Origin of the sequence: Vibrio panuliri, from assembly GCF_009938205.1 — a bacterium.
GTDB lineage: Bacteria > Pseudomonadota > Gammaproteobacteria > Enterobacterales > Vibrionaceae > Vibrio > Vibrio panuliri.
Window position 1 is genome coordinate 634,385 of record NZ_AP019654.1, and the last position, 57,671, is coordinate 692,055.

The following is a 57,671-nucleotide window of genomic DNA, read 5'->3' on the forward strand; positions in this document are numbered from 1 at the left end:
TGTTACATGGCGATTTTAGGCGTGAGTCTATTTTCGAGCAAAAAGGGCGCAGTGCGCCCTTTCTGTCTTAGGTCGTTTTGCTACTGCTCCCACACCACCAGTTTATCTTTAGGCCAACTGGCTCCCACATCATGGTATTTTTTCTCAAGAACATGGCGTTTGATTTTGAGTGTTGGCGTTAGGATGCCATTTTCAATGCTCCAAGGGTCTTTGATCATTAACACCCCTTTGATCTGCTCATGAGATTCCAACTCTTGATTCATTCTTTTAATGACACGTTCACTAGTGCGTTCATAGCGTGCGCGGTCAAAATTAGGGAAATCATGTGGCACCACCAGTAAGATAGGAGCGGGTAGCCCAGAGCCAATTAAGCACATCATTTCAACGCGGCTGTATTCAAACAACTTCTTCTCAATGGGGACTGGGGCAACAAATTTGCCTTTGGCGGTTTTAAAGGTGTCTTTTTTACGCCCTTGGATAGTTAAGTAGCCTTCACTGTCCAAATAGCCAATATCGCCAGTATGCAGCCATCCTTCATCATCGAAGGTTTCTTGAGTCGCTTCATCATTTTTGTAGTAGCCAGAGAACAACCCTTTGCCTCTCACCATAATCTCTTCGTCGGCGGCGATTTTGAGTTCGATGCCTGGACCGGCATTCCCAACACTGCCAATTTTGTCGGCGCGGAATGGATAGTTGAGCGTGCTGTAAGCAAAAGACTCAGTCATTCCCCAAGCTTCGGTAATGTTCAGTCCGACGCTGTGATACCAAGCAAGTAGAGCCGGCGAGACTGGAGCGGAGCCACAGCCAAGTACGCGTGCTTGGTCCAACCCCAAACCTTCCGCCAGTTTCTTTTTAATCAATGAGTTCACAAACGGAATCTTGAGTAAGAAGTTGAGTTTCTTTTGCGGCAATTTATCTTGAATGCGCTGCTGGAAGAGTGTCCAAAGCCGCGGTACGGAGATAAACAGCGTTGGGCGTTGCATTTTCACGTCTTCAATAAAGGTGTCGAGCGATTCAGGGAAGGCGGTTTGTACGCCTCCCATTATCGATGAACCAAAGATATACACACGCTCGGTAATGTGTGCCAGCGGCAAGTAAGAGAAGAGGCGGTCATCATTCTCAATGCCGATATGATTAATCAGTTGTTGCGCTGACCATGAAAATGCTCCGTAAGTGAGCATTGCCCCTTTTGGTAACCCCGAGGTTCCTGAGGTGTAAACAATCGACATTAACTTGTCGTCATAGTGGATTGGTCGTTCTTCACTAGGGCTGGCATTTTGTATCAATTGATTAAACTGGTGCTGACAGTTTTTCGGTGCACTGTCATAGGGAAGACTGATGGTGATCAGTTCATCGAACTTATCAATAATCTGCTCTGTGGCAGCCGCATCATCTAGCTTACCTCCGATCAAAACTTTACTGCCACTGTGTGTCACGCAATGTTCTATGGTTTCAGCACCCGCGGTGGGAAACACAGGCACACTGATGTAGTCACCTAACATCATGGCAATATCGCAAATAAACCACTCAGCGCAGTTTTTAGAGATTAACGCCACTTTATCACCCGGCTGGACACCGAGTTCACGTAGTGCGGTGACAAGACGCAATGCTTTGTCTGCCACTTCCCCGTAGGTGTATTCGACAAACTGGCGGTTAATGATCTGCTTAAGATAAATCTCATTTGGGCGCTCAGCTGCCCATTTCAGGATCATTTCATTGGGTGGGGGTAAGGTGCATCCTTTTATTTTCAACTCGTGCGGCTGATTCATTGGTTAACTCCCTGTTATTAGTAGATAGTCCTTTCTGTCGTCGATATCTCCGTACAGTAGAGAGCGAACTGCAGGTACAACCTTATCGAGCCAGAAGGAAATGTTTTTGTTAACACAATGTTAACTTTAGCACGATGTGAGCTGGTAGGGAACAATATCGTAAAGAAGTGTGACCTAGTAATTTTGCCGATAAGCGCCTGGTGTCGTGCCGGTTTTCTTCTTAAATATGCGTGAGAAGTACGAGACGTCTTGATAACCACATGAGTAGGCGATGTAGGCGATTTTTGTATCGCTACTTGCAGCAAGCATTCGCTTGGCCATGTCAATTCTTTGATGGGTAACATAGTCACGGAAACACATGCCGACTTTTTTACTAAACACTTTAGAAAAATAGGTCACTGAGTAGTGACATAGAGCGGCTGCCGCCTCTTCACGAATCTCTTTTTGAATATTTTCTGAAACATAAAACAAGGCAGGGCTGATATCGATGTCAATTTCGCCTTCAAATGCTCTTAAGCCGGGGTGAGCGGAAAGATCCCAAAAGTAACTCACCTCTATTTTATTGAGCCACTCAAGAGCGGTTCTTGGGTTGAATTGATAAGTTTCCACAATCGAGGGCACGTCGAAGTTGGAGCAACCCAGTTCATTGGTATGAATAACGATGAGGTGTTTATCAAGATTCTTACACATTAGAACAGCGCTACTGAGGCATTGTTCATATTGGGGACGATAGAAGAAAAAACAGTATCGGACGGACTTCTCACTCAATATCGCGGTGTCTTGCTGACAGTCAACTACATCAAAACGCTTCTCTAACATCGCAATAAAGTAAGGCGGGCAATGCCTAACTGGTGCACCGAGCCAGTGAACAGTGGCTAAGTCTTTTTTCATTATAATTCTCCAGTTGTTCTTATAGTTTCCTCCTAGCCATAGCCTGACGAACTTGAAACCTTGGTTTTATTGTTTTCTAGGTGACAGATTGAATAGTTTGATCAGCAGTAATTACAAGAAGTTTAGACAATATTAAGAAAAGTGTGATCTTTTTAGCAGACAAGTATGAATTTACCGATGGCAAAAATGTACAACCAATTGGCAAAAAAGTCCTAACTTTAGAATTTCTTGGTGTCCTACTGTTAATTTACAGCACCGCGGAGACAACGCGAACTGTAGGAAAAACTTTGAGTTTATTTTGAGGACAGGGATATGAAAGCAATTCGCCATGAAATCCAAAAGTTTATTGAAGACGAAGAAGGTCTAACACTTTTAGAGTACATTTTGGGCGCTGCATTGATTGTAGCCGCACTACTTTCTATCGATTTCTGGGGCACACTCGCTGATAAGTTTGAGGATGTTGCTGATGAAATTGATGGCATCGAAGCCGATGGCGGCGACGGTGGTGATGGCGGCGGTGTCTAGACATCGTTAACTCGAAGCCATTGACTATGCAGATTGACATTCTTTTTGTTGCCTTCTGGAGCCTAATGCTTGTTATCGGGGTATCTGACGCCAAAAACCAACGTATCCCGAACAAGTTGGTAGTGTTGCTGTTTGTAGTTTCATGTGTCCATGTCTTTTCATACGGGACTACAGACGCAACCGATCATTTGACCGGTGCTTTTATCGCTTTTTGTGGTGCATTAGTTCTCTACTGGCGAAAGGCCATGGCAGCGGGTGATGTCAAATTGTTGTTTGTAATTGGCTTTTGGGTTGGGTTTGACCAGCTTTTACCAGTGTTAGCTGCAATCATTATGGCTGGTGGTGTCGTTAGTTGCTTTTATTTAGCGCAGTTTCTGGCTACATCACAGCTTTCTTTGCAGCAAAATCTGCAAGGCTATTACTACTATCGCACCACCTATAAGTTTAGTCACCGAACCAAACTTGTCATTCCTTTTGCGCCCGCAATCGTCATAGGGTTAGCAAGCTACTACTACTTGTATTAACGAAACTTCAGGAGGAAGTGATGGGATCATCTCTAGCTAATGAACTGGTGCCGCAAGTATCGCCTCCGAAAGTTCCGGCAAATACCAAGGAGCTTGGAATTCCCGCCAGTGTGGTTGAGAACTTGTTGCTCAAGCATTTAGCCGCTTATCCGAAAAGTGACCTAATTGAGCTAACGCAGTGCTTAGGGGTTGTTTCGCAAATTGTTGAAGATACGCTTGTCCAGCTGCGTAATCGCAACCTTGTCACTGTGTTTCAGCCTACAACAGACTTTTCAACCAGTGTGTATTCTGATGTCCGCTATGGTTTGACTGAACTTGGTATTGCTGAAGCTGACATAGCGTACCGTAAAGATGCTTACCTAGGACCCGTTCCGATTGCACTAGAGAGTTATATTGAAGTGGTTAAAGCGCAAGATATTCGTGTTCAACCAATTACTCGCAATGATGTGGAAAGAGCGCTTTCAGACGTTTATGGCTCGGAATATTTGGTGCCCATTTTGGGGCCTGCGATTAACTCTGGTCGAGCGTTGTTGCTCTATGGTCATGCTGGTACAGGTAAGAGCTTCGTTGCATCTAAAGTGTTAAATGCGCTCAGTACGTCGGTGTTTATCCCTTACGCAGTTTACGCAGATGGAAATGTCATTCGTGTGTATTCGCCCCAGCATCATTTGCGCTTGGACAATATTCATCAAGAGACATTTGCCAGCTTAAGTCGCCATTATGATAAACGCTGGGTGCTGTGTGAACGACCAAATATTCAAGTTGGTGGTGAACTAACTATGGAGATGCTAGAGGTCAACCATAATGAGCATAACCGAGTGTGGAATGCGCCGTTACAGATGATGGCGAACAATGGCATTTTGGTGATTGATGACCTAGGGCGACAAAGTATGCCTGTCGAAGCGTTGTTAAATCGCTGGATTGTGCCAATGGAATACATGGTCGACCATCTTGGTTTGCCTAATGGGCAACAGATCAGCGTGCCATTCTACTTAACATTAGCGTTCTCTTCCAACCTTCCCCCGAGCTCGATCGCGGATCCGGCCTTTTTGCGCCGTATTGGTTACAAAATCGAATTTTCACCTTTGGATAAGCAAGATTACATCGATCTGTGGCAAGAAGTGGCGGAGCAAAGAGAACTCACGCTTTGTACGTCTTTTTTTGAGGTGGTGTTTGAACTTCATCAAGCGCATCAAGTCGGTTTCTATCCTTGTTTGCCGAAAGATTTGTTAGGTATCAGCCGTGACATTTTAGTGTTCGAAGAGAAAGAAAAAATAGTGTCTCCAACCATCTTACGCGCGGCTTGGGGATTGTACTTCACCATTGATTGAAAGGGAGATTTCGTCTTATGAGCCGGAGTCAAATTTTAATGTTATTGCTCCTATCAGTGGTATTTGGATTGGGAGCTGTATATGTCGCAAAGCGCTGGATGGATACTCAAGCGCAGCCGACGGTTGAACTTGAACAGGTTGAACGGCACCCCGTCCTTATTGCTGCCAATGAATTGGAGCCAGGGACAGTACTTGAAGAAAAGCACTTTACTACCAAACAAATGGAAGTGGACTGGATCAAAGAAGAGACGCTTAAGTCTGCGGATCAGGCCATTGGTAAGATTGTTGCAACGACCATTTACGCGGGCGAGATGGTGAATCCAAATCGTTTAGCGTTGCCGGGTGAAGGGGCAACGTTAGCGGCCTTAATTCCAGAAAACAAACGCGCGGTAACCATTCGAGTCAATGATGTTATTGGTGTCGCGGGTTTTCTATTACCTGGGAACAAAGTCGATGTGCTAAATACCATCAGTTCGCGGGGTAATTATGCCAATACGCGTACCATACTCAAAAATATCAAGGTTCTCGCCGTAGACCAGACAGCCAAGACCAATGATAACAAACCAGTGATCGTTCGTGCGGTGACATTGGAAGTGACCCCAAAAGAGGCTGAAAAACTACTCACGGAAAACAGTAAGGGGGATATTCAACTCGCCCTACGCAATCCTCATGAAGTGGATCAGCCGGTAGTGGCGAAGCGTAGAGCTCCTGCGCCAAGTGTGACCGTAATTAAAGGAACTCAGGCTTCTAAAGTCCGAGTGAGCAATTAGGTGACTTATGAAAAGAACAATACTTCTCTTAATTCAGATGCTGCTAGTGAGTTTTTCTGTCCAAGCAGTGACCGCCCAGTCGGGCAAAATTGTCACCGTTCCACATCACCAATCAACCCAAGTGGTGATTTCGGGTAAAGCGAAAAAAGTCACCTTGGGCGATCCAGCTATTGTCGATATGTTGGTGTTGCGATCCAACGAACTGTTTTTAATTGGTAAGCGGCTTGGGACAACCAATGTCACGGTTTGGGACTCGCGCGGTCGGATCATAGAGTCGTTCAGCGTAGAGGTGACGCATGATATTAACTCTCTAAAAGCCAAACTATTTGAGTTTTTGCCGAACGAAAGAATTGAAGTTCATAGCTCTCAGGACAAAATTGTTCTCAAAGGGCTGGTGAGTACTCAGCAAAACATGGATACCGCGATCAAGATTGCCGAAACTTTCTCTCTTGGCGAATCTATTGATGAAAATGATGACGCAAAGAACGATCAAGTCGAAGAGAGCAGTGTTATCAACCTTTTGACTATTGGTGGCGCGCAGCAAGTGACTCTTGAAGTTACTGTCGCTGAAGTTCAGCGTTCATTGGTGCGCCGTTTTGATTCTAATTTCCATTTCTTCCAACGCAGCGGTGATATTACATGGGGGGCGACAACCAATGGTGCGGGTATTGATGGTATCGGTCCAATTTTAAATGTCCCTTCTGTTGACGATTTCGGTCTACTTGGCTCATTTGTCGATAGCAATACACTCTTCACTTTCGCTCTCGATATCGCGAAGCAAAACGGCGTGGCAAAAGTACTTGCCGAACCGAGTTTAACTGCTTTAAGTGGCACTAAAGCTGAATTTTTGGCCGGTGGTGAATTTCCGATTCCGGTACCAAATGAGAATGGTATCACCATCGATTATAAAGAATATGGGGTAGCGCTTGATTTTATCCCGTTCGTACTCAGTGACCAAAAAATCAATTTGCAGATGCTGGTGGATGTCAGTGAAGTGGCCAATTCAGGCGTGCTCACTTATACCCCAGGAGAGGTGAATGCGACATTCTTTGTTCCTCCTATCACTAAGCGTAGTGCAGGGAGTACGTTGGAATTGGCTGACGGACAAACAATTGGTATCGCAGGATTGCTAAGTGAGAATGCGCGCAATGTCGCCGATGGTATTCCCGGCGTTTCTGATGTGCCAGTTCTAGGGCAGTTGTTTAAATCAGAGGAGTTTACCTCTGGGGAAACAGAGCTCGTAATCTTGGTGACCCCACGTCTAGCTAAACCGATTGACCGTCGCAATATTACGCTACCCACCGATGGTTTTGTCAGTCCTAATGATGTTGAGTTCTATCTTTTAGGACAGGGCGCTCGATTGGATTTCGATAAATATCAATTACCCACCACAATTCAAAATAATACCAATGACACGATGGAGTTCAGTTCGGCTGATGGTGGTTCAGAGGGCAAATTTGGGCACAGTCTTTAGGAGGCGAACATGAAACACGTAATTTCAATAAGCACGGTGTTTATCGCGTTAAGCCTTGTGGGCTGTGCGAATGAACCTGCACTGGGCGTCAGTGTTAGTCAGTTAAAAGCTGAGCAAGTTTATAACCCTAACGCGACGCAGGAAAACCTAGGTTATGTTCCAGATGGTCATGGGCCTCGCTCACAAACCAGCCTTGAGAATTACCCTAGCGCAGGAATTGCCAAGAAACGTAAGTGATGCATTCACTTGGGAGGGGCTATGTTGGCTCTCAACCAATCCGCACCAAGAGCTAAACAGCGCGGCATAACCTTGGTGCTCATTAGTTTAGTTATGCTGTTTTTACTCGGAGTTGCTGGGTTCAGTATTGACTTGAACCATCAAGTGTTGAACAAAACACGTTTGCAAAATGCTGTCGACTCTGCGGCGTTATCTGCTGCGGTTGTCGCGGATGAAACGGGTGACGTGACGCTGGCCGAAGCTGCTGCGAGAAGCACCTTAGCCAGTTTCTCTGGCGAAGCTGGGAATAATCAGTTAGCAATCGGTGACGACTTAACGACCGTGACCTTTTCATTTGACCTTGAAACCTTCAGTGCTGCTGGGGCTTTCTCACCGCCAGCGGGAAACAATGATATTTATGTGCGCGTATCAGTACAGGATGTCGAGTTAACCCAGTTTTTAAGCTATCTGTTCGGAGTCGACAAAAATGTTTCGGCCAGTGCGGTGGCAGGAAGAAGCGCGGCCATTAATGAAGTCTGTAATATCACGCCGATTGCCATGTGTGGTGATCCGAGTGGTGACGCAGACAACGCTTGGGGCTATCAGCAAGCAGGCGTTGATATTTTGAATACTGCTCACAACTCGCCGGACCAAATTCATGAGTTAAAAATAGGTTCACAAAGTTCAACCGAGATGGGGCCCGGTAATTTCCATCTACTCGACTTTGGACAAGTTGCCGACTCTAGTGACGACAGTGGTAACGGGAATGGAAATGGCAACGGAAACGGCAATGGAAACGGCAATGGCAATGGTAACAGCGGAGGTGGTGGCGGTTCTGCGTTAGTTCGTCAAGCGCTGGCGGGAGCATACAATGCCTGTGCAACCATTGGAGGAACAGTATTGACCAAGCCAGGCAACTCAATTGGTCCAGTCGCACAAGGGTTGAACACCCGACTCAATAATTTCCAAGGTCCGATGCAAGATGATGGCACGATTTTACCGGATAAGTACATTAAAGAGCCGTCGGTACGAGCAGAAGAGGGTGAAGATTATGCTGGGGACTTTTATTACAGCAACTATGTTCAAGAGTTAGCGAGTTGCCAGGGTGAAGGTGGTATTTGCGATCAAAGCAGTTACTTACCTGAGAGTGGTTCGAGTGGTCGAAGAATACTGCGTATACCGATCGTTGATTGCACTGATGCTGGCGGTAAAACCACTTATGAAGTGATGGGACTTGGGTGTTTCTTTTTACTGCAAAGTGTTGGCCAAACAGGGCAAAGTTCGGTGTTTGGACAGTTTTTATATGATTGCATAATCAATAATGGTTCGACAGGCGTTGAGCCTGAGGACGCTGGATTGTATCGCATTCAGCTTTACAAAGATCCACTGAGTGGAGCTTCGTGATATGAAAAGAATGATAGTCAATCCCCCTAATCGATGGTTAAAACGTTCGCGTACTCAGCGTGGCTTGGCTGCGTTGGAGTTTGTTATCGCGCTACCGGTACTTTTGATGTTGGCAGTCTTAGTTATTGATATTGGTCGCGCATTGATTCAATACACTCAGGTCAACAAAGCTTTGCAGAATGGGGTGAGATATGCGGTGGTCGATACCTACGGCACACTTGATTTTGGCTCAATTGCCGACGAGAGCAACATTAAAAATGTCGTAGTGTATGGGACGCCTTCAGTGGCTGCAGATCCGGTACAATTACTCGATTATTTAGGTTTAGATAACGTGACGTTGACGATTCCTACCCCAGCGTCAAAAGAGGTCACGCTCAGCGCCTCATACACTTACACGCCGTTTTTCTCACGCTTACCTTTTCGCGATACCCCATTGAACTTTACTTTTGATGCGGCAGCCAAGATGAGGACAGCACCATGATGAAAAGGAAAATACAACGAGGTGTCACTCAAGTTGAGTTTATTATTATTGCGACCTCAGTGTTGTTGCTACTGTTCGCGATTCTCGAACTCGCCGCCTATTTTTATTCCACACAAATGGTTAATGAAGTCACGCGAAGAGCGGCTCGTTTAGCGACGGTATGTCATATCAGTGACCGTGACGACATCCCTCAATTAGACTCGTTGAGTAATCTTTACCCATCCGGGTTTGATTCTGACAACTTAGAAATTGCTTATTTAGACGCGAATGGCGCTGAGGTAGATGTTTCTGGTTTTTTATCGACCCCTATTGCTGATAACGAAACTTTGCAGGCGCAGTTTAGTCAGGTTCGTTATGTCAGAGCGCGGGCCGTTGATTACAGTTATCGTTTTGTGGTTCTTTCAACCTTGCTCGACATCACCGGAAACACACCATCATTTGAGACAATTTTACCTGCTGAAAGCCTTGGCATTTTAAGGCAGATATCGTCAACCGGAGCGACTCGCACGGATTGCTAAAGGAGTAGCGTGATGCTAAAGCCAATAAATTTAGAAGAGAAGAAGAGCTATCTAACGCTAAAAACCAACTTGACGTTATGGGTGGTATACGCATCTTCATCATTTAAACATCATATTGATAAAGAAGTCTCGGATTGCATTAATTTGAATATTGAATGGATTGAGTTGTCGCACTTTACTCCAGATATTTTAGAGAACAAACCGGCACCCGATATCGTCTACATTGAGGTTGGTGATGGATGGGCGCAGAAAGTCGCTCACGTTTTCTCGACCAATAAACATCTTGCCGGAGAAAACAGTACCTTAATTGTTTTTGGTGAAGAGACCGACACCGCATCGTTGAAAATGGCATTGCGCTTAGGGGCGTCAGATTACTTCTCATTGACCGCAGAGTTTGGTGAGCTCTATCCACTACTTAAAGTCACTGCTGAGGATAAAGTAGCGGCACGTGAGATGGGGAGCTTGACACTTTTTATCAATACCAAAGGGGGAGCGGGTGCGACAACACTAGCGACCAACACAGCCATCGAGCTTGCGACATACTCAAAAGGGAATGTATTGCTTGTTGATCTGGATACCCAGTTTAGTGATGTTGCGGATTACCTTAATAGTCGCCCTAAGTACAGTATTAACGATGTCATCAACGCCTTAGGCGATCTCGATGAGTTCTCTTTAGATGGTTTAGTTTATAAACATTCATCGGGGTTAAGCTGTTTGAGCTTTAGTCCCGAAACACGAGAACAAAACCATAAGCTTGCGTCACAGGTGAGCAAGTTGCTGCCAGTTTTGCGCCAATACTATCGTCATATTGTGATTGATATGTCGCGAGGAATTGAGCATACCTTTCAGCAAGTTGTTTCTCCTGCCACCCATGTTTATCTCGTCCTACAGCAAAATATTACCTCAGTTAAACATGCAACCGATTTAGTAAGAAGTTTAGAGTTCGACTATGGTTTAAAAAGCGAACAGTTGGATTTAGTCGTCAATCGATATGAAAAGAAAGCGCCAATATCACTTAAAGATATAGAAGATACGCTCGAAGAAAAAACTGTGATACTGATCCCCAATAATTTTCAGCTTGCGATGGAGTGTGCGAATTTAGGCAACCCGATCGTACAAGCAAAACGAAATAGCGCCATTAAAACGGCATTGGCGGATTTGTCTCACAAGATAGAGCAACCTGAAAAGGAAAAACAAGGTTGGTTTGGCAAGCTTTTTAGTTAGTGAGGGAACGCTATGTTTTTTAAAAGAAAAAACGTCAGTCATAACTTGCAAGATATTCCAACTACACCTCAGCACGAACCTGAGCATGCGGTTGAAGTGGTACAAAGTGATGCCATGACGCCAATGGAAGCGAAGCTAAAAGTGATAGAGGAGCAGACGAAGCAACTTGAGCAAGAACAAGAGATTAAGCACTACTATCACAAGAAATTACTCGATACTCTGGATTTAGGTGTTCTTTCTCAGCTTCAAGAAGATCGTGGTCGAGAAGAGTTGCGAGAGGCGATCAGCCGTTTGATCAATGAAGACAAAACCCATCCTTTGAGTTCAGAAGCGCGAGTGAGAATCGTCAAGCAGATAGAAGATGAAGTGTTTGGTTTAGGACCGCTAGAACCTCTGCTTGCTGATAGTACCATTTCAGACATTTTGGTTAACGGACCCAAAAACATCTATGTTGAGCGCTTTGGTAAGCTAGAACGCACACCTCATACCTTTTTAGACAACCGCCACCTACGCAATATCATTGATCGAATCGTCAGCCAAGTTGGGCGCAGAATTGATGAGTCATCTCCCATGGTTGATGCGCGACTCAAAGATGGCTCTCGCTTTAATGCCATTATTCCTCCACTTGCGATTGACGGGCCTTCTGTTTCTATTCGTCGTTTTGCGGTTGAGCGCCTAACTATGGACAACTTGCTTGAACTTGGCTCGGTGAGCGAACCCATGGCGAAGTTCTTAAATGCAGCTGTGGTCGGGGAGATGAACATACTTATCTCAGGCGGTACAGGCTCGGGGAAAACGACCAGCTTAAACATTCTTTCTAGTTTTATTCCTAGCGACCAGCGCATTGTGACGATTGAAGACTCGGCTGAACTGCAGTTGCAACAACCTCATATCATCCGCTTAGAAACGCGACCGGCCAACATAGAAGGCAAAGGAGAGATTCCTCAACGGGAACTGGTTAAAAACTCGCTACGGATGCGACCGGATCGCATCGTGGTGGGGGAGGTTCGTGGCAGCGAAGCGGTAGATATGCTCTCAGCGATGAACACGGGACACGATGGTTCGTTAGCGACCATTCATGCTAATACTCCACGGGATGCGTTAAGCCGTATAGAGAATATGTTTTCGATGGCTGGCTGGAATGTTTCAACTAAGAACCTGCGTTCACAAATCGCTTCAGCGATTCATTTGGTGGTCCAGATGGATCGCCAAGAAGACGGTAAACGTCGTATGGTCAGCATACAAGAGATCAATGGTATGGAAGGTGAGATCATCACCATGTCAGAGATTTTTACGTTTAAACGACAAGGGGTCGATGAGCACGGTAATGTACTGGGACGTTATGTCGCAACCGGGATTGTACCAAGTTGCCACGATCAATTGATCAAGCGTGGTTTAGATGTGCCGTTTGAACTGTTCAACGAGAAGAGCTAGAGGAGGCGATTATGCAGAGTCAAATGCCGCTGTTTTTCATCTTGCTCTTTCTTTCGGTCTTTTTGATTAGCCAAGCGTTGATTCTCCCTTCGGTGGGTAAAAAAGTACGACATAAGCAGTTGATGAAGAGGCTGCGTGAGAGCCACAAGCACATTGATGCGGAAAGTATCAATCTTTTGCGAGAGAATGCTTTACGAGATCTTAATCCGCTGGAGAAATGGTTAATTCAGTTCTCATTTTTTGAAAGCGTGAAAAAGAAACTCGATCTTGCTGGTATTCGCACTAGCTTTAGTAAGTTCCTCTTTCTCTCTTTTCTAGTAGGTGTGGCGTTTCTTCTGGTATTGCTGCTTCTTAATCAGATCTGGTATCTCAGCATCGGTGTGATGTTTGTGATTTGGGTGGTTGAGTACTTTGTGATTCAGAAGATGATCAACGATCGGCTACAAAAATTTGAAGAACAGTTGCCTGAAGCGCTCGATATTATTAAGCGCGTGTTGCAAGCAGGGCAGCCTCTCAACCACGCCTTTTATGAAGTGGGCAAGGAAATGCCCGCACCGCTTGGGCCAGAGTTCCTGAACACCTATAACTTACTTAACTACGGATATGATTTGCGCCTTGCCATTATGCAAATGTCAGAGCGTTCACCAACAATCTCCATGTTGGCTTTTTCTAGTGCGGTGCTGCTGCAAAAAGAGACCGGCGGTAACTTAACGGAAAACTTAGACAAACTTTCTCAAATCCTGCGAGCGCGCTTTAAACTCTCGCGAAAAATAAAGACGATCTCGGCCGAGTCGCGTATGTCTGCATGGGTACTGGTACTCGCTCCATTTGGTTTGTACGCCATCATCTACCTAATTAATCCTGAATATATTCAAGTGCTTCATTCTGATCCTCGAGGGTTAAAGATGGTTGGCGTCGGCATGATAGCGCTTGCGATTGGTACGTTATGGATTCGGAAGATCGTTAATATTGAGGTATAGCATATGGATGATTTATTCGATTGGATTAATGGTTTAAGCCTCAATCAAGAAACCGTCATTATGATTTTGGTGCTGGTCACTACGATGTTGGTGGTACTTACGGTTGGTTCGATTGTGATCGGTATAAATTCGCCCCTCCGTCGTCGTTTAATGGAGCTATCTGGTGATCACAAAGAGGGCGCGGCGAACAGCAGTAAAATGGTGGACACTTTGGAGTCATTTGCTGCTCCCATAATGTCACCCAAAAATGAGAAAGAGCGTCAAACAACTCGACATCATCTGATGCATGCTGGCTTTCATCAGAATAACTCACTGACGCTGTTCTACTCACTCAAGTTTGTGACCACGATTATCGGCTTACTGATTGCGGTATTAATTTATTTTTCGCTACCCGATTCTAAGTATGTGTATGTCTATATTTGTTTATCTGTGGGTGGCGGTCTGTTTATACCTGACTATCTGTTGAGCCGAATGGTGAAAAAACGCCAAGCTCTGATCCGTGCAGGGGTACCGGATATGCTCGACTTGCTCGTGGTATGTACGGAGTCGGGTCTTGGTTTTAATGCGGCGTTGCGTCGGGTGGCGGATGAGTTAGTGATTTCACATCCTGAACTGGCTGATGAACTTGATACGGTTTGTGTCAAGATTCAAGCAGGTAAAACCATGCCAGAGGCCTTACGAGAGTTGGTGGTGAGAACGGGGATTGATGAGATTAGTGGCTTAGTTAGCATGTTGAGTCATGCTTCGCGAATTGGTGGTAGTCTCGTGCAATCGTTACGTGAATATACCGAAGACTACCGTGACAAGCGTTATCAAGCTGCGGAAGAGAAAGCCGCCAAAATTCCCGTCAAAATGATGTTTCCAATGGTGATGTTTATATGGCCATGTTTCTTTATTGTCGCGATAGGGCCAGCGTTAATTTCGTTAATGGATGCGTTTGCCAACAATTAACCGAATACAATCAAACATAAGGTAGGGATGATTATGTGGATTAGAACATCAGCGATTGCGTTAGCGGTTGCCTTATTAGCAGGGTGTGCGTCCTCAAACTCAAACGATGATTTTGATACCTCGTTATATGCAGGTAAGCCTGTAGAGAGTTTGACTAGTGCCGAACCTCCGAAAAGTGAAGAGGAAGCGTTAGCACGAGGCGATATGGCGCTAGCCAATAAAGATATCGATCTTGCGCTCTATGAATATTTACGCTCACTGACATTTTCAAATGCCAAACACAAAGATAAGACGCTGTATACCGTCGGTAAGATTCATCAAACTAAGCCAGATCTCGTGTTGGCTGAAAGAGCGTTTAAAGCCTCACTACAAGAGAATCCAGACAATGTTGGTGCACTAGAAGAGTTGGGCGCTTTGTATAGTCGCAGTGGTCGAACAGATGAAGGGATGAGTTACTTTATCAAAGCAATCAATGCGGATCTCATTCGTTTGAAACTCACACCGGATCTTACCCAAGAGACGATTTCAACCGAGCGAATAGCAAAGTTGGAATATGACAGTATGTCTCCTGATGGTGCATACAATGGATTGGGTGTGCTCTACGATGTGAAAGGTGAACATGAGTTGGCTCAATCGTTATTTGTTGATGCGATTGAAATTAACAACAACAACCTGGATGCGATTATCAATCTTGGTTACTCCTATTACATGTCTCAGGACTATGCCAAAGCGATGGTCTACACAAAAGCAGCGCTCAATCGAGACAATGACAATGAGAAAGCACTAAATAACTTAGCGTTGGTTTATTTGTCACAAGGTCAGGTTCGTCAGGCGTTGAATGTGTTCAGTCGTCATTTATCGCCACCGGAAGCACTTAATAATGTCGGCTACTTTTTGATTTTACAGGGCAAGGCTGAACAAGCTATTCCATACCTTCAGCAAGCGATTGATAAGAACCCCACCTACTATGAAGTTGCAAACAAGAATCTTGAGCGAGCGCTTTCTATGGTGAGACAGGGGGCATCAGGATCAAGCATTACTATCCAATAAAACGATAAAGAGACGCATGGTGCGTCTCTTTGTTAATGGCTCATTCCACTAAATCATTCCCATCGCCAATCCAGCGAGAATAAAGGTCAATACCATCCAAATGATTGGCAGTTTAAGCTGTTTCATTAGATAGAACCCGACCAGAATTAAGGCGACATCAATAGGGTTGATGACTGCACTGGTGAACACGGGTTGGTAGAGCGCCGATACCAGCAAACCTACTACTGCCGCATTCACTCCACTGACCGCGCCAGCAACTTGGGGTTTTTGTGCGAGTGATTGCCAGTTTTTAAGTACGCCAAGTAGCAACAAGAAACCGGGTAGGAACACGGCAATGGTTGCTACCAATGCGCCAGCAATTGGTGCATTGGGTTGTAGTTCATACCCGATATACGTGGCAAAGGTAAACATCGGCCCTGGCACTGCTTGCGCTGCGGCATAACCAGTCAAAAAAGCATCTTGGCTCAGTTGGTCGCCTACAATGTTTTGTAACAGCGGTAGGACAACGTGACCGCCACCGAACACCAAACTACCCGCTTGGAAAAAGTCGTTAAACAAGCCAAGCGTTGGCGTAAGGTGCGCAATCAAAGGCAAGCCCAATAGAATGATGGCAAATAGAGCCAACGGCAAAATGGTTGGAGTGAATGCTTTCGATTCAAGTGGCGCATCTCCTTTGAGGTATCTTGCCCCAATGACTGCGGCGATCACCAATACCACCATTTGTGTCGCAATGCTTGGTATCGTCAACAAAGCGATAGCGGTGACTAAACATAAGCTAACTGAGAGGGTGTTTTTACAAAAGTTTTTGTACATTCCCCACGTTGCATCCGCAACTACCACTACGGCTAGGAGTTTTAATCCGTGCACTATGCTTTGAAAGGCGGTGGTTTCGGTTAGCTGACTCGAGACTACCGCCAGTAGCACCATGATCAGAACCGAGGGAAGAGTGAAACCGATGAAAGCGGCGCAGGCACCTGTTAGCCCTCCGCGTTTGTAGCCAAGGGCAAAACCCACTTGGCTTGAACCAGGTCCCGGTAGGAATTGGCTTAACGCAACTATTTGGGCGTACTCGCTATCATCCAGCCATTGGAGTTTTTCTACAAAAGTTTGGCGAAAGTAGCCGATATGCGCAGCAGGACCACCGAAGCTGATCCAACCGAGCCAGAAAAAAGTTTTAAATATCGAGAGCATCTGAATGACAACCTTATCGTTCTTTACTGCTGTTAGAGTAAAAAAAATAGTATGATGACTCAAATTAATAGATTTAATTTCATCTATGAATGAAATGGGATGGTGAATTTGGCAAACTCTAACGATCTGCAATGGCGTAATATCGACTTAAACTTGCTGGTCACATTCTCTTATCTTTATCGTTATCGCAGCGTTAGCATTGCAGCGGAAAAGAGTTTTGTCAGCCAGTCTGCCATGAGCCATAGTTTATCTCGGTTAAGGCAACTGTTTGATGATCCTTTGTTCGTGCGCAAAGGGCACAAAATGGAGCCCACAGAGCATGCTCATCATATCGCTCCTATTGTCGGTCAGCTATTAGATTCAATAACCCACAACTTGTTGACTAAAGAGCATTTTTCTCCACAAAGTTACTCAGGAGTGTGCCGTATTGGCTTGACGGATTACGCAGAGTTTATTTTTGCGCCGGCTATTTATGATCAAATTCGTCGCCAAGCCCCGCGCGCGCAGGTGAGTTTTATCAATGTCAATCGCAGCAACTATGTCAGCATCACTGAGCAAGAGAAATTGGATATTGTGATTGGCAGTATGCCAACGCTTGATGAGGAGTTTGATAGCCAATACCTATATACCGAAAAGCACGTCTGTCTTGCTGATAGTCAGGTTTTAAACTTGGAAGGATCACTGACGCTTGAGGTATTTGCAGGCATTGAGCAAGCGCTTGTGAGCCCAGATGGAAGCTTAGCTACCCAAGTAGATAAGAAACTCGCAGAGCATGGCTTAACGCGTCATGTCACGGTTGCATCGCGCAATTTCCTGACCATACGTAATTTATTGAAACAACGTCGCTTGATTGCCATTGTTCCGGAGAAAATGGCTAATGCTGCTGGCTTTGATGACACTTTAACCACCTTTACTCCACCAGTGCCCGTCGCCGATTTCGATATTGCCATGCTTTGGCATACTAGTCGGGCTAGCGAAGAGAAAAATGGTTGGCTGAGAGAGTTGGTAGAAACGGTGATCGTGGGGCGGGGGAGCAAGTAAAAATTCGCGCTATCGCAAGTGCAGATAGCGCGAATGGCAGTGTTCTAGTGTTGTTTTCTAAAGCAGCGTGCTAACCGACATGATGAGAAGGCAATAATGCAGTAGGCTAACAGTTCAGTGCCTTCTTCAGCGATGTTTTTGACGTCGCGTACATAGTGTTCTTGCATTACCCCTTTCCAAAAATTCCCCATTCCAAACAAGCGTGAGTACACCAACAGTAGAACGATACCGAGTAGTAGCATACCCATGTTGCGGTTGTTTAAAATAACGGCTAACTGGTCCAGGCTTTGTTTACCGTTGCGAACGGCATAAGCAATTGCACTGAACGCGACCGCCATGGCTGGGTAGCGCCAAAAACCGTGGGCAATGTAGTCGAATAACGCATCGTTTTCACGAATGAGCATGACTAAGAAAAAAGCCGCAATTAATGTCGCCGCGTGTTTCAGTTTAGGCTGTTGACTCGCTAGGTAAAAGAATGAGCCGGAAGCAATGATTAACATCACTTGCTCAAGTCCTTCGGTGAGAGACAGTTCACCGAGTGTGTTGCCCAGCAGAATGTAATCAACGCGCATAACCACGTTGACCAGCAAACAGATTGCGACACCAATCAGAGTCATCAGACTGCGCTTAAGGATGATGTTCTTGGTTGATTGCGACAAAGCAAATTCGTCGCGCAGGGTTTTATCCTGAGAATAGGTTGTTGTTTTCATGGCAGCAATATAAATAGGATAATGTACGGCCAGTTTATTGGTTATTTATTTATCAATTGTCAGAAGATTGTCATTAATTGAACGCTGTGCAATTGATGCAGTCATGCTGTTGCCTATGATGAGTATATGGGTTTGAGCGAACTGATTTAGGTCAGTTGATAACGTGTCCAGATCTTGCTGCGCCAACGTCTGGCCATAATTAAACCGCGGAACCATTCATCCATGGCGATGGCGATCCAAGCTCCCAAAACGCCATAACCCCAATGCACACCAAGTAGGTAACTGAACAACACGCCAAGCCCCCACATACTCAAGATGCCCATTTTGACTGGAAACTGAATATCACCAGCCGCTTTAAGGGCGGATATGAAAATAAGGTTAAACACGCGCCCGGCTTCCAGCAAAATTGAACCAGCGATTAGGCTGGCCGTTAACGCAGCAATTTCAGCTTGGTCGGTAAAGAGTGGAATAATGCTATCGCTTAATAGATAGGTGGTGATCGTAACGATATTGGTGACGAGAAAACCCACTACAAAGTATTTTTGCACACGTTTTAATATCGCATCTACCCAACCACGACCAATAAAATAGCCAGCTTGAATTTGGCTGCCTTGTCCTACCGCGAGAGCGAAGGCAAAAGAGACACGCGCGATGTTTTGCGCATAAGTAAATGCAGCCAGAGATGCGGTGCCCATTTGAACGACAAAGTAGATGATTGTCAGTTGTGCGAGGTTATATGACAGCATTTCTCCCGCGTTCATCATGCCAATACGAACAATGCGTTGATAAATGACTTTGGGAATAACGCGCCATTGAGCAAAAGGGAGCTCAATATCTGTTGTGCGCAATTTATAACAAAGCATCAGGGTGCCCAGTACTTGGCTGGTGACGGTCGAAATCGCCACACCTTGAACGCCAAAGACAGGTAAGCCAAAGGGTTGGTAAAGCGCGATGTAGTTACCCGCGATATTGAGCACCCCCGCAATTAAGTTAATCACCATTGGAGCACGCGAATAGCCATGGCTACGTAGTATGGTGGTGAGTACGATCCCCATGGTTACGTTAAATGTCATCGAGCCACTAATGAGCAAGTACTCTTGAGCATAGTGTTGAACTTTGCTTTCTAAACCATAGTAGGGAAGCAAATAGTAGGCTGCGGTCACAGCAAACAGACTCAAAAACACCCCAACTAATGCTGACATTAGGATACTTGCAATCGCAACATGGGAGGATTCTTGATGACGTTCAGAACCGTTATATTGCGCAATTAAAATACCCGTGCCACTGCTTACCATTGAAGAAATAATGATCAAGAAAAAAGAGATTTGCGTGATCACCCCAACCGCTGATACTGCTTTATCTGAGTAACTGCTGAGCATAAATACATCACTGGTATTGATCGCAGTTCGCAGCATAATTTCGACGAATAAAGGCCAAGTCAGCGTGAGGATACTCATGCGCTTATCAATTGCATTAGGTAGTGAAGACATTGGTAGTGCTCAGCAGCAGAAGGAAGAAAAAGCGGCTTATTATATCGACGAAAAAGTGAGCGTATAGAGGTTTTCTTATTTAGTGGTAAAACGGCCGCGAATAGGGCAGCCGTGTGGTTGGGCGCTATCGGGTTGCGAGTAGTTTATCAATGATTTGGCGGCTTTCCGCCGTTACGCCAGCAAGATTGCCATATTTAGGTTGGTGACGATCATTCTCTAACGGGTGGTGCCAACCAATAGTATGTTGGATAAATTGCTCTGCAAACTGTTCAGAAATCTCCAAGCAACCTGCCAGTACCGTATCGACATAGGTTTGTACGATAGGGCTTAGCTCACAAGGTGGTGTGGCTTGTTCAGTCACATAGATCCAGATGCGGTCGGTTTCAGACAGAGGATGTTGGCAGTCAATGTCTTGATGACCAATCTGGATGCGCTGATAACCACGCTCGCGTCGGTCAAACTCAACCAACTGGCCGTCGTCTACCTGCAATAAAACCCCATTGATTAAGCCCTCTCCCTGTGTCACAACTAATGGTGCCAAGATATAACTCTCATCGACTTTTCCCCAATAGCGACATAGCCCATGAGCGACCGCAGGCCTCGCTGCGGAAGTTTGCCCCGTTAAGCGCCGAGAGGCAGAGTTCATCAAGCTGCCATAGCCAAAGATATATTGATTCATATTGCTACTATTGGTTGAACGAAGATGTTTCATACTACTTAGATTTGCGCATTCGACAAAGTGCATTGTGTTCAACCTTATTGCAGAGTGTTATATACCCCCCAACCTCGAGATGCCTAATTCAGTCACAAGGCTTTGAATTCTTCATCTGATAAGTCAATATAAATTAAAAAGGTCATATTGACTCTTTATTGTGAGTGTCAATATGACCTTTTATTGAAGGTTTTGTTGTTTAAATTGCTGATTTTAATGGTTTTAAAACTTGGCTCAAATAATGCAGAGAAGATTCAGAACGATATTTTGGAGTCTGATAGTGCTCAACATTACTGATAAGCGGGTTGAAGAAAAAATCCCTGCAATTTTACGCCTTGGTTTTCGTCCTTTTTTCTTTCTGGGGGCAATCTATGCGTTGATTGCGATTCCTGTTTGGGTCGCAATGTTTCACTATGGTCAACCGCAAACCCTCAATGTCCCTGCGCTATGGTGGCATGTTCATGAGATGTTGTTTGGTTTTTCTATGGCGATTGTGGTTGGCTTTGTATTAACGGCAGTACAAAACTGGACAGGAATAAATGGCACTAAAAGTTATCGATTATTAGCCATAGTGGTGCTTTGGTTGACACCTCGCTTGTTGCTCTGGACACCCGCACCACTTTGGCTAATCTCAATTATTGATGCCTTGTTTCTCGCTGTTGTCGCTTATGAAGTGGCTTGGCGCGTGGTGAAAGCCAAAGGCTACCGAAATCTCTTTTTTGTGCCTTTGTTTTTGTTGGCGATTGTCGCTAACTTTGCCAGCTATGCTTGTGTGAAAGGTATGCCGCCATTTTCAGCCTCGGCAGTATGGCAAGCAATGCTATGGTGGTTCACTTTGTTGTTGTCGATTATGGGTGGACGCGTTATCCCATTCTTTACCGCGCGACGTTTCAACTTTGAAAAACCGCAACCGCTTCTATGGTTAGAGTGGGCCGCAAACCTACCGTTAGTCGCGCTATTTATCTTAAGCTTTTTTCCGCTGGCGATGGCTCAGTTGGGAGCAGGGATAATGCTATTTGCTGGTGTTGCTCAGTCTGTGCGTTTTGTACGTTGGCAGCCATGGAAAACGTTCAAAGAGCCGTTGGTTTGGTCCCTTCATGCGGCCTATCTATGTATTCCGCTGAGCTTGCTTGCGCGTGGTTTATGGCAAAATGCCTTCGCATCTCACAATATGATTCATCTATTTGCCATCGGTGCATTGAGCGGTTTGATTTTGGCGATGATTGCTCGAGTCACAATGGGGCATACTGGGCGTGCGATTTATCAAGGTCCTAAGATGGCTTTCGCATTTGCGAGTTTGATGTTAGCGGCGTTAGTTCGTAGCTTTGGGGTTGCCATGTTCCCTGCCGATATGTTGCTGATGATTGATATTAGCGGCGGGTTATGGGTGATCGCTTTTGCCCTATTTGTAGTGAAGTTTGGTTATATGTTGCTAACACCAAGGGTCGACGGACACCCTGGTTAAGTACCTGATAAGCAAAAGGCTTGGTGAACACCAAGCCTTTGTTTTATCCCGTGACAACCTTGTCTAAATATTGCCGAGATTGAAGTCTTTCTGGAAGTAGAGCACTTTTTGCAAGTATCGGCGCGCTTCCCCTTTCGGGTGTTTGGTGGTTAACGTGTCGTAAACCTGCCTCGGGCTTGAGTTGTTCAGTTTCACCATGGCGCGTTTGCGATCGCTATCAAAGGCGGATAGCACTCTTCCCGTCCCGCCGTTGTAGGCAGATATCATACTGAAATGCATCGAAGTTGGATTCTTTACTTCACGTAAATATCGGTTCTTCAAAATGTAAAAATAAGCGGCACCAGTATCAATATTATTAGCAGGATCAAAGAGGTATTCTTTAGTTGGAATGCCGGGTTTATTTTTTACTAAGTTAAACACATCCGCGCCAGCGGTTTTTGGGATCACCTGCATTAAGCCATAAGCGCCAGCATGGCTTACCGCATATGGGTTAAAGCTACTTTCGGTCTTGATAATCGAGTAGATAAGATCTTCTGACAAACCGTAACGACGAGCGGCGTCACGAATTAGCCCAGCGTATTGGTATTCCCGTTGCTCCAGATGGTCACTGACCATGGTAATTTCCACATAGAGTGCCTTGCCACGTTTAATGCTCTTACTGCGCAGTGAGTTTGCCATTAAATAGTCGGCATAACGGTTGGCACGCCACTCCCACTCTATGGGTTTGCCATCATGGTCCAATACTTGTCCAAGTAAGAAAGGTTTCCCACGTAAAACAGCTTCTTTATCACTAAACAATTCAGCATGGGCAGGATCGGCAGGCATAAGTAGCGTCTGCACGATGGCTTTCTGCAACTTTTGTTCTGGCTGATACTGAGAGATGGTTGATACATAGATTTTGCCCGCATCAAAGTCGATATGGGCGCGGGTGTTGTAGCCATCGAGGTACTTTACATAGCGGTGCTTACCAGCTTCAACAAACTCATCTTCACCCCAGCGATCTTTGGCTAACTTTGCCACATAGGCAAGAAGTTGGTTGATACTTTCTTGATTGGCGTTCGCTGGTGGTGTCACAACCGACGGTGGCGTAGAAGGGCAATAGCAAGTGTCTTGCTCAGGTGAAAGTGAACAACCACCCAGTAGCAGAAGCAATAAATAAGTCAGTTTTTTCATTGTATTGATGAAGTCTTAGGCAAGGTTTAGCGGCTTGATAATAAGGAGCAGGAGGGAGGAGAGATAATCAATTGTTTTTATCGAGATAATAAAAATCCCCGCCAGCAAGGGCGGGGATTTTAAGGGAACTAACACTCAATTAGTTATTTTTGTGCAGCTCTGCGTTGAGCTCTACCGCGCTCTTGTTTGCCAAACATTCAATTTGACCAGTCACAGAGTTACGACGGAAGAGTAGATCAGATACGTTAGCAAGATCGCGAGCTTTCACGATTTCAACTTCGTTGCCAGATGCGTCAAGCATGCGTACTTTTGAACCCGCAGTGACATATAGACCCGACTCGATAGTACAACGGTCGCCCATAGGGAAACCAAGGCCAGCGTTCGCGCCAAGTAGTGAGTTCTCACCGATAGAAACCACAACTTTACCACCACCAGAAAGTGTACCCATGATAGAGGCACCGCCACCGATATCAGAACCGTTACCAACGACAACACCCGCAGAGATACGGCCTTCAACCATGCTTACGCCAGTCGTACCCGCGTTGAAGTTGATGAAGCCTTCATGCATTACCGTTGTGCCTTCACCCACGTGTGCGCCAAGACGCACGCGAGAAGTGTCAGCGATACGCACACCTGTTGGTACTACGTAGTCCACCATTTTAGGGAACTTGTCGACGCAATCTACGCTTAGGGCGCGGCCAGCAAGACGCGCTTCGATTTGACGCTCAGCCAGCTCTGGCAGATCGATAGGGCCTTCGTTTGTCCATGCGATGTTGTGCAGTAGACCGAAGATGCCGTCGAGTACCGTGCCGTGTGGCTTCACTAGGCGGTTAGAGATAAGTTGCAGTTTTAGGAAGCCTTCAGCAACGGATTGTGGCTGCTCGTCACTAGCAAGAATAACCAGTACCAGCGGTTGTGCTGATTCTGCCGCTTTTGCTGCGAAAGATGCGTTTGCTGCATCGCCGTTTGCTTGGAAAACTGTTGCTAGTTCTGCGCTTTGTGCAGCAGAGATCTCGATAGCTTGGTTGCCTTGTTCGTAACCTGCTACTGCTGCTAGTGCGTTAACAAGATCTTCGCTAGGGTTAAGCACTGGGTTTGGGAAAAACGCTTCGATGATTTTGCCGTCGCGGTTTTTAGTTGCTGTACCAAAGGCTAGAGAAAAGAAAGCCATAGTTGATCTCCATGTGTTGAGTCTTTTTGCTTCTCGCCGCTTCACTGGCAAGAACTTGGAATTTGTTGACAGTCATCATAATGAGACTGGTGAGCAGTTTAAAGAGGGGAAATAGAGAAAGTCTGTAGATGGATACCTTTTGTCTTTCTGTCGATATGTTTGTCTGATGAGAAATGTGTCGCTAAAGCCCGATGTTGACAGGTTTTCGAGCGAAATAAGCACAAAGAAAGCAAGGCTTATTGCCGCAATAAAATAAGGGGAGGACCGAAGTCGCTCCCCCTACACTGGGTTTGGTTATATACCGTGTCTCAAAGGCTTAGCTCGCCTACTGCGACAGCCAAAGCCACCGTTGCACCCACCATAGGATTGTTACCCATACCGATAAAGCCCATCATGGCAACGTGCGCTGGTACTGAAGAGCTACCTGCGAACTGAGCATCTGCGTGCATGCGACCCATGGTGTCCGTCATACCATACGAAGCAGGGCCAGCTGCGACATTATCTGGGTGAAGAGTTCGGCCTGTACCACCACCTGATGCGACAGAGAAATAAGGCATGCCTTCACGGTTACGTTCTGCTTTGTAGATACCTGCTACAGGGTGTTGGAAGCGAGTCGGGTTGGTTGAGTTACCTGTGATGCTCACGTCTACTTGTTCTTTATGCATGATAGCCACGCCTTCACGTACATCATCAGCACCGTAACAAAGGATCTCACCACGTGGGCCTTGGGAGAAACGGCGACGTTCTACTTCCACTAACTCACCAGTTTGGTAGTTGTATTGAGTGCGTACGTAAGTGAAACCATTAATGCGTGAGATGAGGTAAGCGGCGTCTTTACCCAAGCCATTCAAGATAACTTTCAATGGATTTTTGCGTGATTTATTGACGTTCAATGCGATTTTGATTGCGCCCTCTGCCGCGGCAAATGACTCGTGACCGGCAAGAAAAGCAAAGCAGCCACTTTCTTCATTTAACAGACGAGCCGCCAATGCACCGTGACCGATACCCACTTGGCGTTGCTCTGCCACGCTGCCCGCTTTCGTGCATGCTTGCAGACCTTCACCAATGATGTTGGCTGCAGCTTCCGCTGTTTTTGCACCGCGGAAAATCGCCAATGCTGTGCCCAGTGTATAAGCATCAGCTGCGCTCTCAAACGCGATAGGTTGAGTGTCCATCACCAATGCTTTTGGGTCGATACCACGATCCATACAGTATTGATAAGCCTCTTCCAGAGAAGAAAGTTGCATTTCGTCTAATGTGCGACGTACTGATTCAGTCATTGTTGTGTTCATGATCTCTATCCTCTGGTGGCAATTATTGTTGGCGTGGGTTGATGGTTGTTACGGCTTCGTCAAAACGACCGTAAGTCCCCGTTGCTTTGTCTGCGGCTTCTGCTGCAGGTACGCCTTCGTTGATGGCTTTCATCATCTTGCCGAGGTTGAGATATTGGTAACCAATCACTTCTTTGTTTTCATCTAGCGCGAGTTTAGTTACGTAGCCTTCAGCCAGTTCCATATAACGTACGCCTTTGGCTTTGGTTGCGTAGCTAGTACCTACTTGGCTACGCTGAGTTTGACCAAGATCTTCCAGTGCGGCACCAATTTCCAAGCCACCTTCAGAGAAAGCAGATTGTGTACGACCGTAAACAAATTGCAGGAAGATTTCGCGCATTGCGACGTTGATAGCATCACACACCAAGTCGGTATTCAGAGCTTCAAGAATGGTTTTACCGGTGAGGATTTCTGCGGCCATGGCAGCTGATTGAGTCATGCCAGAACAGCCGATTGTTTCAATCAAAGCTTCTTCAATGATGCCGTTTTTAACGTTGAGGGTCAGTTTTGCCGCACCTTGTTGCGGAGCGCAAGCGCCAACGCCGTGGCTAAGACCAGAAATCGCGATAACGTCTTTTGGATTGATCATTGCGCCTTCAACAGGGATCGGTGCAGAGGCATGCAGATCGCCGCGTTGAATCGGGCACATTGATTGGATTTCGTGTGAATATTGCATAATGTTTTCCCAGTGTATTTTTATTTTTTGAGAAAACAGGAGCGGGGTTGGAGAAGAGTTGAATTGCTCACTACAGAACTCTTGCTTTCACTATATAGGCGGCGAAAGCATTTCCAACAGGGCTGACCTGTTTTCGTTTCTGTAGGAGTCATCAGCTTTATAAGCGGTTCGAATCTTTTGATTCCGGTGGCACCCCATCACCTTGTCGCTATCATAACGCCAGGAAAGTGTGATCATCAACAAGGTTTTTAGACCAAGTAGCACTATAAAACCCCATTACTATACGTCTATGACTATAAAGCGATAGCGTTTGTTAAGGGCAAATAAAAAAGCCCAATGCGGTGCATTGGGCTTTTCATTAGAGACTTTACTATTACTGATTGGCGCTGCGCTTTTCGCGCTTATGCTTTATTTGTGTCCAACCGATTACCCGTTGAGCGGGGGTAATAGTGAGCTAGTTTTCTAGCTCGGTACCTGACTAATTATTTAGCTAGGTCAGATGAGTGCTCAGATAGGAATGCTGCGACACCTTTAGGTGATGCATCCATACCTGCTTTACCTTCTTCCCACTGCGCTGGGCAAACTTCACCGTGAGTTTGGTGGAAGTTAAGTGCGTCAACCATGCGTAGCATTTCATCAATGTTACGACCTAGTGGAAGGTCATTCACAACTTGGTGACGTACAAGACCGTCTTCGTCGATTAGGAATGAACCACGGAATGCAACGCCTGCTTCTGGGTGCTCAACGTCGTAAGCTTTACAAATTTCGTGCTTAACGTCTGCAACTAGAGGGTATTTAACTTGACCGATACCGCCGTTTTCAACAGCAGTGTTACGCCATGCGTTGTGAGAGAACTGAGAATCGATAGAAACACCGATTACTTCTACACCTTTTGCTTTGAAATCTTCAAAACGGTTGTCGAATGCGATCAGCTCAGATGGGCAAACGAAAGTGAAGTCTAGTGGGTAGAAGAAAACAACTGCTTTCTTACCTTTAGTGAACTCTGCAAAGTTGAAGTTATCAACGATTTCGCCGTTACCTAGAACAGCTGCTGCAGTAAAGTCAGGGGCTTGACGACCAACTAGTACCATTTTTTTGCTCCTAAATATTTGGTAAGTTCCAAACCTGTTAACTCTGTTTCGGTTTGGTCCGTGTTTGTACGGGACAAACTATAGTACAGATTGTAGTATTGAAAAAAGCGAATTAAATAGATTAAGTTAATCGAAAAAAGCGATAAAATTGCAATCTGCTGTTTCGATCACTGCCCAAGTAATAGATAACGATAAAACTATGAATAAATGGCCTAGTCTCAAACAATTACACTATTTGGTAACCCTGCATGAAACCCGTCACTTTAGTGATGCGGCAGAAAAATGCTTTGTTAGCCAATCGACGCTAAGTAAGGGGATTCAAAACCTCGAAGAGCTGATTGGTTGTCCTTTATATGAAAAGAAAGATAAGAAAAGCCCGTTGGTGTTCACTCATGCCGGAGAGTTAGTTGTGCAACAGGGGCGTGATCTGCTTGCGAAAGGGCAAGATTTGGTTGAGCTTGGACGTTTGTGCCAAGGTGGAGATATGGAAGGGCAATTAAAAGTCGGTTGTATTCCAACTATCGCCCCCTTTCTACTTTGCGATTTAGTGCAAGAGGTCAACCAACGTTTTCCTAACCTCAATATGCTGCTTCGCGAAGATACGACGACCAACCTCCTAGCGGCATTGCGCAATGGTGAGTTAGACGTATTGATATTGGCTCTGCCAGTGGAAATCGATGGCATGGAAAGCAAAATCGTCGGCAGCGATCCATTTCGGATGATCATTAGCCGAAATCAGGCTGAGGCGATTAAAGTTCCTATCCATTATGATGACTTGCCTGATGAGTTTGTCTTTTTACTCGAGAGAGAGCACTGCCTAACCGAGCATGCGGTGTCAGCGTGTCAGTTAACCGAAAAAGAGAAGATTAACCCATTCTCTGCCACCAGTTTACATACACTGGTTCAAATGGTGGCTAATGGTTTAGGTACGACTTTTATTCCACAAATGGCGATTGATCACGGCCTAATCGACAATCAGAACTTAGTGGTTGTTGATCCGCCAGGTCAGCAAGCCCATCGCCATATCGGGTTAGTGTGGCGTCCAAGTTCCTCCCGCGTGAAAACGTTTAATCAGTTAGCAGACGTGGTGTCGGAACTACTATAAGCGGGATCACCATAGCCTCAATCTCTCAGGCGCATCGCTTGGCGATATTTTTAAACAGGCTTCAATCCGCGGTTTAGCTATTAGTATTAGCCGATGATTCGACATATCTTAATTAAAGTGCACTGTAACTAGTGCACTTTTTAGTTTTTTATCCTGTTGGTGTAGTTTAACTTGTAAAATTTTACAGAGATTTTTCTTTGAAGATTTCAGTAAATAGTGAAATTTCACATTGTTAATTTTACATCTTTCAAATTCATCCGTGTTTGAAGTTGATGTCTGTTTAGGATGCAAGGTATTGTTAAATAAAAGGTAATTTGCCTATTTGTTTATTTAAACGTTCGTTTGAATTAATTTTACCTTCCAAATTTCACTGAAATTAAATTACGTAACTACTTACATTAATTGTCGCTTAAACCTCTCTTTTACCCCTACCGAATAAAACTTCAAACTTCGCTCTGGCTCTTTTTCTATCAATCGTGCTGATGTAAGTTAAATAAAGGCTCGATAAGACTTATGTCTAGATTGAAATCAAAACGGAATAGATTAAATTTAGAGCCAAAGAGCACCAACCAAACCGTCTGGTTATGTCGGAATTATTAATAAAATTGTCGTCTGTTAATTACAAATGTAAGTGCGGCAACGGATTTAAAGGAAGAGATCATGCTTGCTCAAACGCCGGAAAAAACAACACCTAACAAGGAAGCCCAAGAAACCCTTCGCCGACTGAGTATTACTGGCGAGGTGTCACAAGAGCATCAAGTGATTTTTCCTAAGGAGGCTCAGACCTTCCTCGCTTTGCTTTGTGAACGCTTTGCTCCGCGTATTGACGGTTTGCTCTCGGCCCGAGAGCAAAAGCAGGCTGCGATAGACGCTGGGGAACTGCCTGACTTCTTGCCAGAAACACAAGATATTCGCGAAGGGAGTTGGAAAATCCTTGGTATTCCAAGTGACTTACAAGATCGTCGTGTAGAAATTACTGGCCCAACGGATCGCAAAATGGTTATCAACGCTTTAAACGCTAATGTGAAGGTGTTTATGGCGGACTTTGAAGACTCGATGTCACCTGCGTGGGATAAAGTGTTGGATGGTCAGGTGAATTTGCGAGATGCGGTGCGCGGCACCATTAGTTATACCAATCCAGGTAACGGCAAACATTATGAGTTAAGCCAAGATCCTGCGGTATTGATTTGCCGAGTTCGTGGCCTGCATCTTAAAGAAAAGCATGTGACTTTTGATCAGCAGGTGATTCCCGGCGCTCTTTTTGACTTCGCTCTTTACTTCTACAACAACTATCAAGCGCTGTTAAAGAAAGGCAGTGGACCTTACTTCTATGTGCCAAAACTACAGTCCCATCATGAGGCGAAGTGGTGGAGTGATGTGTTCCATTTTACAGAGGACTATTTTGCGCTCAACACCGGTACCATCAAAGCAACAGTACTGATTGAAACCTTGCCAGCTGTATTCGAGATGGATGAAATTTTGTTCTCGCTAAAAGAGCATATTGTCGGTCTAAACTGCGGGCGTTGGGATTATATCTTTAGTTACATCAAAACATTGAAAAAACACCCAGATCGCGTGCTGCCAGATCGTCAAGTGGTGACAATGGATAAGCCTTTTCTCAATGCCTATTCGCGACTGTTGGTACGCACATGTCATAAGCGTGGTGCATTTGCGATGGGGGGAATGGCAGCGTTTATCCCAGCTAAAGACCCGGTGCAGAATCAACAAGTTCTCGACAAGATTCATAACGATAAATCCTTAGAAGCCAACAACGGTCATGATGGCACATGGGTTGCCCACCCAGGTCTTGCTGATACGGCAATGGAAGTATTTAGCAAGGTGCTAGGTGAGCGTCCTAATCAATTAGATGTTAGCCGCGAAGAAGATGCGCCAATTACCGCTGAGCAACTATTGGAAGCGTGTTCCGGTGAACGAACTGAGCAGGGGATGCGCCACAATATTCGCGTGGCATTGCAATACATCGAGGCGTGGATTTCTGGCAATGGTTGTGTGCCAATCTATGGCCTAATGGAAGATGCGGCAACGGCAGAAATATCACGCGCATCAATCTGGCAATGGATTCAACATGGAAAAGATCTAGATAACGGGCAGGTGGTGACTAAGGCGCTATTTGAACAGTATCTAACCGAAGAGATTGAAGTGGTCAAACAGGAAGTCGGCGAGGCTCGCTATCAAGCAGGGCGCTTTGAAGAAGCTGCCAAGTTGATGGCAGAACTGACCACTAGTGATGAATTAACCAACTTTTTAACTATTCCGGGGTATGACTACCTCGATTAGTTAACAACATATCTAACCAATAACGTGAAGGAATTCTGGTGGCGAAGGATGTACCGCCAGTACAAATAACAAAGCGCAGTGCGCAAATGATGAGGGATAGACCAATGACATTAACTCGACGCCAACAAATTGAAGCTCTAGAGAAAGACTGGGAAACCAATCCACGCTGGAAAAACGTTAAACGTCCATACAGTGCGGAAGAAGTGGTAGAGCTACGCGGCTCTATGGTTCCAGCGAACACCATCGCTCAACGTGGTGCCGATAAACTATGGTCACTGGTTAATGGCAGTGCGAAAAAGGGCTACGTCAACTGTCTTGGCGCACTGACCGGTGGTCAAGCCGTTCAGCAAGCGAAAGCAGGAATTGAAGCGATTTATCTATCAGGTTGGCAGGTTGCCGCGGACAATAATACCGCATCAACCATGTACCCAGACCAATCGTTATACCCAGTGGATTCAGTTCCATCCGTGGTAAAACGCATCAATAACTCATTTCGTCGTGCGGACCAAATCCAATGGGCAGGTGGCAAATCTCCAGAAGAAGGCGGCATCGATTACTTCTTACCTATCGTTGCCGATGCAGAAGCCGGGTTTGGTGGTGTACTCAACGCTTACGAATTGATGAAGTCGATGATTGATGCGGGTGCTGCAGGTGTGCACTTTGAAGACCAGCTGGCGTCAGTGAAAAAATGTGGTCATATGGGCGGTAAAGTGTTGGTACCGACTCAAGAAGCGGTACAAAAACTGGTTGCAGCGCGCTTGGCAGCAGACGTTGCCGGTACGACGACTCTTGTTATCGCTCGTACCGATGCGAACGCAGCAGACCTGTTGACTTCAGACTGTGACCCATACGATAAAGACTTTATCGAAGGTGAGCGCACTCAAGAAGGCTTCTACCGAGTGCGTGCAGGTATCGACCAAGCGATTTCTCGTGGCTTAGCTTATGCACCATACGCTGATTTGATTTGGTGTGAGACGGCGACGCCATGTTTGGAAGAAGCGCGTAAGTTTGCTGAAGCGATTCATGCAGAATACCCAGATCAATTATTGGCTTACAACTGCTCACCGTCTTTCAACTGGGAGAAAAACCTAGATGCAGAGACTATTGCTAAGTTCCAGCAAGAGCTAGCGAATATGGGTTACAAGTACCAGTTCATTACGCTCGCAGGTATCCACAACATGTGGTTTAACATGTTTGAGTTGGCTCATGCTTACGCTCAAGGTGAAGGTATGCGTCACTACGTTGAGAAGGTTCAACGTCCAGAGTTCGAAGCGGCTGAGAAAGGTTATACTTTCGTTGCTCACCAACAAGAGGTGGGAACTGGCTACTTTGATAAGATGACGAACACCATCCAAGGTGGTAACTCATCGGTAACGGCTCTAACTGGTTCTACTGAAGAAGATCAGTTTTAGTCAACGTGATTGTTGAAAGTTGGGTGATTGCTCGAGTCGGACGATTGCAATCACCTGACACCAAGAATTTATTTCCCTAGACTTGGTGGCTTTCAATAATTATTTCATTTCTGTTCCTACTTACACCCCTAGGAATACACCCAACTCAGTTGGGTAGAAACAATTTTTAGGCATAAATTTTGATGTTCTTTGAGCGGCTCGGGCCGCTCTTTTTTTATCAATCTTCAACCTCTTCAGGCTCAACTTCTTCTTGCAACTCAAGCAAATTAATCGCAATGGCAACAAAGTCACTGTTGGTCATAATGCCAACTAAACGGCCTTTATCAACGATAGGTAAGCAGCCCACTTTGTGTTTTTGCATATAGATAGCTGTCTCTTTAAGGCCTGCTTTGGGACTAACGCTCATGACATTGGTGCGCATCACTTCGTACAGGGGAGTACTTAACGTAAAAGATGGCTCATCCGTCTCTTTTTGTAGGTTGGAATCCTGCGCGGCCAGCACATCACGCTGAGTAATGATACCCAGTAAATGGCGATTGCTATCCACGATAGGGATATGACGAATACCTAATGCGTCCATGGTGTGTTTAGCGTCAGAAAGGAGATGAGAGCGTAACAAGGTGTGCGGGTTACGTGTCATCATATCTTCGACTCTTATCATGGTAACCTCCTCAGTTATATGCGCAGATTGTTACCGCGTGAATGCCGGTAATGGGGTCTATTAATACTATAGGATTAAACTCAGGAAGGTTTTGGGAGCTAAGCAATATTCTTAGCAAAATGTGCTTATTATTAGTAAGGAAATATATCCTGAATTGGCTTACTAACCTAACCAAAACAGAGAGATAGGCACCCATAGAGGGTGCCTGAACGGGACGGGTTAAAGCTTAAAGAAATTGAGTAAATGTTTCTGTTCTGCCGCAAGGCTTGAGAGTTCCTCACTGGCCTTTTGACTTTCCTGCACACCTGATACGTTCTGGTTGACGATTTCAAATGTCAGGCTGACATTTTGCGAGATATCATGAGTCACACTCGATTGCTCTTCTGATGCCGTAGCTACTTGGGTGTTCATATCTGAGATTTGTGTTACCGATTTAGCAATCGCAGTAAAAGAGTCTCCCAGTTGTTGGCTTATTGCACGTGAGTCCTCTGCCAGTGTCACATTGGCGGACATAAACTTATTGGCTTCCTCAGCTTGTGACTGCAGACGAGAGATGATCTCTTGGATATCAACCGTCGATTGCTGAGTTTTTGCCGCCAATGAGCGCACTTCATCTGCTACAACTGCAAAACCACGCCCTTGCTCACCGGCGCGAGCCGCTTCGATCGCGGCATTTAGCGCCAGTAGGTTAGTCTGTTCAGAGATGGTGTTGATCACTTCCACCACAGTACCGATCTCAATCGAGTACTCGCGTAGCTGGTTGACAATGTTCGTGGTCTCTTCGATCGAGTGTTCCACTTTACGCGACACTTCATCAGAGGAGCGCAGCGCGTTTTGACCAGCATGAACATTGTCTGTCGCACCAGATGCGGCTTGTTCTGCTGATGAAGCATTATGGCTGACTTCTGATGCGGTGCTAGATAGCTCATTAATGGCCGTGGCAATTTGCTCGATCTGACTCAGTTCTTGCTGTGCATTGGCTTCTGTTTGCGTCATCACGGCTGCCAATTCGACAGAGGCTGATGACACGCTATCAGAGATAGAGTGAAAACCTTGCATAATACGACGCAGTTCAGCACGCATTTCCAGAATATTGGCGTAGATACCGCTCTCTTTGCCGGTAATTTGGATGTCGCTGGAAAGGTCACCTTTTGAAACTTCTTGAACTAAGAGTTGAATTTCGCTTGGTTCACCGCCGACGACACGGTTAATGCTGCGGTAAATAAAGATTGCGACGCCAAGGGCAATCAAGATTGCGATAGCGGCAAGCCACAGGATAATGCTTTCGGCGCTATTGAGCTGATTCACCATGTTAGGTCCTACGGTGTCTTGCTCTTGTTTGGTTGATACCTTGATGTTTTCGATCGACTTAGCCGCTTGTGCGCCAATTACATCCAACTGACCACTGATGATTTGGTTACGTTGATTGATGGTCGCAACGATCTGATCAAACGTCTGTTTGTAGGTCGCAAAGGCTTGTTGATAGGTGGCAAACTGTGCTTTTTGCTCGCCGGTTAATAGATATGGCTCAAGCACTTGTTGGCGAGTTTGGATTTGAGAGAACTGCTCTGCCGCTGCGCTTGCGTCCGCTGGGCTATTGTTGACGAGAAACTTAACGGCGAAAAGTCGCGCACTCAGCACACTCTCTTGCAACTCACTGGTGTGCAGCGCCAACTCCATATCGCCAGAGCTGTTAGCTGCGGTCATCATTTCAGCCAAGGTGCTTTGCATTTGCGCACCGTTTGGATCGAGTTTGTCGTTAACCAATTGATTACGCTGATTAATCAGCTGAGCTACTTGCTGTACTGAGTCTTGGTACTGCTTAATTGATTGCTTTAAGGCGTCAAATTCACGGTTGTGAACGTCAGTCAGCTTGAGGTGAGTGATTTGCTCAATCAATGCAGAGATAGATTGGATGCGATTATCAAAGGTTTTGAGATCCGCAGCTTGTTGCGTTTTGATGTACTTGTTAACCGCCAGTCGAGCATCGAGCAGGTTGGCTTGGATCTGTCCGCTATTGACGCTCGCCAGCGCGAGGTTGCGGTAGGTATTGAAGCCCTGATTCGTCTCGCCGAAGCGAAAAATAGAAATGGCGCTGGTAAAGAGAAGCAAAAGTATGATGCTTCCAAATCCATACGTGAGTTGCTGCTTTAATTTCATATTGATTATCCACCTTAATAATATGAATGATTGCCGAGTATTTTCGCTTTGTCCTTTATTATTATTTTTATTAATGGCGGTAATATTCTGTTACAGATCGCGCAAAAGTACCATGCTTTTGCAATTTTATTTTTTGCCAACTGGCACGGAGTCAAAACATTTCTGTCGCGATTAATTTTTATCACAACATCTATTCTTGCTATTGCGGTTGGGCGACATATACTAGTCGGCTGCGAAATGTTTCGTGACCCCTATTGTTAACTCGATTTAAGACCAAAAACATGCAAGTATCTGATTTCCATTTCGACCTACCTGATGAGCTGATCGCCCGTTACCCACAACCAGAACGTACCGCAAGTCGTCTATTGCAACTTGATGGTAATAGCGGAGCGTTGGTAGATGGCTCGTTTACCGATGTGTTAAATCATATAGAAGCGGGTGACCTAGTTGTTTTTAATAATACCCGTGTTATCCCAGCGCGCATGTTTGGTCGTAAAGAGTCGGGTGGTAAGCTTGAAGTGCTGGTGGAGCGCATGCTGGATGAAAAGAGTATTCTAGCCCATGTTCGCTGCTCTAAATCACCTAAGCCAGGTTCAACCATTCTTCTTGGGGAAAATGACGAGTTTTCAGCCGAGATGGTTGCACGTCACGATGCCCTGTTTGAACTAAAGTTTAATGCTGAGCAAACTGTGCTTGAAATTCTTGAGCAGATTGGTCACATGCCACTGCCGCCATACATCGATCGCCCTGATGAAGATGCGGATAAAGAGCGCTACCAAACGGTTTATAACCAAAAACCAGGTGCGGTTGCCGCTCCAACGGCAGGCTTACACTTTGATGAAGTCTTGCTAGAGAAAATCAAAGCGAAGGGTGCTGAACTGGCATACGTGACGCTGCATGTGGGTGCGGGTACGTTCCAACCAGTGAAAGTCGACAATATCCATGATCACCACATGCACGCTGAATACGTTGAAGTGACACAAGACGTGGTTGACGCGATTAACGCGACTAAAGCGCGCGGTGGTCGAGTGATTGCAGTCGGTACAACATCGGTTCGTTCACTGGAAAGTGCCGCTCAAGATGCATTGAAAAAAGGCACCGAATTAGCGCCATTTTTTGGTGATACCGAAATCTTTATTTTCCCTGGCTATGAGTATCAGTTAGTGGATTGCTTAATCACTAACTTCCACTTGCCTGAGTCAACCTTGATCATGCTAGTGAGCGCGTTTGCCGGCTACGAAAATACCATGAATGCATACAAGCATGCGGTAGAGAACCACTATCGATTCTTCTCATATGGTGACTCGATGTTCATTAAGAAGAAAACGGCATAAATTACGAATAGAGATTCCTGATATCTCGTCCCTCGATTTAGGAATGACAAAATCGTTATTTATAGTGGGTGTAAGCATATAATGTTGCCGTCACTCAGCGTGAAATAATCTCAGACTTTGTCATTCCCTAGAGTGAGGAACGAACAAGTAGGGAATCTCTTTGTCTTAAAGTTTACGAGTGCTAGCAGTAGGCTAGGGATGAAAAGAGCACTTTTCATATCTCGCACGGAAAAGCGACCGCTCCTCATAGCAATGGCATCGAATTATTGATGTAATTGGTATCGTATGGGCAGAAATGCCCGAGATCTTAGTCAGACTGTTTCTCTGACATTGGAGGCTTCGTGAAGTTAAAATTTGATTTAAAAAAGACCAACGGCAATGCACGTCGTGGTCAGCTAACGTTTGAGCGCGGCAGTGTTCAAACGCCAGCGTTCATGCCTGTAGGTACTTACGGTACGGTTAAAGGTATGACACCTGAAGAAGTGAAAGAGACTGGCGCAGAAATTCTGCTAGGTAACACTTTTCACCTATGGTTACGTCCTGGTCAAGAAGTGATGAAAATGCACGGTGACTTGCACGATTTCATGAACTGGCAAGGTCCTATCCTGACTGACTCAGGTGGCTTCCAAGTATTCAGCCTTGGTGATATTCGTAAAATCACTGAAGAGGGTGTGCACTTCCGTAACCCTGTAAACGGTGACAAGATTTTCATGGACGCAGAGAAGTCGATGGAAATCCAGAAAGACCTAGGTTCAGACATCGTAATGATCTTTGACGAGTGTACGCCATACCCAGCGACACATGACGAAGCAAAAAAATCGATGGAAATGTCACTACGTTGGGCACAACGCTCACGTGATCACTTCGACAAGCTAGAAAACCAGAACAACCTATTTGGTATCGTTCAAGGTGGCGTGTACGAAGACCTACGTGATGTATCGGTTAAAGGTTTGACTGAAATCGGCTTTGACGGTTACGCAGTCGGTGGCCTAGCGGTAGGCGAACCGAAAGAAGATATGCACCGTATTCTTGAGCACACCTGTCCACAACTTCCGACTGACAAACCTCGTTACTTAATGGGTGTTGGCAAACCAGAAGATTTAGTAGAAGGTGTACGCCGCGGTATTGATATGTTTGACTGTGTAATGCCGACGCGTAACGCCCGTAATGGTCACCTATTTGTGACTGGTGGTGTGATCAAGATCCGTAATGCGACACATAAAACAGATACAACACCATTAGATCCGCACTGTGACTGTTACACTTGTAAAAACTACTCTAAGTCGTACCTTCACCACTTAGACCGTTGTAACGAAATTCTGGGTGCACGTCTAAATACTATTCATAACTTACGTTACTACCAACGTTTGATGGAAAGCATCCGTGCGGCGATTGATGAAGATCGCTTCGACCAGTTTGTTGAAGAGTTTTATGCACGTCGCAATCGCGAAGTGCCGCCACTAGGCAAGTAACAACAAGAATCAAGCCTTAGGCCGTTGCCTGAGGCTTTTATTAATGGCTGATTGGTGTATCGACACATCAGCCTAACAAATGAGCAAAAGCTCGATATTTTTGAGAGTGCGATCCCTAATAGCGATATGCGCACTTGAATATAACCGGCCAAAGCCCAATTTGTTGGACAATCAAAAATATAATAGAGGATATTTTCATGTTTATTTCTCAGGCTCACGCAGCAGCAGAAGCACCAGCAGGTGGCGGTTTCGAAATGATCATCATGCTAGCGATGTTTGCGGTAATCTTTTATTTCATGATTTACCGTCCACAAGCTAAGCGTGTTAAAGAACACAAAAGCCTAATGGCGTCAATGGGCAAGGGTGATGAAGTGCTAACTAACGGTGGTCTAGTGGGTAAAATCACTAAAATCGCAGAAGACAATGACTACATCACAATTGAGCTAAACGCGAACAACGAAGTTGTTATCAAGAAAGACTTCGTTTCAGCAGTGCTACCAAAAGGTACACTGAAATCTCTTTAATACAGCTAAAGGATCCTCGCTGTGCTAAACCGATACCCGTTATGGAAGTACTTGATGGTGATGTTTGCGATTGCAATCGCGGCATTGTATGCACTTCCGAATTTATACGGTGAAGATCCGGCAATTCAAGTTACAGGGGCGCGTGGCGCCTCTGTAGATATGGCTACGCTGGATTCTGTCACTCAAGCTCTCGATAAGCAGAGCCTTTCTTATAAATCCATTGCTTTAGAGAATGGATCAATTCTTGTTCGTTTTAACGACACTGATACTCAAATCAGTGCGCGCGACATTATTAGTGAAGCCCTCGATAAAGATACTATTGTGGCGCTTAACCTTGCTGCGGCAACACCAAACTGGCTTGAAGCGATTGGTGCTTCACCAATGAAACTAGGTCTTGACCTACGTGGTGGTGTTCACTTCTTGATGGAAGTGGATATGGACGCGGCTATGGAAAAACTGGTTGGTCAACAAGAAGAAGCTTTCCGCAGTGAACTGCGTGAAGAAAAAATTCGTTACCGCGCTATTCGCCCTTCAGGTAAAGATGCTGTTGAAGTGATGCTGCGTAACGAAGAGCAACTTGCCCAAGCAAAAGCGTTATTGGAAAAGAATCACCCAGATATGGTGTTTACTGAGTCTGATGGCAATGGTCGCTTCTCTTTAGTTGCTAACTTTACCGAACAACGCCTCACTGAGATCCGCAATTATGCGGTCGATCAGAACATTACTATCTTACGTAACCGCGTAAATGAACTGGGTGTTGCTGAACCACTTGTGCAACGTCAAGGTGCAAACCGTATCGTGGTTGAGCTTCCAGGTGTTCAAGATACTGCGCGAGCAAAAGAGATTCTTGGTGCAACTGCAACCCTAGAGTTCCGTGAAGTAGACTCAAAAGCGGACTTAGCAGCGGCAGCAAATGGTCGTGCACCAGCTGGTTCAGAGATCAAGCTTGATACTGATGGTCGTCCAGTTGTTCTTAAGAAACGCGTTATCCTCAGCGGTGCGAGCATCACGGATGCAAGCTCTAGCGTCGATGAATACGGTCGTCCACAGGTTAACATCACGCTGGATAGCGAAGGTGGTAACAAGATGTCTGCGTTCTCGAAGAAAAATATCGGTCAGCTAATGGCAACGGTATTTGCGGAGTACAAAGACAGTGGTCGTAAGACAGCTGAAGGCAAAGTAATTTTGTCTAAGCATGAAGAAGTGATCAACCAAGCGACGATTCAATCGGCACTAGGTCGTAACTTCCGTATTACGGGTATTGACTCTGCTGCTGAAGCACACAACCTTGCCTTGCTACTACGTGCTGGTGCATTGATTGCGCCGATTTCGATTGTCGAAGAGCGTACCATTGGTCCATCAATGGGTCAGCAAAACATTGATATGGGTATCCAAGCTTGTATCTGGGGTATGGTGGCAGTAATGCTGTTTACGGTCGTTTATTACCGTAAGTTTGGTCTGATTGCTAACCTAGCGCTGATGTCTAACCTAGTACTGATTATCGGTATTATGTCGATGATTCCGGGGGCAACAATGACGCTGCCTGGTATTGCCGGTATCGTATTGACAGTGGGTATGGCGGTTGATGCCAACGTACTGATATTCGAACGTATTCGTGAAGAACTGCTTGAAGGGCGTTCTCCACAACAAGCGATTCACCAAGGTTACGCCAACGCGTTTAGTACTATCGCTGATGCCAACATCACGACCCTGATTACTGCAATCATTCTGTTTGCAGTTGGTACAGGGGCGATTAAAGGTTTCGCGGTAACACTATCGATTGGTATTTTGACTTCGATGTTTACAGCTATTGTAGGTACCCGTTGTGTGGTTAACCTGCTTTACGGTGGTAAACGCATCGATAAATTGTCGATCTAAGGCTAGGAATTAATATGTTTCAGATTCTAAAAGCAGAAAGTACGATCGACTTTTTACGTTGGTCAAAGGTGGCTTTCGTATTCTCTTTGTTCATGATTGGTGCATCGATCTTTACTCTTTCGACTAAATGGTTGAACTGGGGTCTTGATTTTACCGGTGGTACCTTGATTGAAGTCGGCTTTGAACAGCCTGCGCAACTTGACGAAATTCGTACATCACTGGAAGCGAAAGGCTTTGGTGACGCGATTGTGCAAAACTTCGGTAGTGCGCGTGATGTCATGGTTCGCCTAAGTCCACGTGAAGATATTTCAGGTGAGACGCTAGGTAACCAAATCATCTCTGCAATCAAAGAAGGCACGGGTAAAGAAGTTGAGATGCGCCGTATCGAGTTCGTTGGTCCTAACGTAGGTGACGAACTGACTGAAGCTGGTGGTCTTGCGATTCTGGTGTCATTGATCTGTATCTTGATCTACGTATCGGTACGATTCGAATGGCGTCTCGCTGCCGGTGCGGTAATGTCACTTGCTCACGATATCATTATCACTTTGGGTGTGTTCTCAATCATGCAGATTGAGGTTGATCTGACCATCGTTGCAGCGTTGCTGACGGTAGTGGGTTACTCGCTCAATGATACCATCGTTGTATTTGACCGTATTCGTGAGAACTTCCGTCGTATGCGTAAAGGCGACTCGGTTGAAGTGATCAATAGTGCGATTACACAAACCCTGAGCCGTACTTTGATCACTTCTGGTACGACGTTATTTGTGGTTATCGCGCTGTTTACTCAAGGCGGTGCGATGATTCATGGTTTTGCCACAGCATTGCTGTTGGGTATCACCGTGGGTACATACTCATCGATCTATGTTGCTTCGGCATTGGCATGGAAACTGGGTATTACCAAAGAGCACTTAATGCCACCTCAAGTAGAAAAAGAGGGTGCAGAGTTCGACGAGATGCCATAACCCGTCATGCTATCGAAAAGCCGCTTCATTCAAGCGGCTTTTTTATTGGCTATGCGAGCATGATATGACTTTGTCGTTACCCTTTGCACAGCAATTGGGTATCATAGTAACCCCGTTCTACTTGACGATACTGCCTGCTTGGCAACCTGGAATAAACCTGGAATAAACCTGTACTTATCTTATGGGTTTTCTTAGTTGTCATCGAACAGTCATCGTAAGGTATTTAAGTAGAGCGATAAAATCATAACCATAATTAGGAAACAAGAGATGCCACATTTTCGTTTTAGAGCAGTCGAACCACAAACAGTACAAACACTGTCTAAGCCACTGATTGATGAGCTACAACCTTACATGGATTGTCCACGTGAAGACTTCACTTTTGAGTATGTCTACACTACCTTTTACCACGAGGGCGAAGTAAACCCTGCTTACCCATTTGTCGAAGTGCTTTGGTTCGATCGTGGTCAAGAGAAGCAGGATGCAGTCGCGAGAATTGTGACTGAGCAGGTGCGCGGAATTATGGGCCAAGACGTCAATGTGGCCGTGATCTTTACCGCACTGAATGCAAGTGGTTACTACGATAACGCTGAGCACTATTAAGAGGTGATACGATGAAAATGACTTGGGCGATTTTCTTAACTTTGTTCTGGTCGTTTTCATTGTTCGCATCGCCTTGGGAGTCTTTTTCTCAACCCAATCGACTCTCTCCAGAAGCCATTGGCAGTTATGCTAATGGCTGTCTGCTCGGAGCCAAAGCTCTACCTTTGAATGGTCATGGCTATCAAGTCTTACGTAGCCAAAACAAACGCTATTACGGCCATCCTAATACCATTGCTTTTATCGAGCGACTCTCATCGAAAGCGCGCAGTGAGTTACGCACTCACATATTGATTGGTGATATGTCTTTACCGCAAGGTGGTCGTTTTTCTTCCGGACATACCAGTCACCAAACTGGTCTTGATGCTGATATCTGGTTTCGGCTTGCCGACACCAAACTTTCGTCTGCGCAACTATCACTCCCCAAGCCAAAGACGTTAGTCGATATGTCGGCGTATAAACTCAGCAGCGCTAACTGGGATAATCGTCATTTCCGTCTTGTGAAAATGGCCGCTCAAGATAATGAAGTTGCGCGTATTTTCGTCCATCCTGTTATCAAAGATAAGCTGTGCAGCCTAGAGGGGGCAAACCGAGATTGGCTGCGCAAAGTAAGACCTTGGTGGGGGCACAATTACCACATGCATGTTCGGCTGCGTTGTCCTCAAGGTGATGCTAACTGTGTCGATCAAAAGCCACCACCGAAAGGAGATGGTTGCGGTGCGGAAGTCGCGAGTTGGAAGCCGGCGAAAGCGCACAACGTAAAAACCTATCGTGGTTCTAAAACTAATACTAAAGTTGAGAAATCAGCGACTTCAACCACTGTCAAAGTAAAATCAAAGCCAAAAAAATTCCTTCCTAGGCAGTGTACTCAGCTTATTGATCATTCGAAATAAATTATCTCGTCTACCCTGTAGCGTCTGCCCTTAACGATGAGATTTGACACTTTATAGCTGGAGATTCATCTCATCCTCTCCTAGATTTAAAAGGACTTAAGATGATATGTACCTTGATGCGCTAGTCGATGATTGCGCATAGATCGGTTACCTATCTTTTAAGGTATCGCCGGAGTGACGACGGATGCTCTAAAACTGGCGGTAAATACGAGTAGTTGGGTACATAAAAAAACAGATAAAAACAGAGTTGGTTATTCGATATGTGATTATAAATAGGATGCTCGGCTTACTTCCTATGAAATTAGAGCAAGGACACTCCCATGACTATGGTATGTGCAAAAGATTTTGCCGAGTGGCTAAAGCTGAGATTTGGCAGTGCTACCGAATCAGTGATGATTTCTCGTGAGGAGGTCAATCATCTCACTGGCAGGCAAAGATTAGACCCTGGATTTGTTCACGATGTCCATTATGAACTGATGCAACACGGATTAGCGTTTGTGACTGACACATCGCGCGAGACCTTTTACTTAGTTCCCATTGGCAAAGCAGTAAAGTGGCGAGATCATTTGGAGTATCAATTCGAGAAAGAGCTTTACTGCAATATCTTTCCCATTATCAAATCCGGTTAAGGTCGATCAATACAAAAAAGGCTCATCAATGATGAGCCTTTTGCTTTTATGCTAAACCTTGAATAATAACGAACTTCTCAAGCAGTTCTTCGTCCGTTTCAACATGGTTTGGATCAGTGATAATACACTTGGTAATCGGGCACACCGACTGACAAGTGGGCTTGTCATAGTGGCCTTTACACTCCGTACACAGATTAGGATCGATTTCGAAAATGCTGTCACCCATAGAGATTGCACCATTTGGGCACTCTGGGTCACACATATCGCAGTTGATGCACTTATCCGTAATCAGTAATGCCATGATTACTTACCCGTTGGGTTACGAGTATCCTGACCATCGTTCAGGTTGCGCATAAGCAGCGCGTACTCAAGATCCAAGTCTTGTGGTACTGGAATAAAGACGAAGTGACCATTGCCTTTTGCATCGTCAATCACTTCCGATTTACGGTTTTCCATCGCCTCAAGTGTGAAGTTAATGTTGCCTTTTGGCGTCATCAGCTCAAGGTTATCACCAACCACAAACTTGTTCTTCACTTCCACTTCTACAAGGTCGCCGCGACGTTTGCCAGTAAACTCACCCACAAACTGTTGTGCGTCAGATACTGAGTAACCGTAGTCGTAGTTTTGGTACGCATCATGAGTATGACGACGTAGGAAACCTTCGGTGTAACCACGGTGTGCTAGGCTTTCTAGGGTTGTCATTAGGCTTTCGTCAAATGGACGACCAGCAACCGCGTCATCAATCGCTTTACGGTAAACTTGCGCAGTACGAGCGCAGTAGTAGAACGACTTAGTACGGCCTTCAATCTTAAGTGAGTGTACACCCATCTGAGTTAGGCGCTCTACGTGTTGGATAGCACGAAGATCTTTTGAGTTCATGATGTAAGTACCATGCTCATCTTCAAATGCCGCCATTTTTTCTTCAGGGCGGTGACTTTCAGAGAGTAGGACAACTTCATCAGTTGGTTTACCACGACCAATGGTGGTTTCTGGACGCTCATCGGCAACTTCAATTGCTTGCGCTTCATTTGGATCGAAAGCTTCAACAATCTGGCCTGCGTCGTTCTCTTTGCCTTCTTCTACTTTGTATTCCCAGCGGCATGCGTTAGTGCATGTCCCTTGGTTAGGGTCACGTTTATTGATGTAACCTGACAGTAGGCAGCGGCCAGAGTAAGCCATACACAGTGCACCGTGAACGAATACTTCGATTTCAGTTTCAGGGCACTGCTGACGAATTTCTTCAATTTCTTCGAGAGAAAGTTCACGAGAGACGATAACGCGCTCAACACCTTGTGATGCCCAGAACTTAACCGTTGCCCAGTTAACAGCGTTCGCTTGAACTGACAAGTGGATAGGCATTTCAGGGAAAGCTTCACGTACTAACATGATTAGACCTGGATCCGACATGATCAGAGCGTCAGGGCCCATTTCAACCACAGGTTTTAGATCACGAATGAAAGTCTTTAGCTTAGAGTTGTGCGGCTGGATGTTACATACCACGTAAAGCTTTTTACCGAGGGCATGGGCTTCATCGATACCGATTTTTAGGTTTTCGTGGTTAAACTCGTTGTTGCGCACGCGTAAGCTGTAGCGAGGTTGACCTGCGTAAACGGCATCAGCGCCATAGGCGAATGCGTAACGCATGTTTTTAAGGCTACCTGCTGGTGATAGTAGCTCAGGTACGAATACTTTATCTGTCGTCATTGCTCAATTCTCTATTAATCTGATCTCAAGTCAGGCCAATTCCACCTTATGGAATTGGGGCGCAAATTTTACGTCAAAATGTGACCAATGACTAGAAAAACCGAGATTTTGCGGGCAATAAAAAGCCCTCTTTCGAGGGCTTGGGGAGAAGATTACGCGTTCGGGTTAGGTAAACCGCCCAACGCTTCATAAAGATTTGGCAAAAATGCACTTAACTCGCCACACATCAATGAGAAGTCCGCATCAAAACGAGCGGCTTGATCTTCACGTGGAATATCATCGTTTTGATCTTTCAGCTCATCATAGAACTTCAAGCGTTTGATGCTGCTATCTTCTGCCAAGATAAACTCGATACGCTCTTGCCAGTTGAGCGCCAGTTTAGTCACCATTTTGTCCGCTTCGATATGGCTGCGGATTTCATCAGCGGTCAGTTCCTGCTTTTTACAACGGATGACGCCGCCTTCTTCTAGCACTGATTTAAGTTCCGCTTCGTCTAACATGGTAAAGCCTGCTGGGGTGTTACCGGTCTTAACCCATTCTGTTAGCGTCACTTCAACGCCACTTTCTGGAATTGCAGGCACGACAGGAAGGCTACCCATGGTTTTACGCAGTAGCGCCAGTACATCTTCTGCTTTTTTGTAACTGCTGGCATCGACAAGGATAAAACCTTGTTTTGGCATAATTAATACATAGGTGTGGTTGCTACGGCTAAAGGCTCGTGGCAGTAGATCCATCACGATGTCATCTTTAAGGTTGTCTTTTTCTTTCTTCTTCAGTGGACGACCTTCTTCTGCTTCCATCGCCTCAACCTTGGCATTCAATGACTCTTTGATCACTGACGCAGGCAGCATTTTTTCTTCTTTTTTAGCGCAGATCAGGATGTGGTTTTCTGATACATGAGTCATCATATCGCCATGGCGTCCCATCGCGGTCACCCAGCCAAATTTCTGTTTGTCTTGACTGCCACAAGGGGTAAAACGAAACTCAGCCAATTGCTGCTCTAGCTGGTCTGCTTTGAAATCAATCTCGCGGTTCACGCGGTATACCAGACAGTTTTTAAACCACATACATTTTCTCTACTTAAACATTGAAGTCGTCCATCTTAGGCAAATTTTATCCGCTTGTCTGTTAGGATATGAAAAATATCAATCGAGTTCGGAATCACTAACGCTTATTGATTGATTTTCAACCATTCAATTAAGAAGCTTCTATGAAAATTTGTTTGCAAAGGTCACAAAAGTGTCATAATTGCTAGTAATAATGCCTAGGCATCGAAGGCGTATTTCCTCTTCATTTTTGAAGCGTTAGCGTTGTAGGTCGCAGCAACTCGTCTAAATTATGTAATGCATCGATATGCATTGTTGAGTTTATTTGTCGCCTAGCTACTCCATCAAGAGATTGAGGAGGGTTGGTCCTAATTTCAGAGAACTGATTAAAGAAAGGTTATTTATTATGTCTAGAAGGATTCTAGTTGTTGAAGATGAAGCACCAATTCGTGAAATGTTGTGCTTTGTTCTTGAACAGAAGGGTTACCAAGCCGTAGAAGCTGAAGACTACGATACAGCGGTAACTAAACTTGCCGAACCCTTCCCAGACCTCGTTTTACTGGATTGGATGCTACCTGGTGGTAGCGGGATTAATTTCATTAAGCATATGAAGCGCGAAGAATTGACGCGCAATATCCCGGTGGTGATGCTGACAGCTCGTGGTGAAGAAGAAGACAAGGTGCGTGGCTTAGAAGTTGGTGCGGATGATTACATTACCAAGCCTTTTTCACCCAAAGAATTGGTGGCGCGTTTAAAAGCGGTGATTCGTCGCGTTACGCCAACGGCATTGGAAGATGTTATTGATGTGCAAGGGCTCAAACTTGACCCAGTCTCTCACCGTGTCACGGCGAACGACCAGCCATTAGACATGGGACCAACAGAGTTTAAGATGTTGCACTTCTTTATGACGCATCAAGAACGGGTTTACAGTCGTGAACAGTTACTCAACAACGTTTGGGGTACGAATGTTTATGTCGAAGATCGTACTGTAGATGTGCATATTCGTCGTCTGCGTAAAGCACTGGAAATGGAAGGTCATGATAAACTTATCCAAACAGTTCGTGGTGCAGGCTATCGTTTCTCAACCAAAGCTTAGTACCTGATGGAGAAGTAAGTGGTTGAAAGGTTAACTTGGAAAAGGCTGGCCTGGGAGCTGGCTTTTTTTTACACCCCTTGGGTGATTGTCGGATGGATTTTCGGATATATGCCGTGGTTGCTGCTTGCTGCCACGGTTTTGCAGCTTGTGTGGCATTTACACAATCAAATGCGTCTATCAGCATGGTTATGGGACGAGAAACGTCTTACGCCACCATCGGGTAGTGGTAACTGGGAAGCGCTGTTCAACGGTATATACCGTTTACAGCAGCGTCAGCGCCGCAAACGTAAAGAGCTAACCAATCTTATTCGCCGTTTTCGCAATGGGGCAGAATCACTCCCCGATGCCGTAGTGGTATTTCGCAGTGAAGGTAACATTGTTTGGTGTAACAAGCTTGCTCAGCATTTGCTGGGTTTTCGTTGGCCAGACGACTCCGGACAGCCGATTTCCAATTTGATTCGTACGCCAGACTTTATCAAGTATCTCAATAAACAAGACTATTCTGAGCCTCTTGAGATGCGCTCTCCACTTAATGTTGAGCGTATGCTAGAACTGCGAATTGTGCCTTATACCGAAGGTGAGCACTTAATGGTGGTGCGTGACGTGACTCAGTTAAAACAACTGGAAGGAATGCGTCGCAACTTCTTTGCTAACGTGTCTCACGAACTGCGTACGCCAATGACGGTTTTGCAAGGTTATCTGGAGATGACGGAAGATCCGGATATGTTGGTGGGGCCGATGTGGTCCCGCGCCCATGGCGTGATGACGGAACAGCTCAATCGTATGAACAGCTTGGTGAACCAACTGCTCACGTTATCAAAAATCGAAGCTGCGCCAATGCATGAGCTTGAAGAAGTGGTTAACGTTCCTGCGATGCTTGAAGTCTTAGAGAAAGAAGCCATTAGTTTAAGTGGCGAGCAAAATCATAAGCTTAAGTTTGAAGTGGATGACTCGTTATTGGTATTGGGCGATGATGATCAATTGCGCAGTGCAATCTCAAACCTTGTTTACAACGCCGTTAAGTACACCCCACCTGGCGCCGATGTGAATGTGCGCTGGTATCTCACCGCGCAAGGCGCGTGTTTGGAAGTGGAAGACAGTGGTGAAGGGATAGAACCTCAACATTTACACCGCCTGACGGAACGCTTTTACCGAGTGGATAAAGCACGCTCACGCGATACTGGTGGTAGCGGACTTGGGCTTGCAATTGTGAAACACGCACTGACTCACCATGACTCCCATTTAAATATTGAGAGTAAAGTGGGTGTTGGCAGTAAGTTCTCGTTTATTTTACCTGAACGTTTGGTGGTGAAATAAATGAAAGCAAGGTTAGCGGTAACAGTCATCTTTTTATGCTTGGGGTTAGTGAACACTTACGCATTCGCACAAGAGCAGTTCCGTGTCTATAAGAAAGTTCCCGGCATCAGTGGTGAGTTGACCAGTGTGGGTTCTGATACCTTAGCCGGAATGACGACCTTGTGGGTTGAGGAGTTCAAGCAACTCTATCCGGGTGTCAACGGACAAGTACAAGCCTCTGGCTCTTCTACTGCCCCTCCGGCCCTTACCGAACAAACCGCCCAGTTTGGTCCTATGAGTCGACCAATGCGCAACAGTGAAGTTGAAGCGTTTGAGCGTGCTCACGGCTATAAGCCGACAGCGTTACGAGTTGCTATTGATGCGATAGGCATCTTTGTTCATCAAGATAATCCGATGCAGGGGCTTAACTTTGCTCAGCTCGACAGTATTTTCTCGGCTACTTTGCGTTGTGGCGCAACTAAGCCAGTCAAAACATGGGCTGATTTGGGATTGAACTACTCTTGGGCACACCGTTCTATTCAGATGTTTGGTCGTAACTCAGTCTCGGGTACTTACGGTTATTTCAAGAAAAATGCCTTGTGTGGCGGCGATTTCCGTAATGATGTGAATGAACAACCTGGCTCGGCTTCAGTGGTTCAGTCGGTGGCCTCATCGATCAACACCATCGGCTACTCCGGTGTTGGCTATCAGGTCTCGGGGGTAAAACGCATTCCAATTGCACTCGAAGCTGATCAATATATTGAACCGACACGTGACAATATCTTATCAGGTAAGTACCCACTATCGCGTTATCTCTATGTGTATATTAACAAGCATCCCAGCAAGACCTTGTCGCCAATAGAGCGGGAGTTTATTCGTTTTATCTACTCTAAGCAGGGGCAAGAGTTGGTTGAAAAAGATGGCTACGTTGCCATTTCTCCGCAAATTGCTGAGCAAGAGTTGGCGAAAGTAGGCATCGAGACCAAGTCACCAGCGAAGGGAAATTAGGGCGCACAATACGCCTTAGTTTATCGCGTCAACTGAAGGCTAACTGCCAATCAACGCTCTGCCAATAGCTCTGCTCACTCAGGAGATCGGCATGAAGTAGGCGATTGTTGTCTAGCCAGTTCAACTCGTTGCAAGTTAGTACCCATTTATCATCTGCTTCGACAGATAAGCTAAGCTCTGGGAGCGGCTCATCACTGCGCTGCCCATTGAGTAATATCGCCAAACGCAAAATACGCACTAGCCCAATAATGTGCTTTTTCTTATACAAAGCGAACTCTTCCATCTCATGGAGTTTCAGTGCTTTGCGTTGAAAGCGGGCAAGGGTTGCTAATACGCGTTGCTGTTCAACATTAAATCCCGGCATGGTGGTATGGCGCAAAATGTAAGCTGAATGGCGGTGAAAGGCTTTGAGGCTGATGCTTAAGCCAACTTCATGAAGTAGGGCGCTCCAGTCAAGCAAATCAAACAGTTCTGATTTTGCTTTGATGCCAATATCCTTATGAATTTGGCTAAGAAACTCACCCGCTTGCCCTTTTACTCGCGCAGCATGCTCTAAATCAACCAGATGTTTGTTGGCTAAGTTCTCCGTGGTGCGCATGCGAATATCGGTACGCTTGAAGCGTTCTTCCATTTCGTAAAGTAAACCTTCACGTAGGGCGCCTTCGGAAAAGTGCATCTCGCTAATTTTAAGATCAAGAAACACGGCGTACATGATGGTGACGCCCGCAGCGAATACCCCTTTTCGTTCGGAAGTTAAGCCATCTAACTCTATATCATCGATGTGATTCCATTGGGATAATTTAACAATCAATGCGTTAAGACGTTTCGCGGTAATAATACCATCTTCGTGGCCTAGACCGACCAACACATCACGAATCGCTTTGGTTGTGCCTGAAGATCCAAAGGCGATTGACCAGCCTTTTTTTCGGTAGCGGTGCGCTAGAGATTCGAGTTTTTGTTCAGCAGCAAGTATCGCATTGGTAAAGTTTTTATTGGACAGCTTGCCGTTAGCAAAATACTTGTTGGTAAAACTGACACAACCTATCTGTTTACTATTGAGTAGCTCGGGTTCAAAACCGGTGCCGCAGATGATCTCGGTGCTGCCACCACCGATATCAACAATCAACTTGGATTCTGCTTGCGGTTGGGTATGGGAGACCCCTTGGTAGATCAAACGCGCCTCTTCTTCGCCTGCGATGACTTCTACTGGGAAGGGAAGGACTTCTCGTGCACGTTGAATAAAAATATGCGCGTTGTTTGCTTGGCGTAAAGTATGGGTGGCAGCCACGCGAACATTGCTAACTTCAAAACCTTGTAAGCGTTCAGCAAACATGGCTAAGCACTCTAAACCTCGTTCGATAGCGGTATTATCAAGATTGTTCTGTGCATCTAGCCCGTCAGCTAAGCGCACACGTTGTTTGTGGCGGCTCACTAACTGCAGTTCTTGCCCCACCACTTTCGCAACGACCATATGGAAGCTGTTCGAACCTAGATCGATTGCCGCCACGTCTCTCACATCAGGTGTTTGATTCATTGTTCTTCTTAGCTTGCTTCTCTACATTTTTAAGATAGTCGTAAATGGCTAATTGTGAACGTACTTTTTTACGGTTTCCGCGAGCAACATAACGATTGCTCATCTCTTTATCTATCCAGCGCGCCTTGACGGTATCAATGAAGTGAATATTTACGATGTCGATGATACGTTGCTTTAGGCGCGGGTCGCGAACTGGCGTACCGACTTCAACACGGTGATCAATATTTCGCGTCATCCAGTCGGCTGAGGAGATATAGACTTGCGGATCCCCATCGTTGTGGGTGATTAATACTCTCGGGTGCTCAAGAAAACGGTCAACAATGCTAATGATTTTAATTTTGTCACTAACGCCTTCAACACCGGGAACCAAGGCACACATTCCTCGGATTACCATACGAATTTCAACGCCCGCGACACTGGCACCATAGAGCTTGTTGATCAATCCTTTGTCGACTAAGTTGTTTACCTTTAGGGTAATTTGCGCCTTTTTACCCAGTTTGGCGTTGGCGGTTTCGCTATCAATCAGGCGATAAAGCTGGCTGCGAGAGTTACGCGGTGAGACGATCAAATGGTTAAATTTTACCGGGCGGTACGGGTTCTCGATATAGCCGAATACATTACGCACTTCATTGGCAATTTCAGGGTCGGCGGTCAGCAGAGAAAAATCGGTATAGATACGCGCCGTTTTCTCATGGAAGTTGCCTGTACCAATGTGGGCGTAGCGAACGATTTCCTCATTTTCCCGTCGATTAATAAGCAATAGCTTAGAGTGTATTTTCAGCCCCGGTGTGCCAAAAATCACTTGCACACCCGCTTCGGTTAACACTTTCGCCCATTCGATATTCGCCTCTTCGTCAAAGCGGGCTTGCAGTTCAACCACCACGGTGACTTTTTTGCCATTGTGCACGGAGTCAATCAGTGAGTTCATTAAGCGCGAGTCTTTCGCAACGCGGTATATGTTGATCTTTATGCTTAGAACTTTTGGATCAAATGAGGCTTGGCGCACCAACTCAGTAATGTGCTCAAAGGTGTGGTAAGGGTAGTAGAGTAAAATATCTTGGTTTTTAATCGCATCAAAGCTGTTGGCAAAGCCATTAAAGTTGGCACAACGCATTGGCGGTAATGGCTTGTTTTCTAAATATTCACGTCCGACATTGGGGAAGGCGATAAAATCTTTGAAGTTGTGGTAGCGTGAGCCGGGAATCAAGCTGTCATAGTTGGAAATACCAAGCTTTTGACATAAAAAGTTCAGCATGGCTTCAGGCATGTCACGCTCGTAAACAAAACGTACCGGCATGGCGGTTAAGCGCTGGCTGACTCCTTCTGACATTTGCTCAAGTAAGCTATATTCCAATTCACGACTTAAATCGTACTCCGCATCGCGAGTCATTTTCATCGCAAACCCTCGGATCTCATCGTAATCAAAGAAGCCCCGAAACAACTCATCGAGACAGAAGCGAATAATGTTATCGAGCAGAATAATGGTCTTACGCCGCTTACCTTTTTGCTCGGGCACCATCACAAAGCGCGGTAAGTGATCGGTGGGAATTTCCAACAGCACGTATTGAGTGTGATCGTCGCGTTTGAGTTCTGCCGCGATATAAGCGTACTCATCTTTGAGAAATTGGAGCAGGTCAATTTCATCGGTCAACAACACAGGTGACATATGAGGCAAAACTTGGCGATGAAAATACTTTTGAACCCAAGTTTTTTGCGCATCACTGAGTTGGTGTTCATTAACTAGGAAAATACGTCGACGCGCCATTTCCCGAATGAGTTCTTGATAGAGTTCATCAAAGCGCTCGTTAAGTTTAAGTGCTTTGGACTGCATCTTGGTGAGTAAGTGTTTGGAGTTGTCGTTGCCGCCACGTTCTTGGCTGATCAGGATGCGGCGTTTAACATCAGCAAAACGCACCTTGTAAAACTCATCAAGGTTATTGGAGAAAATACCTAAGAAACGGATACGTTCAATCAGTGGTACCGACTTGTCTGCCGCTTCTTGCAAAACGCGTTCATTAAATGACAGCCAACTTAGCTCTTTTTCGATGTACAGTTTTTCTGAACTCATCCTGAGATCCTTATTTTCGCTAACCAAGTTGGTTTCGAGCGCTTCATTACCCAATCGGTAATAACAGTCAACATTCTGAATTTACTTAGGTATAACGTTAAAAAAGTATAGGTTAGCTGATTAAAAATAAGGCATTTTCGTGACGATTTTATTGCAAAACAGTCTCCCAAACGTCGTCTAGGTTGGCGAGATAGCACACTGTGTACGAAAATATAATTTGATAGGATTCAGTAATTTATTTCTTGCTGTAATATAATTGTCATCAAAGCGAAATAGTATACCCTCTGGCAGAAATAGAATCTTGACGCGTTCAATGCTCAATTGGTTTCAAGCCGCAGGATTCTGACTTTTGTTGCTTGCGGTGAGTTTTGTCGTTCAGAGCATGCCCTCATCGTTACGTTATAGTGAACAAAACGCGTCGTTATTTTGGATGCTTCCGGTGGCTTGTATGGACCTAAATTGCCCACAATAACTAACCACGATTTTGCGAGCAATCGCCCCAACACAGACACAGAGTATGAGTTAAATGACGAAAGCTGATTTTTCGCTAAAAGAAAAAGATCGCAAGCGATTGGTAAAAGATCGCCTAGTCAAGTTTGCTGTGTCTGCTGGTGGCGTTGGGGTGCTGGCTGCTTTGGTCTTGATCTTCGTTTATTTGGCGATGATGGTGTTACCGCTGTTCTCTGATGCCAAACTTACCCCCAATATTGCCCAACAGAATATTACCACTCCAGAGCCGATCGCAGCTGGGATTGACGATTACGGTGAGCACGCTTACGTGATATCCAAGCAAGGAGTCGTCGACTTTTGGGATGTCATGACAAAGCACGTTGATCCTGAGCTGTCTGTGGATTTAAACCAAGATTTTTCACTTTTCTCCGCAATGCCAACGGCTGATGATTGGTATGGCTTTGCGACACCGCAAGGTCAGGTCTCTTTGTTTCAACCGCAAATGGATCATGTGATTAAAGCAGGACAACGTGTTTTTGCACCTGAAGTTGAATTCTTCCAAAGCCCAATCGATCTAAGTGTTCCTGATGTTGAGTTGGTTCAGTTTGCTTTTGCCAAAGGCAAGCAGTTGGTTTTGGTGGGGTACTACAATGATCAGAAAGTGCGCGTGCGTTGGCTCGACTCAGCAGGCAAGGTGCATAGCTGGCAACTGCCCAAGACACTAGAGCAAGTCGATCAACTGATACTAACGCCAGATGGGCAGACACTCTATCTTCGACAAGGATCGGATCTCATTGTCGCCAAACAATATGGTGCGCAGTTCACGGTACGTGAGATCGTCGATTTGAGTCAGGGGAGCGTGAAACATGCTGTAAGCCATATAGACGTGCTCTCGGGCGCTTCGTCATTATTGGTCACGCATAACGATGGTTTAGTTTCACAGTGGTTTGATGTGCTGCATGAGCAGCAGCGTCACCTAACCTTTATTCGTGAGTTTCAGCTTGCAGCAGAACTTCAGTTCTTGTTGCCGGACTCTTATCGCAAAGGCTTTTATAGTTTTTACACCAATGGCATGGTGCAAAGCCATTATACAACCAGTGAAAAACTGGTGATCTTTGAGCGTGCTTATAACAAGGCGCCGAAGATGGCGGCAATGTCGAACAATGAACAGTATTTGGTTGCCTATGCGGATGGAGCGCTCAGTGTTGCTCATCTCGATAATCCATTTCCTGAGGTATCGCTATCTTCGCTTTGGCAAAAAGTGTGGTACGAGAGTTATCCCGAGCCTGCCTATGTTTGGCAAACCACGTCAGCTAGCGATGAGTTTGAAGCCAAATTTAGTTTGGTGCCAATTGCATTTGGTACGCTAAAAGCCGCCGCTTTTGCGATGTTGTTTGCGATTCCAATTGCGGTACTTGGGGCCATTTATACGGCGTATTTTATGACGCCTCGCATGCGCCGCTTTGTTAAGCCGTCCATTGAGTTGATGGAAGCATTGCCAACGGTAATTATCGGCTTTCTTGCCGGACTTTGGTTCGCACCGATTGTAGAAAGTCATTTAACCTCGGTGGTGGTTCTACTGCTGTCATTGCCATTAGTCATCATCATGATTGGTGTGGCATGGCATTGCTTACCGACCCGATGGACAAGACGCTTACCCAATGGTTGGCATGCACTGATTTTGATGCCGTGTTTGGTCATGTTTAGTGCTGTGATTCTTGGACAAAGTGACACCATTGAGGCGTGGTTGTTTAATGGCGATGTGCGAATTTATCTTGCAGATATCGGCATCGATTTTGACCAACGTAATGCCTTGGTAGTTGGTTTTGCGATGGGATTTGCCGTTATACCCACGATTTTTACCATCGCAGAAGATGCGATCTTTTCCGTGCCGAAGCACCTGTCTGATGGCTCGCTTGCGTTAGGTGCGACACCTTGGCAAACCTTGATTTATGTTGTCTTGCTTACCGCAAGCCCGGGGATCTTCTCTGCGATTATGATGGGACTAGGTCGCGCGGTCGGTGAGACAATGATTGTGCTGATGGCAACCGGTAATACCCCAATTATGGACTGGAATATTCTGGAGGGTATGCGCACGCTCTCGGCCACCATTGCGGTCGAAATGCCGGAGTCAGAGGTGGGTAGCTCCCACTTTAGAATTCTCTTTTTAGCGGCATTGATTTTGTTGGTGTTTACCTTTGCGGTGAACTCGATTGCTGAATGGGTACGCCAACGCCTGCGTGAAAAATATCGCTCTTTATAGGTTAAATGAATAGGACTCTTGTTTGTGTTTAAGTGGCTAAAATCAGGCGCGCCGTGGATATGGCTAACTGGCGGTGCAGTGAGCATTAGTTTGCTCTCTGTATTGGGCTTGTTGCTGCTTATTGGCTGGAAAGGGTTGTCCTATTTTTGGCCAGCGCCTTTGTATCAGTGGAACAAAGCTGATGGTGAAATATTAGTTGGGCAACTGTATGCCCAAGACTCTGTATCGGTCGCTTATTTGCAAGAGTTAGGGATTACGTTGCCTGCTTCCGCGCTTGAAAGTGGACAAGTTGAGCGGTTAAACATCAAGGTGGCGAACCGAGATCTTTATCCAGCTGATTTTGTCTCAATATTGGATATCGATATTACCGGCCGTACACAACCTGCCGAGTGGGCGGTGATTGAACGAGCGCGTAGCGGCGATTTCTATGGTCGTCCAGTGGCGTATCAAGATGCCACAGGTCAGGTCTATGACGACTTTCAACCTCGCCTTGCGAAATCACTGGAGTTCAGTCGAGTGGTACGCAACGAAATTGAGCGGGTGATTGAAGAAGAAGTACAAGCGATTAGCTCACAAGCCAATGAACTGCGGTTAGAAAAGCGCAAGCGTGAGCTCAATGACCAACTTAACGAAGATTACCTTGGACAATACCACTCGCAGTCCAAACAGTTTAGCCAACAGCTTTCACAGGCAGAAGCCAAGCTGGACGATTTGCGCCGCAAGTTGGCGAGACAGGGTTTGTTGGTGGAAGATATGACCGGACAGCGCGTTTTGCTGCCTTTGAGCCAAATTCTTGATATTTGGTACCCAAACCAAATGAGTTTTGCTGACAAAGCGTTGCAATGGTCTAAAGAAGTGTGGAAGTTCTTGTCAACGTCTCCGCGAGAATCCAACTCGGAAGGGGGCGTATTTCCTGCCATGTTTGGTACTGTGCTGCTTGTATTGATCATGTCAGTCATTGTGATGCCGTTAGGCGTGATTGCAGCGATTTATCTCCACGAATATGCCAAAAACAATCTCTTTACCCGAATCATTCGTGTCGCGGTCATTAACTTGGCGGGCGTGCCGTCGATTGTCTACGGGGTGTTTGGGCTGGGTTTCTTTGTCTATACCCTAGGGGCTTCGATTGACAACCTGTTTTATGCCGAGCGTTTGCCAACACCAACGTTTGGAACGCCTGGGCTGTTATGGTCGGCATTAACCTTAGCCGTGCTTACGTTACCAGTGGTGATCGTTGCAACAGAGGAAGGCTTATCGCGTATACCTAACTCAGTGCGTCATGGCTCGCTGGCATTAGGTGCGACGCAGTTTGAAACCATGTGGCGTATTGTGTTGCCGATGGCAAGCCCCGCAATCATTACTGGTTTAATTTTGGCTGTTGCTCGTGCTGCCGGGGAAGTAGCGCCTTTGATGCTGGTGGGGGCGGTGAAACTTGCTTCAAGCTTACCGGTTGATGGACAGTTCCCTTATCTGCATCTTGAGCGTAAGTTTATGCATTTGGGCTTCCATATTTACGATGTCGGCTTTCAAACGACCAATATCGAAAGTGCCCGACCACTGGTGTACGCAACCTCATTTTTACTCGTGACTGTGATTGTGGGACTAAACTTAACCGCAATCAGCATTCGTAATAATTTGCGCGAGAAATATCGAACTTTGGGACAAGATTAAGTATGTTTTCAGTCAAT

General features: G+C 45.7%; 51 protein-coding genes and 1 riboswitch (1 of these 52 cut by a window edge). Of the genes, 33 read left to right on the forward strand and 18 right to left on the reverse strand.

Annotation, left to right across the window (positions count from 1 at the left end; translation table 11 throughout):
- Positions 1–80: 80 nt before the first annotated feature.
- Positions 81–1,769: an AMP-binding protein gene (locus tag GZK95_RS02925; RefSeq protein WP_075715307.1), complete on the reverse strand. Its 1,689-nt coding sequence runs from the start codon at positions 1,767–1,769 to the stop codon at positions 81–83.
- Between the two features lie 174 nt (positions 1,770–1,943).
- Entirely contained in the window at positions 1,944–2,660 is a 717-nt protein-coding gene (locus GZK95_RS02930) for a helix-turn-helix domain-containing protein (RefSeq protein WP_075715306.1), read from the reverse strand.
- Between the two features lie 312 nt (positions 2,661–2,972).
- On the opposite strand from GZK95_RS02930, the gene GZK95_RS02935 reads away from it, so the two are divergent.
- From GZK95_RS02935 to GZK95_RS03000, 14 genes are all read left to right on the forward strand, one after another.
- Positions 2,973–3,185, forward strand: coding sequence for a Flp family type IVb pilin (locus tag GZK95_RS02935; RefSeq protein WP_075709993.1), 213 nt, complete (start codon positions 2,973–2,975; stop codon positions 3,183–3,185).
- Between the two features lie 26 nt (positions 3,186–3,211).
- Entirely contained in the window at positions 3,212–3,709 is a 498-nt protein-coding gene (locus tag GZK95_RS02940) for an A24 family peptidase (RefSeq protein ID WP_225624002.1), read from the forward strand.
- Between the two features lie 20 nt (positions 3,710–3,729).
- Positions 3,730–5,040 (forward strand): AAA family ATPase, encoded by a 1,311-nt coding sequence (locus GZK95_RS02945; RefSeq protein ID WP_075715304.1) that lies wholly within the window; start codon positions 3,730–3,732, stop codon positions 5,038–5,040.
- 17 nt (positions 5,041–5,057) lie between these two features.
- Entirely contained in the window at positions 5,058–5,810 is a 753-nt protein-coding gene (gene cpaB, locus GZK95_RS02950; protein ID WP_075709999.1) for a Flp pilus assembly protein CpaB, read from the forward strand.
- Positions 5,811–5,817: 7 nt separating this feature from the next.
- Entirely contained in the window at positions 5,818–7,284 is a 1,467-nt protein-coding gene (locus tag GZK95_RS02955; protein ID WP_075715303.1) for a type II and III secretion system protein family protein, read from the forward strand.
- 9 nt (positions 7,285–7,293) lie between these two features.
- Positions 7,294–7,521 (forward strand): hypothetical protein, encoded by a 228-nt coding sequence (locus tag GZK95_RS02960; protein ID WP_075710003.1) that lies wholly within the window; start codon positions 7,294–7,296, stop codon positions 7,519–7,521.
- 21 nt (positions 7,522–7,542) lie between these two features.
- A complete protein-coding gene (locus GZK95_RS02965) occupies positions 7,543–8,904 on the forward strand; it encodes a TadE/TadG family type IV pilus assembly protein (RefSeq protein ID WP_075715302.1) in 1,362 nt (453 codons plus the stop codon).
- Between the two features lies 1 nt (position 8,905).
- Positions 8,906–9,385 carry a TadE/TadG family type IV pilus assembly protein gene (locus tag GZK95_RS02970; protein WP_225624001.1) on the forward strand — a complete coding sequence of 160 codons (480 nt, stop codon included), beginning with the start codon at positions 8,906–8,908 and terminating at the stop codon, positions 9,383–9,385.
- Positions 9,382–9,903: a TadE/TadG family type IV pilus assembly protein gene (locus tag GZK95_RS02975; RefSeq protein WP_075715301.1), complete on the forward strand. Its 522-nt coding sequence runs from the start codon at positions 9,382–9,384 to the stop codon at positions 9,901–9,903. The genes GZK95_RS02970 and GZK95_RS02975 overlap by 4 nt, the downstream gene beginning before the upstream one ends.
- A 12-nt stretch (positions 9,904–9,915) precedes the next feature.
- The gene (locus tag GZK95_RS02980) at positions 9,916–11,127 is read left to right on the forward strand and encodes an AAA family ATPase (protein ID WP_075710009.1); all 1,212 of its coding nucleotides are present in this window, start codon (positions 9,916–9,918) and stop codon (positions 11,125–11,127) included.
- Positions 11,128–11,241: 114 nt separating this feature from the next.
- Positions 11,242–12,561 carry a CpaF family protein gene (locus GZK95_RS02985; RefSeq protein ID WP_225624012.1) on the forward strand — a complete coding sequence of 440 codons (1,320 nt, stop codon included), beginning with the start codon at positions 11,242–11,244 and terminating at the stop codon, positions 12,559–12,561.
- Positions 12,562–12,572: 11 nt separating this feature from the next.
- Complete coding sequence (locus tag GZK95_RS02990; protein ID WP_075710013.1) at positions 12,573–13,541, forward strand: type II secretion system F family protein; 969 nt, start codon at positions 12,573–12,575, stop codon at positions 13,539–13,541.
- A 3-nt stretch (positions 13,542–13,544) separates the two neighbouring features.
- Complete coding sequence (locus GZK95_RS02995; RefSeq protein WP_075715300.1) at positions 13,545–14,492, forward strand: type II secretion system F family protein; 948 nt, start codon at positions 13,545–13,547, stop codon at positions 14,490–14,492.
- A gap of 33 nt (positions 14,493–14,525) precedes the next feature.
- Positions 14,526–15,542: a tetratricopeptide repeat protein gene (locus GZK95_RS03000; RefSeq protein WP_075710017.1), complete on the forward strand. Its 1,017-nt coding sequence runs from the start codon at positions 14,526–14,528 to the stop codon at positions 15,540–15,542.
- Positions 15,543–15,590: 48 nt separating this feature from the next.
- Here GZK95_RS03000 and chrA read toward each other — a convergent pair whose 3' ends face one another.
- A complete protein-coding gene (gene chrA, locus GZK95_RS03005; protein WP_075710019.1) occupies positions 15,591–16,733 on the reverse strand; it encodes a chromate efflux transporter in 1,143 nt (380 codons plus the stop codon).
- A gap of 99 nt (positions 16,734–16,832) precedes the next feature.
- Between chrA and GZK95_RS03010 the strand changes: the two genes are divergently transcribed.
- Positions 16,833–17,774 (forward strand): LysR family transcriptional regulator, encoded by a 942-nt coding sequence (locus GZK95_RS03010; RefSeq protein WP_075715653.1) that lies wholly within the window; start codon positions 16,833–16,835, stop codon positions 17,772–17,774.
- Positions 17,775–17,818: 44 nt separating this feature from the next.
- Here the strand turns inward: GZK95_RS03010 and GZK95_RS03015 are convergent, their stop codons facing one another.
- From GZK95_RS03015 to GZK95_RS03025, 3 genes are all read right to left on the reverse strand, one after another.
- A complete protein-coding gene (locus GZK95_RS03015) occupies positions 17,819–18,484 on the reverse strand; it encodes a hypothetical protein (protein WP_075710023.1) in 666 nt (221 codons plus the stop codon).
- 146 nt (positions 18,485–18,630) lie between these two features.
- Entirely contained in the window at positions 18,631–19,974 is a 1,344-nt protein-coding gene (locus GZK95_RS03020) for an MATE family efflux transporter (RefSeq protein WP_075715652.1), read from the reverse strand.
- A gap of 124 nt (positions 19,975–20,098) precedes the next feature.
- Positions 20,099–20,653, reverse strand: a complete 555-nt coding sequence (locus GZK95_RS03025; RefSeq protein ID WP_075715654.1) for a gamma-glutamylcyclotransferase family protein — start codon at positions 20,651–20,653, stop codon at positions 20,099–20,101.
- A 313-nt stretch (positions 20,654–20,966) separates the two neighbouring features.
- Here GZK95_RS03025 and GZK95_RS03030 point away from each other — a divergent pair, with 313 nt between their 5' ends.
- On the forward strand, positions 20,967–22,151 hold the full coding sequence (locus GZK95_RS03030; RefSeq protein WP_075715651.1) for an NnrS family protein: 1,185 nt from the start codon (positions 20,967–20,969) through the stop codon (positions 22,149–22,151).
- A 63-nt stretch (positions 22,152–22,214) separates the two neighbouring features.
- On the opposite strand, the gene mltC is transcribed toward GZK95_RS03030, so the two are convergent.
- The 5 genes from mltC to GZK95_RS03055 form a co-directional block, all read right to left on the reverse strand.
- A complete protein-coding gene (mltC, locus tag GZK95_RS03035; protein WP_075715650.1) occupies positions 22,215–23,324 on the reverse strand; it encodes a membrane-bound lytic murein transglycosylase MltC in 1,110 nt (369 codons plus the stop codon).
- Between the two features lie 139 nt (positions 23,325–23,463).
- Positions 23,464–24,495, reverse strand: a complete 1,032-nt coding sequence (dapD, locus tag GZK95_RS03040) for a 2,3,4,5-tetrahydropyridine-2,6-dicarboxylate N-succinyltransferase (RefSeq protein WP_075715649.1) — start codon at positions 24,493–24,495, stop codon at positions 23,464–23,466.
- Between the two features lie 308 nt (positions 24,496–24,803).
- Positions 24,804–25,787: a GGGtGRT protein gene (locus GZK95_RS03045; protein WP_075710033.1), complete on the reverse strand. Its 984-nt coding sequence runs from the start codon at positions 25,785–25,787 to the stop codon at positions 24,804–24,806.
- Positions 25,788–25,809: 22 nt separating this feature from the next.
- Positions 25,810–26,502 (reverse strand): iron-sulfur cluster assembly scaffold protein, encoded by a 693-nt coding sequence (locus GZK95_RS03050; protein WP_075710035.1) that lies wholly within the window; start codon positions 26,500–26,502, stop codon positions 25,810–25,812.
- 135 nt (positions 26,503–26,637) lie between these two features.
- Positions 26,638–26,713, reverse strand: a riboswitch (Fluoride riboswitch).
- A 271-nt stretch (positions 26,714–26,984) separates the two neighbouring features.
- Positions 26,985–27,593 (reverse strand): peroxiredoxin C, encoded by a 609-nt coding sequence (locus GZK95_RS03055; protein ID WP_075710037.1) that lies wholly within the window; start codon positions 27,591–27,593, stop codon positions 26,985–26,987.
- Between the two features lie 199 nt (positions 27,594–27,792).
- Between GZK95_RS03055 and GZK95_RS03060 the strand changes: the two genes are divergently transcribed.
- From GZK95_RS03060 to aceA, 3 genes are all read left to right on the forward strand, one after another.
- Complete coding sequence (locus tag GZK95_RS03060) at positions 27,793–28,698, forward strand: hydrogen peroxide-inducible genes activator (protein WP_075710039.1); 906 nt, start codon at positions 27,793–27,795, stop codon at positions 28,696–28,698.
- Positions 28,699–29,358: 660 nt separating this feature from the next.
- On the forward strand, positions 29,359–30,996 hold the full coding sequence (gene aceB, locus GZK95_RS03065) for a malate synthase A (RefSeq protein ID WP_075710041.1): 1,638 nt from the start codon (positions 29,359–29,361) through the stop codon (positions 30,994–30,996).
- A 104-nt stretch (positions 30,997–31,100) separates the two neighbouring features.
- Positions 31,101–32,408 (forward strand): isocitrate lyase, encoded by a 1,308-nt coding sequence (gene aceA, locus GZK95_RS03070; RefSeq protein ID WP_075710043.1) that lies wholly within the window; start codon positions 31,101–31,103, stop codon positions 32,406–32,408.
- Positions 32,409–32,625: 217 nt separating this feature from the next.
- Here the strand turns inward: aceA and GZK95_RS03075 are convergent, their stop codons facing one another.
- A complete protein-coding gene (locus GZK95_RS03075; RefSeq protein WP_075710045.1) occupies positions 32,626–33,069 on the reverse strand; it encodes a CBS domain-containing protein in 444 nt (147 codons plus the stop codon).
- A 219-nt stretch (positions 33,070–33,288) separates the two neighbouring features.
- Complete coding sequence (locus tag GZK95_RS03080; RefSeq protein ID WP_075715648.1) at positions 33,289–35,229, reverse strand: HAMP domain-containing methyl-accepting chemotaxis protein; 1,941 nt, start codon at positions 35,227–35,229, stop codon at positions 33,289–33,291.
- Between the two features lie 281 nt (positions 35,230–35,510).
- Here GZK95_RS03080 and queA point away from each other — a divergent pair, with 281 nt between their 5' ends.
- The 8 genes from queA to GZK95_RS03120 all read left to right on the forward strand — a co-directional run bounded on the left by queA (position 35,511) and on the right by GZK95_RS03120 (position 43,518).
- A complete protein-coding gene (gene queA / locus GZK95_RS03085) occupies positions 35,511–36,563 on the forward strand; it encodes a tRNA preQ1(34) S-adenosylmethionine ribosyltransferase-isomerase QueA (protein ID WP_075710049.1) in 1,053 nt (350 codons plus the stop codon).
- 341 nt (positions 36,564–36,904) lie between these two features.
- A complete protein-coding gene (tgt, locus tag GZK95_RS03090) occupies positions 36,905–38,035 on the forward strand; it encodes a tRNA guanosine(34) transglycosylase Tgt (protein ID WP_075710051.1) in 1,131 nt (376 codons plus the stop codon).
- Positions 38,036–38,232: 197 nt separating this feature from the next.
- Complete coding sequence (gene yajC, locus GZK95_RS03095; RefSeq protein WP_075710053.1) at positions 38,233–38,559, forward strand: preprotein translocase subunit YajC; 327 nt, start codon at positions 38,233–38,235, stop codon at positions 38,557–38,559.
- Between the two features lie 21 nt (positions 38,560–38,580).
- Positions 38,581–40,437, forward strand: a complete 1,857-nt coding sequence (secD, locus tag GZK95_RS03100) for a protein translocase subunit SecD (RefSeq protein ID WP_075710055.1) — start codon at positions 38,581–38,583, stop codon at positions 40,435–40,437.
- A gap of 14 nt (positions 40,438–40,451) precedes the next feature.
- On the forward strand, positions 40,452–41,399 hold the full coding sequence (gene secF / locus GZK95_RS03105) for a protein translocase subunit SecF (RefSeq protein ID WP_075710057.1): 948 nt from the start codon (positions 40,452–40,454) through the stop codon (positions 41,397–41,399).
- A 267-nt stretch (positions 41,400–41,666) separates the two neighbouring features.
- On the forward strand, positions 41,667–41,999 hold the full coding sequence (locus tag GZK95_RS03110) for a DUF1904 domain-containing protein (RefSeq protein ID WP_075710059.1): 333 nt from the start codon (positions 41,667–41,669) through the stop codon (positions 41,997–41,999).
- A gap of 11 nt (positions 42,000–42,010) precedes the next feature.
- Entirely contained in the window at positions 42,011–42,889 is an 879-nt protein-coding gene (gene mepA / locus GZK95_RS03115; RefSeq protein ID WP_075715647.1) for a penicillin-insensitive murein endopeptidase, read from the forward strand.
- A 320-nt stretch (positions 42,890–43,209) separates the two neighbouring features.
- Positions 43,210–43,518 carry a hypothetical protein gene (locus tag GZK95_RS03120; protein WP_075710063.1) on the forward strand — a complete coding sequence of 103 codons (309 nt, stop codon included), beginning with the start codon at positions 43,210–43,212 and terminating at the stop codon, positions 43,516–43,518.
- A gap of 46 nt (positions 43,519–43,564) precedes the next feature.
- Here GZK95_RS03120 and GZK95_RS03125 read toward each other — a convergent pair whose 3' ends face one another.
- From GZK95_RS03125 to rdgC, 3 genes are all read right to left on the reverse strand, one after another.
- Positions 43,565–43,819, reverse strand: coding sequence for a YfhL family 4Fe-4S dicluster ferredoxin (locus tag GZK95_RS03125; RefSeq protein ID WP_075710065.1), 255 nt, complete (start codon positions 43,817–43,819; stop codon positions 43,565–43,567).
- A 2-nt stretch (positions 43,820–43,821) separates the two neighbouring features.
- Positions 43,822–45,222: a prephenate-dependent tRNA uridine(34) hydroxylase TrhP gene (trhP, locus tag GZK95_RS03130; RefSeq protein ID WP_075710067.1), complete on the reverse strand. Its 1,401-nt coding sequence runs from the start codon at positions 45,220–45,222 to the stop codon at positions 43,822–43,824.
- Between the two features lie 152 nt (positions 45,223–45,374).
- A complete protein-coding gene (gene rdgC / locus GZK95_RS03135; protein WP_075715646.1) occupies positions 45,375–46,289 on the reverse strand; it encodes a recombination-associated protein RdgC in 915 nt (304 codons plus the stop codon).
- 385 nt (positions 46,290–46,674) lie between these two features.
- Between rdgC and phoB the strand changes: the two genes are divergently transcribed.
- The 3 genes from phoB to GZK95_RS03150 are packed head-to-tail and all read left to right on the forward strand — an operon-like array spanning position 46,675 to position 49,668.
- Positions 46,675–47,364 (forward strand): phosphate regulon transcriptional regulator PhoB, encoded by a 690-nt coding sequence (phoB, locus tag GZK95_RS03140; protein WP_075710071.1) that lies wholly within the window; start codon positions 46,675–46,677, stop codon positions 47,362–47,364.
- An 18-nt stretch (positions 47,365–47,382) separates the two neighbouring features.
- Positions 47,383–48,681 (forward strand): phosphate regulon sensor histidine kinase PhoR, encoded by a 1,299-nt coding sequence (gene phoR / locus GZK95_RS03145; RefSeq protein WP_075710073.1) that lies wholly within the window; start codon positions 47,383–47,385, stop codon positions 48,679–48,681.
- A complete protein-coding gene (locus GZK95_RS03150; protein ID WP_075715645.1) occupies positions 48,682–49,668 on the forward strand; it encodes a PstS family phosphate ABC transporter substrate-binding protein in 987 nt (328 codons plus the stop codon).
- A 28-nt stretch (positions 49,669–49,696) separates the two neighbouring features.
- Here GZK95_RS03150 and ppx read toward each other — a convergent pair whose 3' ends face one another.
- Both ppx and ppk1 read right to left on the reverse strand, forming a co-directional pair.
- A complete protein-coding gene (gene ppx / locus GZK95_RS03155) occupies positions 49,697–51,202 on the reverse strand; it encodes an exopolyphosphatase (protein ID WP_075710077.1) in 1,506 nt (501 codons plus the stop codon).
- Positions 51,186–53,270 (reverse strand): polyphosphate kinase 1, encoded by a 2,085-nt coding sequence (gene ppk1, locus GZK95_RS03160; protein WP_075715644.1) that lies wholly within the window; start codon positions 53,268–53,270, stop codon positions 51,186–51,188. Before ppk1 ends, ppx begins: the two co-directional genes overlap by 17 nt.
- A 526-nt stretch (positions 53,271–53,796) precedes the next feature.
- Between ppk1 and GZK95_RS03165 the strand changes: the two genes are divergently transcribed.
- The 3 genes in view from GZK95_RS03165 to pstB are tightly spaced (at most 24 nt apart) and all read left to right on the forward strand, a layout consistent with a single transcriptional unit that may run on beyond the window.
- Positions 53,797–55,983 (forward strand): ABC transporter permease subunit, encoded by a 2,187-nt coding sequence (locus GZK95_RS03165; RefSeq protein ID WP_075713635.1) that lies wholly within the window; start codon positions 53,797–53,799, stop codon positions 55,981–55,983.
- Between the two features lie 24 nt (positions 55,984–56,007).
- Positions 56,008–57,654 (forward strand): phosphate ABC transporter permease PstA, encoded by a 1,647-nt coding sequence (pstA, locus tag GZK95_RS03170; RefSeq protein ID WP_075713639.1) that lies wholly within the window; start codon positions 56,008–56,010, stop codon positions 57,652–57,654.
- 2 nt (positions 57,655–57,656) lie between these two features.
- Positions 57,657–57,671, forward strand: the 5' end (the start) of a protein-coding gene (gene pstB, locus GZK95_RS03175) for a phosphate ABC transporter ATP-binding protein PstB (protein ID WP_075710083.1). Its footprint extends 804 nt past the window's final position; 15 of the gene's 819 nt are visible here — the first part of the coding sequence; it begins with the start codon at positions 57,657–57,659; the stop codon falls past the right edge of the window.

Bases quoted from the DNA above. Each gene is read 5' to 3' on its own strand.
- GZK95_RS02990 (WP_075710013.1), top strand. From the start codon at position 12,573: ATGCAGAGTCAAATGCCGCTGTTTTTCATCTTGCTCTTTCTTTCGGTC.
- dapD (WP_075715649.1), bottom strand. From the start codon at position 24,495: ATGGCTTTCTTTTCTCTAGCCTTTGGTACAGCAACTAAAAACCGCGAC.
- GZK95_RS02965 (WP_075715302.1), top strand. From the start codon at position 7,543: ATGTTGGCTCTCAACCAATCCGCACCAAGAGCTAAACAGCGCGGCATA.
- GZK95_RS03125 (WP_075710065.1), bottom strand. From the start codon at position 43,819: ATGGCATTACTGATTACGGATAAGTGCATCAACTGCGATATGTGTGAC.
- chrA (WP_075710019.1), bottom strand. From the start codon at position 16,733: ATGCTCTCGATATTTAAAACTTTTTTCTGGCTCGGTTGGATCAGCTTC.
- GZK95_RS02995 (WP_075715300.1), top strand. From the start codon at position 13,545: ATGGATGATTTATTCGATTGGATTAATGGTTTAAGCCTCAATCAAGAA.
- GZK95_RS03060 (WP_075710039.1), top strand. From the start codon at position 27,793: ATGAATAAATGGCCTAGTCTCAAACAATTACACTATTTGGTAACCCTG.
- aceB (WP_075710041.1), top strand. From the start codon at position 29,359: ATGCTTGCTCAAACGCCGGAAAAAACAACACCTAACAAGGAAGCCCAA.
- GZK95_RS03000 (WP_075710017.1), top strand. From the start codon at position 14,526: ATGTGGATTAGAACATCAGCGATTGCGTTAGCGGTTGCCTTATTAGCA.
- GZK95_RS02980 (WP_075710009.1), top strand. From the start codon at position 9,916: ATGCTAAAGCCAATAAATTTAGAAGAGAAGAAGAGCTATCTAACGCTA.
- GZK95_RS02930 (WP_075715306.1), bottom strand. From the start codon at position 2,660: ATGAAAAAAGACTTAGCCACTGTTCACTGGCTCGGTGCACCAGTTAGG.
- GZK95_RS02940 (WP_225624002.1), top strand. From the start codon at position 3,212: ATGCAGATTGACATTCTTTTTGTTGCCTTCTGGAGCCTAATGCTTGTT.
- phoB (WP_075710071.1), top strand. From the start codon at position 46,675: ATGTCTAGAAGGATTCTAGTTGTTGAAGATGAAGCACCAATTCGTGAA.
- trhP (WP_075710067.1), bottom strand. From the start codon at position 45,222: ATGACGACAGATAAAGTATTCGTACCTGAGCTACTATCACCAGCAGGT.
- GZK95_RS02960 (WP_075710003.1), top strand. From the start codon at position 7,294: ATGAAACACGTAATTTCAATAAGCACGGTGTTTATCGCGTTAAGCCTT.
- mepA (WP_075715647.1), top strand. From the start codon at position 42,011: ATGAAAATGACTTGGGCGATTTTCTTAACTTTGTTCTGGTCGTTTTCA.
- yajC (WP_075710053.1), top strand. From the start codon at position 38,233: ATGTTTATTTCTCAGGCTCACGCAGCAGCAGAAGCACCAGCAGGTGGC.
- cpaB (WP_075709999.1), top strand. From the start codon at position 5,058: ATGAGCCGGAGTCAAATTTTAATGTTATTGCTCCTATCAGTGGTATTT.
- GZK95_RS02945 (WP_075715304.1), top strand. From the start codon at position 3,730: ATGGGATCATCTCTAGCTAATGAACTGGTGCCGCAAGTATCGCCTCCG.
- ppx (WP_075710077.1), bottom strand. From the start codon at position 51,202: ATGAATCAAACACCTGATGTGAGAGACGTGGCGGCAATCGATCTAGGT.
- GZK95_RS03045 (WP_075710033.1), bottom strand. From the start codon at position 25,787: ATGAACACAACAATGACTGAATCAGTACGTCGCACATTAGACGAAATG.
- secF (WP_075710057.1), top strand. From the start codon at position 40,452: ATGTTTCAGATTCTAAAAGCAGAAAGTACGATCGACTTTTTACGTTGG.
- GZK95_RS02925 (WP_075715307.1), bottom strand. From the start codon at position 1,769: ATGAATCAGCCGCACGAGTTGAAAATAAAAGGATGCACCTTACCCCCA.
- queA (WP_075710049.1), top strand. From the start codon at position 35,511: ATGCAAGTATCTGATTTCCATTTCGACCTACCTGATGAGCTGATCGCC.
- GZK95_RS03165 (WP_075713635.1), top strand. From the start codon at position 53,797: ATGACGAAAGCTGATTTTTCGCTAAAAGAAAAAGATCGCAAGCGATTG.
- GZK95_RS03110 (WP_075710059.1), top strand. From the start codon at position 41,667: ATGCCACATTTTCGTTTTAGAGCAGTCGAACCACAAACAGTACAAACA.
- GZK95_RS02935 (WP_075709993.1), top strand. From the start codon at position 2,973: ATGAAAGCAATTCGCCATGAAATCCAAAAGTTTATTGAAGACGAAGAA.
- GZK95_RS03025 (WP_075715654.1), bottom strand. From the start codon at position 20,653: ATGAATCAATATATCTTTGGCTATGGCAGCTTGATGAACTCTGCCTCT.
- GZK95_RS02975 (WP_075715301.1), top strand. From the start codon at position 9,382: ATGATGAAAAGGAAAATACAACGAGGTGTCACTCAAGTTGAGTTTATT.
- GZK95_RS03015 (WP_075710023.1), bottom strand. From the start codon at position 18,484: ATGAAAACAACAACCTATTCTCAGGATAAAACCCTGCGCGACGAATTT.
- GZK95_RS03050 (WP_075710035.1), bottom strand. From the start codon at position 26,502: ATGCAATATTCACACGAAATCCAATCAATGTGCCCGATTCAACGCGGC.
- aceA (WP_075710043.1), top strand. From the start codon at position 31,101: ATGACATTAACTCGACGCCAACAAATTGAAGCTCTAGAGAAAGACTGG.
- rdgC (WP_075715646.1), bottom strand. From the start codon at position 46,289: ATGTGGTTTAAAAACTGTCTGGTATACCGCGTGAACCGCGAGATTGAT.
- GZK95_RS03055 (WP_075710037.1), bottom strand. From the start codon at position 27,593: ATGGTACTAGTTGGTCGTCAAGCCCCTGACTTTACTGCAGCAGCTGTT.
- GZK95_RS03010 (WP_075715653.1), top strand. From the start codon at position 16,833: ATGGTGAATTTGGCAAACTCTAACGATCTGCAATGGCGTAATATCGAC.
- mltC (WP_075715650.1), bottom strand. From the start codon at position 23,324: ATGAAAAAACTGACTTATTTATTGCTTCTGCTACTGGGTGGTTGTTCA.
- GZK95_RS02955 (WP_075715303.1), top strand. From the start codon at position 5,818: ATGAAAAGAACAATACTTCTCTTAATTCAGATGCTGCTAGTGAGTTTT.
- ppk1 (WP_075715644.1), bottom strand. From the start codon at position 53,270: ATGAGTTCAGAAAAACTGTACATCGAAAAAGAGCTAAGTTGGCTGTCA.
- GZK95_RS02970 (WP_225624001.1), top strand. From the start codon at position 8,906: ATGAAAAGAATGATAGTCAATCCCCCTAATCGATGGTTAAAACGTTCG.
- GZK95_RS03075 (WP_075710045.1), bottom strand. From the start codon at position 33,069: ATGATAAGAGTCGAAGATATGATGACACGTAACCCGCACACCTTGTTA.
- GZK95_RS03020 (WP_075715652.1), bottom strand. From the start codon at position 19,974: ATGTCTTCACTACCTAATGCAATTGATAAGCGCATGAGTATCCTCACG.
- GZK95_RS03080 (WP_075715648.1), bottom strand. From the start codon at position 35,229: ATGAAATTAAAGCAGCAACTCACGTATGGATTTGGAAGCATCATACTT.
- GZK95_RS03150 (WP_075715645.1), top strand. From the start codon at position 48,682: ATGAAAGCAAGGTTAGCGGTAACAGTCATCTTTTTATGCTTGGGGTTA.
- GZK95_RS02985 (WP_225624012.1), top strand. From the start codon at position 11,242: ATGACGCCAATGGAAGCGAAGCTAAAAGTGATAGAGGAGCAGACGAAG.
- GZK95_RS03120 (WP_075710063.1), top strand. From the start codon at position 43,210: ATGACTATGGTATGTGCAAAAGATTTTGCCGAGTGGCTAAAGCTGAGA.